The following is a 57671-nucleotide window of genomic DNA, read 5'->3' as shown; positions in this document are numbered from 1 at the left end:
CCCATACTACCAATTTTTCTGCAGTGTATGATGCAATGCGCAATACACCTTTTGAGCTTTGCACCAAAGCGCTTTCGGCATAATATTTATTGTAAACCTTCACCTGGTCTGTTGTGCCGGCAGATACGTAAAGCTCCACATTACCGCGGATTTCGATTTTGCTGATGTTGCTTACATCGGTTAAAACAGTAGCAACAGTTTGAGTATTTTTTGTAGATGCGAAAGTTGATGTTGATAAACCAGCTACTAAAACTAATGAAGCGGCGATGGTAAAGAATGTTGTTTTCATGATATTAATATTTTGATTGTCAAGTGATTGTGTTTTTATATTTTTAAATACACCAATAAGACGCCACCATTTTTAAAACGTTACAGCCATTTTGGGTGAATTAGATGTACACCCTGTTTTCATCGGCCAACGGGGTGAAAACATCGGTGAATGGCGGAAGATTTTTTTGGAGGGAGAGACGCAGCACTATAACTATAGATGTTTTATGAGGATACATCTACCTGAAAACAATAATTTCAGTTACAACTTAGAAGAACAGCGATGAATTTGATCCTTAACCCGTGAATTGTTTATTAAAGATCTGCTTAAAAAGTTACACCCAATTGCAGGCCGGTTGTTACAGAAGCCGGCAGGTTATTGCCAAACCTTACCGGCAAGGGTACCGAAACAAAAAAACCGGCATCTTTTCCCTTAACAATCATTTGGTTAAAAACAGGTGTAAACCCAAAACGGCCATTTGTTTCAAAAGCCATGCGACCGATAAAGGTAAAGCCATGTTTAAACCGAAACATGGCACCGGGATGAAATAAAACAGAATTTACCTTTGATATATTTTTTTCTGTGCGGATTGCCGGCGCAACCTCAAAGCTCACCCCAAAGTGGTCGCTTTTTAAAATATTAACTCCAAACGGAAAGCAAATGGTATAAACGTCAGAAAAATTGCTGGTGACACCATCTTTATTCCAGGTTGCAACGGGATTAAAAACACTAAAGTAACCTGTCACTTTAGGATAATTTGCCGATTGCTGTGCATGACTGATTTTAGCCGTCACCAATATGAATATTAAAAGGATTGTATACGGCTTGTAAAGCTTTATAAGTAAATGCATGCACAATATTATAAAAGCAGCACCGGCTAAAATTGTATAAATTTAACTATTGGTATCCTTTTTACTTTTCGGGTGATTTTTTATATCAAAAGGACTTCTCCCTCCTTGTACAGTGCATTTAATCAACCTTATATTTAATTAAAATGCATTCCTCCTACGCAACAAAAAACTCAGTTTTTAATGTAACAGATAAAAACATTTATATTTTTAAATACAATATAATAATTTAAAAAATCAATTATTTAACATATAATAAAAGATATCTAAGTTATTATTAAATATCTTTGCGCGATTATCAATAGATTATTGAATAATAAAACATATAACTAAACCATATCACTTAACAAACCTGCACAAACAATGAAAGCAATTAAAGCAATTATCCTGTTAACCCTAACATTTGGCGTAATAACCCTAAATTCATGTAAAAAAGATGATAAGGAAGCAACAGTATCAACCTCAATTTCAGCAAGTATTGACGGAACGGCCACAACATTTAACAACGCGGTTGGCCTTACAGGCACCGTTGGCGGCGTAAAATTCACAAGTGTAACAGGTACCGCGTCAAATAAGGCTGTTATCTCAATAACTTTAAATGGCACCATAACGGCTGGTAAAACATATTCTGCAGCAGCAGCCAATGCGAGCGACAAGCCACTGCTGTTATATGCACCTGATGACAACGATGACTATTTTAACGATGATAGTAATACTGCTAAACTGGTATCAGTTACAGTAACATCAATAAGCGCAACCAACATCCAGGGAACCTTTAAAGGCAACGTTACCAATACAATTTCTATAGGCAACGGAACCGGCAAAATTAAATCCATCACCAACGGAAAATTCAACGTTACAATAACCGGAAAATAGCTTCCTGTTTTAAATAGGATTTCCAATGAATAATAAAAGAGGGCGCTGTTTTAAAAACAACGCCCTCTTTTATTACATGGTATATTATGCCTGATTACCAGGGCATCTCTTTACCCAAATGGTAAAATTTACCGTTAGGGCCATCTTCGCCAATTAAAGCCATCTCTACGCTGGTTTTAGCACCATCCGGAATTTCCATTGGAGCATGTTCTGTACCTATTTCGGTTTTAACCCAACCCGGGTGTACTGAGTTTACTTTAATACCTGTACCCTGTAATTCCTGGGCCAAATGCACCGTAAAAACATTTAAAGCGGTTTTTGAGGCATTGTATGATAACCTCTTGGCTGCATCTATAGGACCATTAGGTATAGAATGTACAGTAAGCGACCCCAATATGCTTGATAGATTAACTATGCGGCCGGCATCGCTTTTCTTCAATAAAGGAAGCAAGGCATTGGTAAGGTAAACAACACTAAAAAAATTGGTTTCAAAAACATACTCAAATTCATCTGCAGTAGTTTCAACGTTTTTCTTTACAAATGCCGAATCATTTTTAGGCCCCACACCAGCGTTGTTTACCAGGATATCCAGCTTGCCAAATTTATTTTCAATATAGGCCGCAGCAGCTATCCTTTGTTCAGGGTTTGTAACATCCAGCTGAATGCCATAAGCCTCAATACCCTGGGCGGCTAACTCTGCTGCCGCAGCTTCGGCGGCACTTAACTGGCGTGCTGCTACTATTACAGCGATTCCATTTTCTCCTAATTGTTTTGCGGTTTCAAATCCTAAACCGCGGTTTGCGCCTGTTATTAAGGCTACTTTTTTTGTTGACATGATTTTTGTTAATGGTTGTTTGTTAATTTGTAATTATTCGTGATCTGTACTGGTTGAAACTTCGATCCATTGATCAATTTCTTTACCTGTTTTTTCTGCATTGTTTTTGTAAGTGCCAACAGCATCTTTACCAATTGGCAAGTGTAACGGAGGGTTTTCTGTGTGGGCAAGGTCAACAACAACTTTAGCCAGCTTTTTGGGATCGCCCGGCTGGTTGCCGTGTAATTGATCGACCATTGCCCTCATTGGGCCTACGGTTGTATCATAATCGGCAATGATATTTTTTGATGCGGTATATGATTCAGTGCTCAGGAAATCGGTGCTGAACAAACCGGGTTCAACAACGGTAACTTTTATGTTTAACGGAGCCAATTCAACAGCTAATCCTTTTGAAATTCCTTCAACTGCAAATTTGGTTGATCCATATAGCGCCCAGCCCGGTATTGCATCAAACCCAAACAATGATGATACATTAATGATATGCCCGGAGCGTTGTGCACGCAAATGAGGTAAAACCGCACGAATCACGTTTAATAAACCAAATACATTGGTTTCATATTGATTTTTCACTTCGGCGTCAGTAGCTTCTTCAATGGCGGTAACTATTCCAAAACCAGCATTGTTGATCAGCACATCAATTTTACCAAAATGATCGATGCTTTGCTTTACTGCAACTTTTACCTGTTCTTCGTTGGTTACATCCATAGTTACCACCAACAAATCGGGATTATTACCAAGGGCTGCCGCTAATTGATCGGCCTTACTGCGCACGGTTGCTACAACTTTATCGCCTGCAGCTAAGGCTGTTTTTGTGATCTATAAACCAAAACCTTTTGAGGCGCCGGTTACAAATAATACTTTTTGAGTTTTCATTTTGTTTATCAATTTATTTTTTTTAGACTTTTTGGTCTATTTTTAGTATTTAAAAAAACCTTTATCAGGTTCGGTATATTTAATCTTTATAGTTATTTTAATTGGTAGCTCTTCAAATCAGCCTTAAGCATCTTGATAATATCATGCATATATTTAGTGTTACCTGTAACACGAGACATCATCATGCCGCCTTCCAGCATAGTAAAAATCTTCATGGCCATTTCTGCCGGATTAATATCTGCAGAAAACTCTTTATTGGCTACCCCCTCATTAATGATGTCGCGAAAGCCTTGCTGCCCTTCTTCAATCATGACCTTTACTTTTTGTTTAATGGCAGGATTAGTATCATCCGCTTCCACACCAAAGTTGAGTATCGGACAGCCGCCGGCTATATACGAGTTGATGGGATCCTTATACACATCAATAAAAGCAAAAAGCTTCTTGATGGCTGTTTTCTCCTTGTTTATTACCGAGGCTATTTTATTACCTAGCTTATTCAGCAGGTAATCAACCATTACCGTTGCAATTTCCTCTTTGTTTTCAAAATGACCATACAGCCCGCCTTTTGCCATTTTGGTAGCGGCAAGTATATCATCAATTGTGGTGCCGGCTATCCCCTTCTCGTTAAAGAGCGGTGCGGCCTGCTCTATAATAAATTGCCTTGTTCTTTCTGCTTTGCCCATGTTGTTGATGATTGACAGAACAAAATTAGACCAAAAAGTCTAAAATGCAAATTATTTGTGAAGGTTTTATTTGTTGTGACATTAGGATGAAGAAACCCATTAAATCCCCGTTTTATCACCTGTATTTTCTTTTATCCATAAATCCTTTGTCCTTTATTCTCAAAAAACTATCTTGCTTGCTCAAACCAATCAAAACCTATGAAACGCAGAAATTTTGTGCAAAGCTCGGTACTTGCAGGTGCATCATTACTTACAACCGGTGTTTTAAAAGCGGCCACGCTTACAGGCAGTACTGATCCAGCCGGTTTAACCGCGGTAGCTACCGATAAACCATTCAATCTTAATTATGGCATTCATGATGGCATGTTTAAAAACCATGCAGGTGATGATTTTATTGAGCAGATAAAATTTGCATATGACAAAGGTTTCCGGTCAATAGAGGACAATGGAATGAGCGGCCGCCCCGAAGATCAACAGAAAAAAATAGGCGATACACTGGCCAAACTGGGTATGGGCATGGGGGTTTTTGTGCAACCGGGTTTGGGTAACGATAGTAATATGCTGGCATCGGGCAAAGCCGACCAAGTTGAAAAATTCTTAGCCTCCTGTAAACAGGCCGTTGAAATTGCTAAACGCATCAACAGCAAGCTGGTTACGGTAGTACCCGGCGATTTTGTGCGCAACCTGCCCATTGGCGTACAAACCGGCAACGTAATAGAAGCGATTAAAAAGGGCACAGCCATATTGGAGCCGCATGGTGTTATTATGGTATTGGAGCCGTTGAGTGATAATCCCGACCTTTTCCTGCGTACTCCTGATCAGGCTTATGCTATTTGTAAGGCTGTGGGCAGTCCGTCATGCAAAATCCTGTATGATATGTACCACGTGCAGCGCAACCAGGGCAATATTATCCCTACCCTTGATTTGGTTTATGACGAAATTGGTTACTACCAGATAGGCGATAACCCCGGCCGTAAAGAACCAGGCACCGGCGAAGTAAACTACAAAAACATATTTAAGCACATTTATAACAAAGGCTACCGTGGCGTTTTGGGCATGGAGCATGGCACAGCCGGGCAAGGTAAAGAAGGTGAGCTTGCTTTGATAAAAGCTTACAGGGAAGCGGATAGTTTTATGTAGAGAATCGCTCCTTTAACTCCCTCCCTATCCCCATAAAACTGCGGTGATTAAGCGGAAATTCTAATATAACGTGCGCCAGGCTAAGTATAAACAACCATTTAATACCTAAATTATAATTATAAAAATATAAGCCAACGGAGGCTATCCAGATAAGCCCAGCAATAACCGCTTTTGTTACCGAAATGCGGTGCCATTTAATCACTTTTGTTTTGGTAAACCAGTTAATATAATGATAGGTATAGGCAAAAGCAATAAGCCTGGTTAATACAATACTGGCCTGGTTTGTATAAATATTTATGGCCTGGTTACGCAGTGTTACAGTATTGAGGTGTGCAAAATGTTTATAATTGCTCATGGCCCATTGCGTTGGCGCCTGGTGCAAATTGGTAAACAACAGGCACAACAATACCGGGCAAACCAAAAATATAAATAATGCCAGGTAACCAGAAAAATGGCGGTTCTTTAATGCCCCCAATAATAAAAAAGCCCCGGTGAAGATATAAACATGAATAAGTGTAGGAATATATAGCCCAAAAATGGTTCGCAGTAAATTGTTGGTGAGCAAGAAGTACCCCAGTGCTACAAGTAAGGCAAAAGCAAACAGGCGTGTAAAAAAATTATTGGTTACCAGCATAATAAACGACAGACCAAAGGCATAGTAAACAAGATTGGCAAAAGGCAGTTTAAGCAAAACCGTGACTATAACTACACTTACTATCAACAGAAAATCATACTTTTTCAGCGTAAAAAATTGTCGCCCGTTTAGCCATGAAATTTCGGTAAGGTAATGCGCCGGGCCAAGTATAGCGTATGATAGCAGCACCAGTTCAAACGGAATAAACAAGGCAAGGCATGAGGCAACCAACATGGCAAGTATATTGTAATAATTGATGTGGTTAATATTGACACTCATTTCGCGTACTTATCCGGTTTTTTACCTGGGCAATTTAAACTAATCAGCCCGTTCAACAAAAAGTAAACTAAATACATAATTTTATAAATGAAATTTAAACTTACACTCCTATTCCTTTTCATATCCAGCCTTAGTTTTGCCCAGGACAGCCTTTTTGCCCGTAAGATAGTTGATACCCTTACATCTCCCTACTTTTGGGGGCGCGGTTATACACATGATGGCGTACACAAAGCCGCGGCTTTTATATCGGCACAATTTAACAGCTACGGTGTAAAACCTATGGATGGCAAAAGTTACCTGCAGGAATTTAGTTACCCGGTTAATATATTCCCCGGCAAAATGGAGGTTACTATAAATGGGATTAAGCTCATCCCCGGTAAAGAATTTATTGTAAGCCCGGAGAGTAAAGGCGTTACCGGCGCAGGCAAACTGGAGCAAACGGATAGCACACACTTTGTTGATCGCAAAAACAGAGTTATTGTTTCTGTAGAAGATAAACTTACCTGGTCTGTTGAAGGTAAAGCGCTTGATTTTACACTGATACAAGTTGATAAAAAGGCTTTGAAACAAATGCCAGCGTCCATTAAAGTTGCTATTGAAAACGAGGTTATCCCCAATTTTAAAAACGCTAACGTTTGTGGTTTAGTAAAGGGTACAGTAAAGCCCGATTCTATAATTATGATTACCGCGCATTATGACCATTTGGGAGGCATGGGCAGCGATACCTATTTCCCCGGCGCTAATGATAATGCCAGCGGACTTACCCAATTGCTAAGTCTGGCCAAATATTACGCGGCAAATCCGCAGCCATATACCATGGCGTTCATTGGTTTTTCTGGCGAGGAGGCTGGCTTACTCGGGTCCAAATACTTTACAGAAAACCCGCTTATGCCTTTAAAAAGCGTCCGCTTTCTCATCAACCTTGATCTTAATGGCACGGGCATAGATGGAATCACGGTAGTAAACGCAACCGTATATCCAAAGGAGTTTGCCGCCATACAGCAAATTAACAACGAGGGTCATTACTTTGTAAAGGTGATGCCCCGCGGAAAAGCCGCCAATAGCGACCATTATTTATTTACAGAAAAAGGTGTACCTGCTTTTTTCATATACACCTTGGGAGGTATAAAAGCTTACCACGATGTTTTTGATATCAGCGCCACCTTACCACTCAATAAGTATAAAGATCTGTTCAGGTTGATTGTAAAGTTCAACAGTTCGCTCATGCAAAACGTTAAGCCATAATCAGGATATGCTCAATCCAAACTTTTCACCATTTCCGGTTTTAACTACAGAACGTTTAATGCTTCGTCGGTTTATTAATGCTGATGCAGCCAGCCTTTTTAAATTGCGCGGTGATGCGGACGTGATGCAATATATCGGTCGCCCGTTGGCCAAAACGGTGGATGACGCTGTAGCATTGATAAATGTAATTGATGATTTGCTTGCAGGCAACAATGGCATTACCTGGTGCATATCGCTTAAAACCAATGCCGAATTTATTGGAAGTATAGGCTTTTGGCGGATAGAAAAGGAAAATCACCGGGCCGAGATTGGGTATCTCTTAAACCCGGTACACCAGGGTAAGGGTATTATGCAGGAGGCTATAGCTGCTGTTTTAAACTTTGGATTTGAAGTGATGCACCTGCACAGTATCCAGGCTAATGTTGATCCCCAAAATACAGCATCCCTTAAACTGCTCCAGCGCAATAATTTTGTACGTGAGGGTTATTTTAAGGAAGATCATTTAGTTAATGGAAGCTTTGCCGATACGGTTATTTATTCATTATTAACAAAAAAGTAAATGTGTTAACAAATTATTTATACGAAACATTTTGAATTAAAAAATTTTAATGCATGTTTACAACTCGAAACCAATTATATCTAAGCTGAAAACAATTCAGTATAAATGGAGTTAAACTAAAAAACAAAAAAGAAACTTATCATGGCAACAGAAAAAGGAAGCGGTATTACCGCGTATTCAGTAAAAACAAAAACTAAGAATGTACCGATGATTGATCCTGTGATTGATATTAAATCGGGAAGGTACATTGCTACCGGCAAAGATGCCGCAGGAAACAAAATGGCTGCTATTATGGGCAAAGCTACAGCCGAAGAGCATATCAGCAATGGTAATGCAAAAAAAGGCACTGGCTGGGCTTAATATTTTATTAACCTATAAAGCCCTGGCTTAATTTTGTTTAAGCCGGGGCTTTTGCGTTTTCAAAGTTTTACCACAAGCCCTTATCATCACTTTACCAAAAAGTTTTAGCTAATCGGTCGCAGGCAACCGCCTATCTGGTTAAGTAATTATACGTACGTTAAAATGGGTGAAAACACCTATTCCATCGCTTTAACATTTGCTTTAATTTTATAGCACCTAATAATTAAAGCAATTTGATATGGCTGTACGTATACTTTGTATTAAAACCGATGCAAAATTGCATCACAATCCGTATGTGGCTATCGATTCATTGGAGTGGGTGAACGAGCGCATAAACGTGAAGGGAATAACAGAGCGGACCAAACTGCATGACTGGATAAAGAATAAAGAAGGCGAAGCCTATATTTTAGATGATAGCGGAAACAAAACCTGCCTCATCCCAGCCCTCTGCCCCGAAGGAAATAAATACGTAAAAACGGTTAATGATGAATCCGAATCTGAAATATTGTTTGGCTTGCCGGAGTGCGCTTAAAATATAGCGCACATTTACCATTTACTGAACGGCTTTACAGCCAGGTTTGAGTTGTAATACCTATCGTCGCCGGTAACCTCTTTGGTAACCCATGGCGGGAGTATGAACTTTTCATCTTCGCTGTCAAGCTCAATTTCTGCGAGCAGCAAACCTTTATTTTCTCCTAAAAATTCGTCAACTTCCCAAACCTTACCCGCAACTTCAATACAGTAACGTCGTTTCCTTAATTCAGAAACTGCAAAATTATCCAGCAATTCTTCCCCTTCAACAGCAGGTATGGTGTACTCATACTCCAGGCGGCTAATACCTTTTGTACTACCCTTTATGGTAATAAAACCCTGGTCGGGCGTTACGCGGATGCGGATGGTTTTAGTATCATCACTTAAAATGTATCCTTGTCTAAAATACGTTCCTATTGGCTTAGGCAGTTGCTGCCATTGTTCCTGATCAACCAAAAACTTTCGCTCAATTTCAACTCCCATCGATTTGCTGTTTTTTAAATTTAACCTGCCTTTTGGCAAATGGTTTTAAACTCTGTTAGGTAATAGTACTCCTATTTTAAAATATTCACAAATATTAACTTTTTAAAAATCAATAGCCTATATTTAATGTATATTCCTTTAACCTAAATTAAATAGCCTTATGAAACCGATAATAAAACTTTCAGGGTTAATTTTGATGTTATCAATTAACTTTCTTAATCAAGGCTGCAAACAACCTGCCGTAGTTAAACATGATGGCGAAAAGGACCGGATATCGTTTAAACCAATATTCGGTAGCACTTATACAGAAATTTCACGGCGCACTGCAAATGGGCTTTCTTTTAATAATTACGGCTACCAACTGGAACCTCAATGGCAAATGAATTTTGTTTCAGACGATTCAGTAAGTATCTACAGCCCAACAAAAGGCCGGTTTATAAACTTTCCGCTTACCAGGGGATATGATTCTGTTTTTAACACAGCCAGAACATGGCTCAAGGTAAAAAAGATGAATAAAGACAGCCTCAGGCTCGAAGTACTTGAAGCCTACGGTGACTCGGTTGATACAAAAGGGGTCCGGGTTTTCATGACCTTTTATAACAATGATTACATAAAAAATACCCTTCATAGCGATACCGGGGTATTAAGAAGACCCAGCCGTAAAGATTCTTTATATGTCAGATCATTATCAGCTGTGGCAAATAAAGATTATAAAAAAGCCTTTTCTGCCAGGGAACCAGTTGTTTTCACAAGCAAAAGCCCCAGTGTAAAAGTTAAAAAATGGATTGCCGAGGGCGACATGTTAAATCATTTCAATACAAGTGATGATTATATGAATCCCACATATGATATTGCCATTAGCAAAGCTTACGCTAATTTTTATTATTCCTTCACCGTTTTTGTTACCTTAGATGGGCAGATGTATTACGGCAAGCCTTTAATTCCATTTTTCAATCAGTCATTTAAAGATAATTATCTCCGTCTTTCGCATTCGGTAATGGATAGCTATCTTAAATATTACCTGCAGGTAATTCCTGGTAAAACACTTGGAATGCCCCATGCAAGTGAGGTAAATGTACACGTAGAAGGAAAAACGGGAATTTAAGGTTTCTGTGATTTATTTCGTATTACAATAAAAAAAATGTGGTTGTAGCAGCAGCGAATCACTTGATTCGTAGCTGCTAATAATAAATTACTTACTGATTTACAGATATTTAAATAACGCTACAGCAACCTTAAATTGTTGTAGACATTAAAAAATTCAACCTTTATTTTAATTTATATTGTTAAAACGATCTTCATAGAAAATTCATACCTGTTACTAATGTTTGCAAAGTTGAATTGAATTGAGGACAATGTATAAAATAAAAACCCTGCTATTTTTATTAGTTGTATTTTTTTGCTGTAATACAAACCGGGCCACCGCCCAAACCGACACGGTTAAAATTAACTTTCAGGACGCCGAAAAACAGTTTTTGGAAAACAACCTGAGTCTATTAGCCCAAAAATATAATATTGAGGCGTCAAAAGCACTCATACAACAAGCCAAACTTTGGGATAACCCCGTACTTAGCACCGACCAGAACATATGGGATGGTGGCAGCCGCAAATTTTTTAACCACAACAATGGTGGCGGGCAAGTATTTGTGCAGCTTAGCCAGGTATTTGCTACTGCCGGCAAACGCGGCAAGCAGGTACAGGTGGCGCAAGATGATGCCAAAGTTCAGGAAGCTGCATTCGCCGACCTGATGCGTAACCTGCGATACAATTTGCAGTTAGATTTTAGCCAGCTGGCTACGCTTAACGCGCAGGAGAAGGTTTATCAAAATGAAATTAACTCGGCAAAAAACCTGGTAGGCGCTATCCAAAAATCATTTGATGCGGGTAATACCTCTATGAAGGACCTCATCAGGCTTAAAGCTTTGCTTTTTGGCTTGCAAAACGACATGGTGGAAAACAACCGCCAAATCAACAGCCTGCAAACCGAGCTGAAAACTTTATTACAAACCAAAGAAACAGCTTTTGTTTACCCACTGATAAATGATAAACCGGTAGAAACCGTAGTGCTTGATATACCAACACTAATAGAACAGGCCAAAACCAACAGGCCCGATTATTTATCTAACCAATATCAATTAAGCTCGGCAACCCATAACCTTGCTTATCAAAAAGCACTGGCTGTGCCCGATGTTACCATAGGCGCCGCGTATGATCAAAACAGCAGCTATGCCAGAAATTACTATGGTTTACAAATTGGCTTACCCCTGCCCTTCTTTAACCGCAACCAGGGTAATATCAAATCGGCTAAATACAATATCCAAAGCCAGGAAAGTACGGTAAAACAAAATGAGCTTCAGCTTAAAAATGATGTTGTTGCAGCTGTAAACCAGTATAAATTAAACCAACAGTTGTTTTCAACCCAGCAACTGGAGTTTAATGAGCAGTATGATAAACTGTTTAGCAGCATGCTTAAAAGTTTTCAGCAAAGGCAAATTAGCCTGGTGGAGTTTGTTGATTTTTTTGATACCTATAAGGATACCAAACTTAAAATACTTCAACAGCAATATAACTTGCAAAAGGCTATCGCCGATCTAAACTTCGCCACCGGCACCACTATAATAAAATCTTAAAACACTTTATACTATATATGATGAAAAGAGAAACGCTGATACCTGCTCTTTCGGCTTTACTGTTTTTGGCTGCCTGTAAAGGAAAAACTCAGCCCGTTGCAGAAAACAAACCAATATGTGTGAGCGATTCAATGGCCAAAATTATCACCATTGATACTGCCAAAACTACCGCTATAAAAAATGAGCTTACCCTTTCGGGCCAGGTATCAAATGATGAAAATACCGTTGTTAAAGTTTTTCCTTTTTCAAGCGGGCAAATATTGGATGTGAAGGTTTCCTTAGGTGATAAGGTAAGCAAAGGTCAAACACTGGCAATTATGCGCAGTGCCGATGTTGCAGGTAACTATACCGATCTTACGGCTACCAAATCCGACCTGGCGATATCAAAACGCCAGCTTGAACAGGCCGAATACCTATATAAAAACGGTATCTCAAGCGAGCGCGATTATACCGAAGCTAAAGAAAATTTCAATAAAGCCCAAGCCGCCAACAGGAAAATACAACAACAGATAGCTATCAATGGCGGTGGCAATACCAATGCCGGTGGCACCCTGGTAATAAAGGCGCCGGAAAGTGGCTATATCGTTGAAAAAAATGTAACTACAGGTAGCTTCATCCGCCAGGATAATAACGGAAGCCTATTCACCATATCAAATATGAAAGATGTATGGATTTGGGCCAACGTATTTGAATCAGACATCAGCAAAGTTAAAACCGGCTACACTGCCAAAGTAACCACAATAGCCTATCCGGGTAAGGTTTTCGACGGTAAAATTGATGCGGTAAGCTCGGTGCTTGATCCGGACAATAAGGTAATGAAAATAAAAGTGGTATTGCCCAATAAAGACATGCTTTTGAAGCCAGAAATGTTTACCAATGTGGTTATCACCAATAACGATGCGGCAACAGCGGTATCCATACCTGCAAAGGCGGTAATATTTGATAGCAGCAAAAATTTTGTAATTGTATATAACGACAAATGCAATTTAAAGGTGCGCGAAGTAAGCGTCATTAAAACAGTAGATAATGTAAGCTACATAGCATCAGGGTTAAACGCGGGTGATAAGGTGATTTCCAAAAATGGTTTGCTTTTATACGATGCTTTAGCAGGAGATTAATGTAGGTAGTATCAAGTAGTCAGTATCAAGTATCAAGACCGGAGAATATCGGGCAGCTTAGATACCTGATAATACAAACCTAACAACTTGATATTAAACCCATCTCCCAAAGAAAAAAGTCTTGCTACTTGATACTAATTACTTGATACTATTACAATGAATAAATTCATTAAAAATATAATCTACTTTTCGCTAAGGCACCGCTATTTTGTGTTTTTTATGACACTGGTACTGGTTGTGCTTGGTATATGGAGTTACATGAATACGCCCATCGAGACGTTTCCCGATGTAACCAACACGCAGATCATCATTATTGCCCAGTGGCCTGGCCGCAGCGCCGAAGAGGTGGAGAAAATGATCACCATCCCGATGGAGACCGTTTTAAACTCGGTACAAAAAAAAGCTAACCTGCGTACAACCTCAGCTTTCGGCTTATCATACGTGCGCATTATTTTTGATGATGATGTGGATGATGCTTTTGCAAGGCAGCAGGTGTTGAGTCGTTTGGGTAACGCCGATTTACCCGATGGCGTTAAGCCCGAGGTTGAGCCCCCCTATGGCCCAACAGGTGAAATTTACCGTTACACACTTAAAAGCCATACCAAATCAATCCATGAGCTTACTGCTATTCAGGATTGGGTGTTGGACAGGCAATTCAAATCCGTTCCTGGTGTTGCCGATGTTAACAGTTTTGGTGGCGAAGAAAAAACTTACGAGGTTAGTGTTAACCCTTCTCTTTTGCAAAAATACGGGCTAACATCGCTGGATGTTTACACCGCCATTAACCGCAGCAACATCAACGTAGGTGGTGATGTGATTGAAAAAAATGACCAGGCCTATGTAGTACGTGGCATCGGGGTTATCAACAATATTGAAGAGATCCAGAACATCATCATTAAAAACGTAAACAACGTACCTATCCTGGCCAAGGATATTGCCGATATTAAAGAAGCTGGTTTGCCGCGTTTAGGGCAGGTAAGCCGTGATAAGCAGAAAGATGTGCTGGAAGGTATCATCGTGATGCGTAAAGGCGAAAACCCTGCCGAAGTTTTAGATCGGATACGTGATAAGGTAAAAGATCTGAACGAGAATATTTTACCAAAGGATGTAAAGATTGATACCTTTTATGATCGTACCAACCTGATGGATTTTTGTACCGAAACGGTGATCCATAACCTTTGCGAAGGTATTATCCTGGTAACCGTTATCGTGTTCCTGTTCATGGCCGACTGGCGTACTACCTTAACGGTAGCCATCATTATCCCGTTGTCGTTACTTTTTGCCTTCGTATGTATGCGAATAAAAGGAATGAGCGCCAACCTGTTATCAATGGGGGCGGTCGATTTTGGTATTATTATAGATGGTGCTGTTGTAATGGTCGAGGGCATTTTTGTGGCGCTTGATCATAAGGCCAAAGAAGTGGGCATGCAAAAATTTAATGGGCTCGCAAAACTCGGCCTCTTTAAAAATGTAGGCGCCGAAATGGGCAAGGCTATCTTCTTTTCAAAGCTTATCATCATCACCTGCCTCATCCCTATCTTCGCATTCCAGAAAGTTGAAGGTAAAATGTTTAGTCCGCTGGCTTATACCTTAGGCTTTGCACTCCTTGGAGCGCTAATATTTACCCTTACATTGGTACCTGCATTATCAAGTATCCTGTTGCAAAAAAATGTGCGGGAAAAACATAACCCGGTTGTTATCTTTTTTGAGAACGGCATCCGCAGGATGTTCAATTTCACATATAAAAATCAAAAGCTTAGTCTTATAGTAGCGGTAGCCTTTATGGCCATCACTTTCTTCTCGGCCAGGTTTTTAGGTTCGGAGTTTTTACCTGACCTTAACGAAGGCGCCCTATGGGTTGAGGCCGAACTACCGATGAGCGTTTCACTGTCTGAAGCGGAAAGCATCAACCAAAAAATGATGCAAATACTGCATAAGTTTCCCGAGGTAAAACAAACACTGGCACAGGTTGGCCGTACCAATGATGGTACCGACCCTAAGGGCTTCTTTGATGTACAGATCCAGGTGGATTTAAGGAACAAAAAAGAATGGCCCAGCGGCTTAACCGAAGACCAGCTGATTGACCAGATGGATAAGCAGCTGAGCAAAATCCCCGGTACCGTATTCAATTACTCTCAACCCATCCGTGATAACGTAGAGGAAGCCGTAGCGGGTGTTAATGCGGCATTAGCTGTAAAAATATTTGGACCCGATTTTCAAACGCTTGATCATAAAGCAGATAGTGTATTAAAAATCCTGAAAACTGTTCAGGGAGTCGAAGATCTTGGAGTACTGCGCAATTTAGGTCAGCCGGAGTTCAGGATTGAGCTTGATCAGCGTAAAATGGCGCTGTACGGCGTTTCAACAGCCGATGCCAACTCTGTAATTGAAATGGCTATAGGTGGTAAAGCCGCAACTGAATTATATGAAGGCGAACGCCGGTTTGATATCAGGATAAGATACCAGCAGCAATACCGCGATACAGAAGATAAGATAGAAAACCTGATGGTGCCTACCTTAAACGGATCAAAAATTGCGATAAAGGAAATTGCCACTATTAAAACCATCACCGGCCCTGCCTTTATTTACAGGGATAATAATACCAGGTACATTGCCGTAAAATTCTCTGTTCGTGGCCGCGACCTGGGGAGTACTATCAGGGAAGCTCAGGATAAAATTCACTCAAAAGTTACCTTTGGGCATGGATACACCGATGTTTGGGCTGGCGAGTTTGAAAACCAGATCCGCGCATCAAATACATTGGCGCACGTAGTGCCTATATGTTTGCTGGTTATATTCCTTATTTTGTTTATCACGTTTGGTAACGCTAAAGATGCCACACTGGTTATCATGAACGTACCGTTCGCGTTAATAGGTGGTATACTTGCATTGCACATAACCGGTACCAATTTCAGCATCTCGGCAGGTATTGGTTTTATAGCCTTGTTTGGGGTATGTATTCAAAATGGGGTAATCCTGGTATCCGTTTTCAAAAAGAACCTGGAAGAACACATCCCGCTTGATAAAGCCATATTAGATGGGGTAATAAGCAGGGTAAGGCCGGTAGTAATGACTGCGCTGATGGCAGCTATAGGTTTGATGCCTGCAGCGGTATCAACGGGTATTGGGTCTGAAACGCAGAAACCATTAGCTATTGTGGTTATCGGTGGTTTGGTTACTTCAACCATATTAACCTTACTTATATTACCTATTATTTATGCCATAGTTCACCGTTTGATCCATCGAAGGGAAAACCGAAAACTATTGAAAAAAATGGGCGTTGTAAGAAATGCCTAACTCCATACAAAACGCCCGGGCAAACACCCGGGCGTTTTTTTATTAGGAGCTTTAGGTCTTGCAGGGAATTAGATGAATCTATATTTTAGAGGCTTATTACAACACACCCATTCCTTATATGAAAGTATTTTGTTCGCTCCTGGTTATCCTGCTATCCGCAACGTCCTGCAAAACCTATTACATGACCCCTGCCAGTTTAACAACCCAGCTCGAAAATATTAAACCGGAAAAAATAACCGATGCCTACGATTTCAGGCTCGGTCTTACAGGGGTATTATTGAAAAACGGAAAAAACTTTTACAATGGAATTGATAGCATCCAGGTAACCGATAAGGACGGAAAACAATTTAAAATACCGGTTACGCTTCATACAAGCCTTCGGTTGACGGATAATACAGGTCAGAGCGTTACCGTGTTTTTTGACTCAATGTTTAAGAAAGACAGCTTGATCTTTGCAAGTAAATCTCATTTTTTTAATTTGCCCGTTAAACGCAATATCAATAGTATTAAAAAAATCGAAACTCAAATAAATTAAATTTTTTCCCCTTAAAAGATTCCATCCTCATCTGCATATCTACCTCATTGCTGTATAAATTTATGGTAGCAGTATATTGTAATATTTAAGTTTTATTTTGCGTGATATAATAAAACAGTATTTACCCATATGTCAGCCATCAGATCTGTACTTTGTAATGCTTTTGCACTTACTTTATTATTAACCATAACGCTAACTGCATCAGCACAAAAAAGAAAAGATAAAGACTTTGCCCAACTGGTTGACCCCTTTATTGGCACCGGCGGGCATGGGCATACTTACCCCGGTGCTGTGCTGCCTTTCGGGATGATGCAGCTTAGCCCCGATACCCGGCTGGATGGCTGGGACGGCTGCTCGGGTTACCATTATACAGATACGGTGGTTTACGGCTTTTCGCATACGCACTTAAGCGGTACGGGCATTCCTGATTATTGCGATGTATTATTTATGCCTACTACCGGCGACCCGCAGTTTAAAAATACCGAATATCGTTCTGTATTTAAAAAGAAGAACGAGTCAGCATCCCCAGGCTACTATAAAACCCTGCTGGATAAATACAACATCGGCGTTGAACTTACCGCGACCACACGTGTAGGTGTACACCGCTACAATTACCCCAACGCCGAAAAAGCCAATATCATCATAGATCTTCAACACCGCGATGAAGTGCTTGATTCATGGATAGAGGTGATCAATAACCATGAGATTCGCGGTTACCGCAAATCAAAATCGTGGGCTAATGACCAGCAGGTATACTTTTATGCCAAATTTTCTAAACCGTTTAAAACATACGGCATTGCCGTTAATGATAAATTGCAAGAGGGAAAAAACAAAGTGGAAGGCAAAAACATCAAAATGTATTTACAGTTTGATGACCCCGGTGAAGTAATTTCTAAAGTAGGGATCTCGGCTGTAGATGCAGATGGGGCCTTAAAAAATTTAGATACCGAGGTACCTGATTTCGACTTTAAAAAGATCCAAAAGACAGCCAGAGCAGCCTGGAATACCGAATTGAATAAAATTCAGGTAGAAGGCGGCGGACTATCATCTTCGCAACAAGCTGAACTTAATGATCAGCCAGGTGTCACCAATCCGTCCAGCCCAATGCCCAAAGGTAAAAAAGCACGCCCGGTTGATGAGGTTAAAACTAAACAAACCATTTTTTATACCGCTTTATATCACTGTATGCTGGCGCCCAGCATTTATAATGATGTAGATGGTAAATACAGGGGCTTAGAACAAAAGGTGCATACCGCGCAGGGATTTAATTACTACACCGTATTTTCTTTATGGGATACCTACCGGGCAGAAAACCCACTGCTTAACCTCATTGACAGAAAACGCACGCTCGACTTTGTTAAATCATTTTTGGCGATGTATGACCAGGGCGGGCTGCTGCCGATATGGCCATTGGCCAGTACCGAAACATATTGTATGATCGGTAATCATTCCATCCCGGTTATAGTAGATGCATACGCGAAGGGGATTCGTGATTTTGATGCGGAGAAAGCCTTTACAGCTATGAAAGCCGCGGTAAACCGCAATCAATTTGGGTTGGATATCTATCGTAAAAATGGCGCAGTACTTTCTGATCAGGAAGAGGCATCTGTATCTAAAACACTAGAGTATGCTTATGACGATTGGTGTATTGCCCAAATGGCTAAAATGCTCAACAAACCAGAGGATTATACAGCATACATAAAACGTGCGCAATACTGGAAAAACGTTTATAACAACCAGAATGGTTTTATGCAGGCCCGCAGCAATGGCGGCTGGTTAACCCCTTTTGACCCTGCCGAGATCAACAACAATTACACCGAAGGCAATTCCTGGCAGTACTCTTTTTTTGTTCCGCAGGATGTGGAGAGCCTGATGGCAGCAATGGGTGGCAAAGAAGCTTTTGAAGCAAAATTGGACGAATTGTTTACCACCGAATCAAAACTAAAAGGCAGTGATATACCCGATGTAAGCGGATTGATAGGCCAATATGCACATGGTAATGAACCGAGCCATCACATGGCCTATTTGTATAATTTTACAGATTCGCCGGATAAAACCCAGTTTTATATTGACCGCATCTTGCGCGAAGAATACAGCAACAAACCCGATGGATTGGCCGGTAATGAAGATTGCGGACAAATGTCAGCCTGGTATGTAATGAGTTCACTGGGCATCTATAATATTGCACCGGGGCAACAGCAATTCCAGGTAGGTGTGCCGCAGTTTGATAAGGCTGTTATTAATCTGGAGAACGGAAAACAGTTCAGCATCATTAACTCCGGCGCAAGCATAGGCAAAGGAAACATCTATCTGCAGGGGATGAGCCTTGCAAAAAAGGCATATAATAAACTATACTTAAACTTTGCTGATATTGCCAATGGTGGCGAATTTGAGGTATTTGCAGGCAAACTGGCCAATAAGATGTTCATACATGACATTGAAAAACCAACATCAAAAATCACCGATAGCCTCATCGTGACTACTCCTTACATCATAGCTCCATCCAAATCATTCAAAACGCCCATCAGCATCCAAATAAAAAGCGCCGGGCCCGGTGCTAAAATTTATTACACCGTGGATGGATTAACGCCAACAGCAAATTCATTGCTTTATACCCAGCCTATTATAATTTCGGCCAATACAACAGTTAAGGCAATAGCCATCAGCAATGGCAACAGCAGTTTTGTTGACGAGGCTACCTTTATAAAACTAAAAAACTAAGAAGGGGACATTAAAATCCGGAAGTTATTAAACCGCTAAACGGTACATTTTGCTGATGGAAACCAAGGTGGAATAAATTAGCTCACAAGCTAAACATTTGATAATAAATATGGTTAGCTTTAATAATTAGTTATCACTTAAATTAACCTTCACCTCATGAACGATTTCTCATCAAAAGATGACGGCAAATTAGCGGGCATCATTAGTTATTTTACAATTGTAGGATGGCTTATAGCATATTTTGCGCTTTATCAAAACAATAAAACCGCGCTTGCAAGTTACCAGATCAGGCAAACCCTGCTTTTCCACCTGGTTTCAATGATTGTTTCTTATGCTGCCGGTGCCCTTTTATTTTCTCCGGGTGCATCTTTCAGTTTAACAATACTTTGGCTGGTAAGAGTAGCCCTTTTTATAATTTGGGTAATTGGGCTTATTGGGGCCATCGGAGGTCAAAGAAAACCAATGCCGCTAATTGGTGAACCAGCCCAATCTGTTTTTTCGGGTATATAATGGAGATAAAGGCCTTACATAGTTTTTTAACCTATCTAAGGCCTTTATTACTCTTTTAACAACAACTTTTTTGATTCATCCAGTTTTTTCTTTTCCTCTTTATCCAATACCGGATAATTTAATTTCAAACCCTTTAAAGTGTCCAGAATAATGGATGAAATAGCTATCCTGGTAAACCATTTTTTATCAGCAGGGACTACGTACCAAGGGCAATCTTTGGTAGCTGTTTCCTGGATAGCTGTTTCATAAGCTTCCATATAATCGCCCCACCTTCCCCGTTCCTCAATATCTGCCGCCGCAAACTTCCAATTCTTTTTCGGATCATCTATCCGTTCTAAAAACCGCTCCTTTTGCTCATGTTTAGAAACATGGAGAAAAAACTTAATGATCACAGTTCCATTATTAACTAAATGGTTTTCAAATGAGCGGATGCTTTCATAGCGCTTAGCCCAAAACTTTGGATGAATATCTTTAACTTCCTTTATTCCAGGTAAATGTTCATTTAGCAAAAGTTCTGGGTGTACTTTGGTTACCAACACATTTTCGTAATGCGATCTGTTATGGATCCCTATGCGGCCCCGCTCTGGCAATGCACGGTAGTGTCGCCATAAAAAATCATGTTCATAATCTTCGGTACTGGGCTGCTTAAAGCTAAAAACCTGGCAGGCCTGGGGATTTAGTCCCGATAATGTATGTGCTATGGCACTGTCCTTTCCGGCCGCGTCCATAGCCTGGAAAATGATGAGCAGCGCATATTTATTAGCAGCATAAAGCTCTGTTTGCACGTCAAATGTTTCTGCTATCAGGTTCTTCAAAATAGCTTTTGCATTCTCTTTTTCAAAACCATCTGAGTAACCAGGATCAAAATCTTTAAGTGAAAAACTCTTGCCATGGTGGACCTTAAACTTGTCGACTATATTACTCATGATAAAAAATTTGCTTTACGCTTTGTTAACGTAAAATTTAGGTGTTAAAATTGCGTTGATTATAATGCTGTTTATTTTAGCCGATACCTGCATTTTATTCAATACTAAATATTATTTACCAAAAATGGGGTAACAATTAATTTACGATGAATAATGCTTTTACGCCCTTATCAGGTAAAAAGGCGAATAATGATTATATTATTAATTTTTAAGGAACAGCATATATTAATATTTGTTTGGGAGCTATGATTTAGCCCTATAATTTTACATCTTTACCCAATGTTCAGACGAATAAGAAACCGATTTCTGAGGTTCATAGCCATATTTATATACTTCATTATTATCTTCTTTTGCTCTATCGAGCTCAACTTCCTATGGCTGTCAGGATACTCTCCTGATATGCAGGATATTAAAAACCCTGTAATGTCGGTAGGCTCTGAGGTTTACACAGCAGATGGTAAATTAATAGGGCAATATTACAAGGAGAACCGCTCTCCTGTTGATTTAAAACACATCTCCCCCAACCTGGTAAACGCCCTTATATCTACAGAAGATGTAAGGTTTTACAGTCACCACGGGGTTGATTTTTATTCGTTTTTTACCAGTCTGCTATCCACCGCCAAGGGCGACCGCCGCGGGGCAAGTACCATTACGCAGCAATTGGCAAAAAACCTCTTCGAAACCCGCAAACGTAAATCGCAGGGCTTTATTAAACGCGTGCCGTTTATACGCACTATTGTATATAAATGTAAAGAATGGCTTACCGCTTTTAAAATAGAGCACGTTTATACCAAACAGCAAATTCTTACCTTATATCTCAATACTGTTCCCTTCGGTAATAACTCTTACGGCATTAAAACTGCTTCGCTAAAATACTTCAACAAACAGCCCGACCAGGTTACGCCCGCCGAAGCCGCTTTATTAATTGGAATGCTGAAAGCGACATCAAATTACAACCCTATCCGCAACCCAGAACGTGCCACTGAGCGCCGTAATACGGTGTTAGGGCAAATGGAAAAATATGGCTACATCACGAAAGAGCAATATACCACCAGCACAGCATCACCCATTAAGCTTGATTTGAGCTATGTGGAGCAGGACTCTCATGGTGACTCTTACATACGCCGCGCGGTTGAAAAATGGCTTGACAAATGGTGTAAAGAAAATGGCTATGATCTTTACGAGGATGGCTTAAAAATCTACACTACTATTGATTCCCACCTGCAGCAATATGCCGAAGAAGCTGTTGCCGAAAAGATGAAGATGCTGCAAAAACGGTTCAATAACCTTTGGGGCAATAAAAACCCATGGCGTGATTCTAAAGGTGTCGAGATCAAGGATTTTATTTTGAAAAACGAACAAAGGCTTCCTATTTATAACCTGCTGCATAAAAAGTATGCCGGCGATACCGTAAAGATTAACGATTATTTTAAAACCAAAAAGAGGATGACCGTTTTTACATGGAACGGCGAGCAGGACACTACATTTTCAACTATCGACTCTATTAAATACTACGCCAAAATATTAAATACCGGCATGATGACCCTGGAGCCATCAACAGGTAAAATAAAGGTATGGATTGGCGGTATAGATCATCGCTTTTTTAATTACGACCATGTAAACCAGTCGCGCAGGCAGGCGGGCTCAACGTTTAAACCATTTGCCTATTTAACCGCTTTGGATAACGGCTTTACGCCATGCGATAAATTTACCGACCAACCGGTAACCATCAAATACAAGGATAATGGAAAAGATGAAGTTTGGCAGCCAAACAATGCCGATTTCCATTTCTCGTACCAGGAAATGTCATTACGCTGGGCCATGGGCAAATCCGTAAACTCCATTACCGCACAGCTTACAGAAAGAGTTGGCTGGGATAAAATTGTGCAGTACGCCCATAAATGCGGTATCGAAAGCCCGTTAAAATCGGTTCCATCGGTATCATTGGGTTCAAATGATGTTTCGGTTTATGAAATGGTACGGGCTTATAGCACCTTCCTGAACAAGGGCCAAAAGATTGATCCTTTACTGGTTACCAAAATCACAGATCAGGATGGTAATGTACTGGATGAATTTGAATTAAAAACAGAAAAAGTATTGAGCGAAGAAACTGCATGGCTGATGCTTTACATGTTTCGCGGTGGTATGGAAGAACCGGGTGGTACCTCACAGGCTTTGTGGGAATACCCCGGACTATGGAAAAAAGACAACCAGATTGGCGGCAAAACCGGCACCTCATCTGATTATGTTGACGGATGGTATATGGGTATCACCAAAGACCTGGTTACAGGTGTTTGGGTTGGCGCCGATGACCGAAGTGTACACTTTACTACATCAGAAACTGGTGAAGGTTCACATACTGCACTCCCTATTTTTGGACGCTTTATGGAAAAAGTTTATGCCGATCCTAAATCAGGCTATACTTACGGCCCTTTCCCAAAACCATGGAGCAAGATCACCAAGAGTTACCAATGCCCATCACCGCATATTGTTGCCGATACTACAGAAACAGATAGCACAAGCAACCCTATTGATACCACTAACGTTATACCTGCACCGGCTACTACTACGCCAGAAAACCCTGAAAACCCTCCGGCTAATCAAAAATAGTGGAGCTATGGGCAATACGGTGTATGTATAAGTTTTTAAATATTGATTGGCAGGCTCCTGTAGCCTGCCAATTATTCGTTAAATTGGCCATCATCTATTTAGTTTAAATTATGAATAAAAACTACTCATTTTTAAATACAGCTAAAAAGTTCCTCTTCATATTTATTTGCCTCTTTAGTTTGTTGCTGATCAGCAACAGCGCAAAAGCACAATATTTTGGTCAAAATAAAGTACGTTACAAAAACCTCAAATTCAAGGTATATAAAACCCCGCATTTCGAAATCTACTATTACATCAAAAATGATAGCATGATCAAACGCTTTGCCCAGGAAAGCGAATTATGGTACACCCTGCATCAGCAAGTTTTTAAGGATACATTTAAAACTGCCAACCCTATAATTTTATATGCCAATCACCCGGATTTTCAGCAAACTACGGCTATCGACGGCGAGATTGGCGTGGGTACAGGCGGTATTACCGAAGGGTTAAAAAACCGGGTTGTAATGCCGGTAATGGAAACCAACCAAATGACCCGCCATGTTATCGGGCACGAATTGGTGCACGCTTTTCAATACCATGCCTTGTTAGGAAAAGAAAACGAAACTTTTGAAAATATTAACAATATCCCCCTATGGATGATTGAGGGTATGGCGGAGTACCTTTCATTAGGTAAAAAAGATTCATACACGGCCATGTGGATGCGTGATGCTTACCTCAACCATGATATCCCCACTGTTAAAGACCTCACCGAGAGTAACAAATATTTCCCATATCGTTACGGAGAAGCATTTTGGTCGTTTTTAGGATCAACTTATGGTGATACCGTAATTGTACCTTTCTTTAAAAACACAGCGCGTTACGGTTTGGCCTACGGCATAAGGCGCACTTTTGGGTATGATGATAAAACACTATCCCGTCTTTGGAAAAACTCTATTGAAACAACCTATAAGCCATTTTTAAAAGATACAACGCAAAAACCAGTAGGCATTAAATTGGTTGACAAAGAAAACGGCGGCGACCTGGTAGTTGCTCCCGCAGTAAGTCCCGATGGTAAGTATGTGGCGTTTTTATCGGCCAAAAGCCTTTTCAGCATTGATCTTTACCTGGCAGATGCCAAAACGGGTAAGATTTTACGAAAACTCACCAGCAAGGTATCTAATACACATATAGATGAGTTTAACTTTATCGAATCGGCGGGCGCATGGTCGCCGGATGGTAAGCGGTTTGCTTTTAGCGTATTTAGTAAAGGCCGAAACCGGATGGAAATAGTTGATGTAAATAGCGGAAGCATGCTTGATGATGTATCAATGGAAAAGGCGGAGCAATTTAGTAACCTTTCATGGTCGCCTAACGGCAAGGATATCGTTTTTACAGGGCTTTCTGAAGGACAGAGCGACTTATACTCCTACAACTTCGATACAAAAAAAATCACCCAGCTCACCAATGATAAATACACCGATTACCAGCCCGCTTATTCAAGGGATGGCAAAAAGATCATTTTCTCAAGCGATAGATCAACATACGACCAATCGTTAGAGCAAGCTATCACATTTAACCTTGCTGAACTTGACCTTGCCAGCGGAAAAGTAACTGACATCAAAATATTTAATGGAGCCAATAATTTAAATCCGCAGTATTCCGCAGATGGCACCCAAATCTACTTCCTTTCAAACAGGGATGGTTTCCGCAATATGTATCGCTATACCATGAGTACCGGCCAGCTGGAACAGATGACAGATTTGTTTACCGGAATTTGTGGTATTACTGAATTTTCACCAGCATTAAGCATATCTGCAAATGATGATGTGGTTTACTCCTATTATCGTGCTCAAAAATATGCCCTGTATAATGCCAAAGCATCAGCATTTAAACCGGTTACTTTACAAGCACAGGCAGTTGATTTTAGCGCAGCCATGCTGCCTCCTTCACGCGCTGTAGGGGTTGATCTGATCAATTCAAACCTGAACAACTTCCTGGCATACAAAAAAATCCCTACCGATTCTGTAAAAGAAATTGCATATCATCCCAAATTCAAGCTCGACTACCTCGCAGGAAGTGGCGTTGGGGTTGGTGTAAGTAGTTTTTACGGCACCAGTCTTTCCAGCGGCATCCAGGGGGTATTCAGCGATATATTGGGTCGTAACCAAATTTTTGCGGCCGCATCAGTAAACGGTCAGATCTATGATTCAGGCGCGGCTATAACTTATGTAAATCAAACCGGCCGATGGAACCTTGGTACAGGTATTTCACATATCCCCTACCTGTTTGGCTTGCAAACCCAAACTTTTCCTAAGCAAAATGTAGGTGGTAAAAATGTTACCGTATTATCACAAAATACCGATATCATCCGCAACTTTGAGGATGCTGCCAGGGTTTTCACCTCCTATCCTATCAACAAAACAACCCGCTTTGAAGTAAGTGGAGGCGCATCATACAACTCCTACCGTGTTGACCGCTACAGTACCGTGTACAAATTAGATACGGTAATTAATGCTGATAAAAGCCAAACTATTAACACAACCCCTATAGGCAGCGGGAAAAATAAAATACCAAATGGCGAAGAAAGCGCGCTGCTCAATTATAATTTAAAATCATACTCGCTTTTGCAATTATCCACCGCTTTGGTAGGTGATAATTCCTTTTTTGGGGTTACAGCGCCATTAAATGGTTTCAGGTATAGGTTAGAGGCAGGGTATAACTTCGGCACTTACCACTTTTTCTCACCAACTATCGATCTCAGGAAATATGTACGTGTTGAGCCGGTAACTTTTGCAGCCCGTTTCTTTGGTTACGGTCGCTTTGGCGATTCTAACGGGATCTATCCATTATTCATAGGATATCCATTTTATATCAGGGGATACGAAGGGCAAACCTTTTACAATAACAACAAAAAGTCGTCAAATGGCTTTAATATTGATCAGCTGTCGGGAAGCAGAATGGCTATATTTAACTTCGAGACACGATTGCCATTTACCGGACCAGAGAAGCTGGCCCAGATCAAATCAAAATTCCTGTTTACAGATCTGAACTTATTTTTTGATGCCGGTTTAGCCTGGAACGCGGGAGATCATATCTATTTCCAGAAAAATCCGCCGGTTTTGGGCCAGACACCCTCAATTGATGCCAATGGAAACCCACAACTTGATAGTAAAGGCAACCCCGTTTTAAGCAACACCTATGGTCGTGTACCGGCCTTAAGTGCTGGTATATCCTTACGGATAAACGTTTTTGGAGCGTTTGTGTTAGAGCCGTACCTGGCTATTCCATTTAACCGTACTGACGTTAGCAAGCCCGTATTTGGCTTAGGTTTTACACCTGGATGGTAAACACATTTGAAATTAATATATTTGCGCGGCCTAAGGCCGCTTTTTTTTTATTAAAATTAAATTAATAAAAACACTTGAGTATTTGATTGTTATACTTTATAGACATCCGTTTTTATGAAAAAATTATTATTGCTTGTTATCACCTCTCTATATTGTTCAGTGTTGTTTGCGCAGGGTCCGTTAGTTTCCGTAAATCCAAAAGCCATAGGGCCGCTTAGAGTAATGGCCGGCGATGGCATGTTACCCGCCAATGATATCATCAAAAATATTGCCTTATCAAAAGAGCTATCTACATTTTATAATTTTATAAATAAAACCAACCTGGCTGCAACTTTTCAAAGCAGGGGCCCTATTACCATGTTTGTGCCCGCCAATGATGCGTTTTTAAATTTACCTGATGGCAAACTCGATTCCCTGATGAAACCCTCGTACGTTTGGGAACTTACCCGCCTCATTAGCTATCATTCTATTCCCGGCCGGTTCAAAGCCAAAGACATTGAAAAGGAGATCAACAAAAACAAGGGAACAGCTACATTCACCACCCTTACCGGTAACAAACTAACAGCAAAAATTGATGCCAACCGTAATATTGTTTTAATTGATGAGAATGGTGGCGAAAGCATTATTAGTCGTTTTGATATTGAACAAAACAACGGCATGCTGCATGTGGTAAACAAGGTATTACAGCCCAAGGTAAAAACCATATAATTGTACCAATGGATGACAATCCACCTGAAATATAATTTCGTATTTTAAGTATAATAGATTGTAAGGATCGGTTAAGTTTTGCGACTAACCCAGGTACGATCGAAATTAAAAAAAACTTAAAATGAACAAGGTAATGAGAAAATCGATTTTTGCTATAGCTATACTAAGCATTATAACAGCTTTTGGCTGCCAAAACAGTAATGGGCAGGCTAAACGTAAACTAAGCAAACCCGCGGCGGAGTGGAAAAAAACACTCACACCAAACCAATATTATATTATGGTTGAAAGTGGCACCGAGCCACCTTATAAAAACGATTACTGGAACAACCATGAAAAGGGTGTTTATGTAAGCGCGGCCACAGGCGAAGTATTATTTAGCTCTGAGGATAAATTTGATAGCGGTACAGGCTGGCCAAGCTTTGTAAAAGCGGTTGACCCTAAAAAAGTTGCCGTTGTTACCGATAACAGCTACGGCATGAGCCGGGATGAGGTTATCGAAAAAAGCACTGGCTTACACCTTGGTCATGTATTTGACGACGGCCCTGCAGACCGCGGCGGCAAAAGATTTTGCATGAACTCAGGCGCTTTAAAATTTATTAAAAAGTAATAGTCCTCCTGTTAGCATTTACAGATGGGCGTAATTGTGGCCTTACACGAATACCGCTCTCAAACTTTAAACCAATGGTCAGATCTACCCAGTCGGGGTTAACAGGTCTGATCATTTTTTCTTTCTGAGGCCTTGTAAAAGTGCTCACCACTTTAAAGCGTTCCATTGCCTGCTCTTCGGTATTTATTTCTTCAAAATAAACTAAACGATTGAGCTGCTGTGCGCTGTCAAAAAACAAAGTTGGCATGTCGCTGTAAAACTGCAATGTTTTTACCAGGTCTGAGCATAAACCTACATGAAGATTTTTCCTGTTTCTGTCGGTGATGATATATACAAAACGTTTCATTTTTTGATAAAAAATTTGGTGAACGAATAAATATTACTAACTTTATGAGCATAAAATTACTAATAAATTTAGCAAATGCAAATTTTATGTCAATAATTTCACAAAATATTAAATTCCTTCGCAAAAAGAAGGGAATTACCCAACAGCAATTCGCTGATGAAGTAGGTATAAAACGCTCATTAGTAGGTGCTTATGAAGAGGAACGAGCCGAGCCCAAATATGAACTACTAAAAACATTAGCAATATACTTTGACATTAGCATTGATGATTTTATTAACGAAACCATCAACGAAAAATGGGCGCCCAAGCCAAAAGGGAATCCGGCTAACCTGCGCATACTCAGTATCTCTGTTGATAAAGAGGATAACGAAAATATTGAAATGGTGCCGCTTAAAGCCAGCGCCGGATATTTAAATGGCTACGCCGATCCGGAGTATGTTTCCAAATTGCCTAAGTTTTATTTACCTATGTTTAAACAGGGTACTTACCGGGCCTTTGAAATAAAAGGAGATTCGATGCTGCCTATCCTATCCGGCGACATCATTATAGCTGAGTACCTGGAGAACTGGGCAGACGTTAAACCCGGCGAAACCTATATAGTGATATCAAAAAATGATGGGGTGGTATATAAACGCATTGGCAACAAATTTAAAGACAATAAAAAGTTAAAGCTGATATCTGATAACCCTGTTTACGAACCTTACGAAATTAACGGCGAAGACGTGCTGGAGATATGGAAAGGAAAAGGCTATATATCCACCCATTTACCACAGCCAACGCCCGAGCCTACCATGGAAAGCCTTACTAATATGATGGCCCAGATGCAGCGTTCGATATCAAACTTACAGCAAAGCAACAATTAAGTTACATCGGCTTTCTTAAACCATTACGGCATATCTTTATCATAGATTAAAACGTAAATTAAATTTAAAAGAGCTATGAAAAAATTTCTGTTGATGTGCTGTTTCCTGATGGGGATTGCAGCAGTAAGCCATGCACAAGGTGGTGGTATGAGAAAAAGCCCCGAAGAAAGGGCTAAGGATCTGCAAACACAATTAAAGCTAACTGACGATCAAACTACCAAAGTAACGGCTGTTTATAAAGAGCAGGCAACTAAAATGGATAGTGTAAGAACTGCCGCCAATGGCGACAGGGATGCCATGAGAAGCGCCATGATGCCAATGAGAAAAGCTACAAACGATAAAATTAAAGCCATTTTAACACCTGAACAGGCTACTGCTTTTGATAAAATTCAAAAAGACATGATGGACAGGATGAGACAGGGCGGCGGCGGCGGAAGCAGCGGCTCTCAAAATTAATGTGATAAATGAAGCGGCGATAAGCCGCTTTTTTTATTTTTGCATAAAGCGTTTAAAAGTTAAAAGCCCAATGCAAAGCTTAAAGCTAATTAAACGCCGATACTAATTATTGTTTAATATCCATTGAGATTAGCAAACGATTACCTTAAAAGCAAACTTGATGAACGAAAATCATCAGGCATATACAGAACTTTAAAGCCCGAGAACAGCCTGGTTGATTTTTGCTCTAATGATTACTTAGGCTTCGCCCGCTCGGTATTTTTAAAAGAACGCATTGAAGCCGAAATTAAAAGCCACCCGCTAAGTTTAAACGGCTCCACGGGCTCCAGGTTACTCTCCGGAAATCTTCAATACGCAGAGGAGCTTGAATATCAAATAGCAGCATTTCATGGTTTTGAGGCAGGCCTGCTTTTCAATTCCGGCTATGATGCCAACCTTGGTTTATTATCATCTTTAGCCCAACGCGGTGACACCATTATACTCGACGAACTGATACATGCCTCTGCCATTGACGGAGCGCGCTTAAGTTACGCTACCCGATATAGTTTCAAACATAATGATGCCGAGAGCCTGGAGGCCAAATTAAAGCTATCTAAAGGCAACTGCTATGTGGTTGTAGAAAGCATATACTCCATGAATGGTGACTCATCGCCATTGAATGAAATTTTAAACATTACCGAAAAATACGGCGCCCATTTAATTGTTGATGAAGCCCATGCCGTTGGATTATATAAAAAGGGACTGGTAAATGAACAGGGACTGCAAAACAGGGTATTTGCCTCGGTAGTCACTTTTGGTAAGGCCCTGGGTTGCCACGGCGCAATTGTATTAAGTAATAACTTACTCAGGGATTACCTCATTAATTTCGCCCGTCCGTTTATTTATAGCACCGCCCCCTCCTTCCATCATTTAGCGTCGATAAAAATAGCCTATGAGCTATTGAATACTGCCGAAGAAGAGATCTCCGGTCTAAAAGAAAACATCCACCTATTTAAAAAACAGGTTGACCAATCAGAGGATACTCCCATGCTTTTAAGCGATAGCGCAATTCAATGTATTATTTTAAAAAGTAACGACAAGGCCCGTGAAATAGCAAACACCTTGCAATCAGCCGGTTTGGATGTGAGACCCATATTGAGCCCCACAGTAGCAGCCGGGGCTGAACGAATAAGAATATGCCTGCATAGCTTTAATACCCTAAATGAGGTAAATTTGCTTACCGACACTATAAACAACTTTATTAATGCACGTTAAACAGCCCATATTTATTACCGGTATTGGTACCGGGGTAGGCAAAACCATTGTATCAGCTATTATAACCGAGAAACTAAAGGCAGATTATTGGAAACCCATTCAATCAGGCGATCTGGATGACAGCGACACCCTGAAAGTTCAAAGCCTTGTATCTAACCAAATTACAAAATTCCATCCCGAAGCTTACCGTTTAACGCAGCCTTTCTCGCCCCATAAATCGGCAGCAATTGATAAAGTAACTATCAATAGTCAAAACTTTACGCTACCCCAAACTGATAACCAATTAGTTATAGAAGGTGCCGGAGGATTAATGGTACCTCTTAATGATAATTTTTTAATCATCGACCTCATCAAACAGCTAAATGCCAAAGTGATACTGGTATCACAAAATTACCTGGGCAGCATTAACCATACCCTATTATCATTACATGCCCTTAAAACATATAACATCCCTGTAATGGGTATAATATTTAACGGCGTAGAGGACATTTATTCAAAAAGCTATATACTTAACTACTCCGGTATTACCGAGCTTGGGCAGATACCAATGTATGATACCCCCAACAAAAAATCAATCATTGAAGCTGCCGCATTTATTAATTTGTAAAGGATAATCCGTACTTGGCGAAGCAAATAATTTAACTCAATTTAGCATCACATAACCTGGTAAACGATGAAAAATATTACTGTTATCGGCTCGGGAACTATGGGCAACGGCATTGCTCATACTTTTGCTCAGCATGGCTTTGAAGTATCATTGGTTGATATTAACACCTCAGCATTAGATAAGGCTGTACAAACCATTGCCAATAATCTTGATCGCCAGTTAAAAAAGGGGAGCATTAGTGAGCAGGATAAAGCAGATACGTTAGGCAGGATAAAAACCTATACCGATATTAAAGAAGGTGCAGCCAATGCAGATCTGGTGATTGAGGCAGCCACCGAAAACCGCGAGATAAAACTTCAACTATTTAAACAGCTTAGTGATATTTGTGGTGACGAAGTGATCTTAGCTTCCAATACATCATCCATATCTATTACAGAAATTGCCGCCGTAACCAAAAATCCGGGTCAGGTAATAGGTATGCACTTTATGAACCCTGTACCTGTAATGAAACTGGTAGAAGTAATAAAGGGGTACGCTACAACCGATGCAGTTACACAAACCATTATGCAATTGGCCAAAACGCTGGATAAAGATCCGGTTGAGGTAAATGATTATCCGGGTTTTGTGGCTAACCGGATATTAATGCCCATGATCAACGAAGCCATTTATACCCTTTACGAAGGTGTAGCCGGTGTAGAAGAAATTGATACCGTGATGAAATTAGGCATGGCCCACCCAATGGGTCCCCTTCAACTGGCCGATTTTATTGGGCTTGATGTTTGCCTGGCCATATTAAAGGTTTTGCACGATGGTTTCGGCAATCAAAAATATGCACCCTGCCCTCTACTGGTTAACATGGTTACCGCCGGCCACCGTGGCGTAAAAACAGGAAGCGGCTTTTATAAATATACCGCCGGCAGCAAAACCCTTGTAGTTGCAGACAAATTCAGTTAGCAGTGGGCAGTAATATGCAGTGGGCAGTTTGCAGTTAGCAGTAGGCAACCGTGCTAACTGAAACCTGCTAACTGAAAACTGTTAAACTGCCCCCTGCAAACTGAAAACTTACATTCGTTCCGGCACATCAATACCAAGCAAACCCATTGCTTTGCTGATCACCTTTGCTGATGACGCGGATAGCTGCAGGCGGAATTGTTTTAATACCTCATCCTCTGCCTGCAATATTGATTTTTCGTGATAGAACTTGTTATAGCTTTTGGCCAGTTCATAAACGTAGTTGGCAATTATTGCCGGGCTATATCCATTGGCTGCCTCCCTGATTACTGTCGGGAATTGGGTAAGCAAAACGATCACATCCCGTTCTACCCCGGCCAGTTCTGTTATTTCAATATTTTTATTTGGCTGATATGCTGCCCTGCTCAGTACCGATTTGATCCGGGCATGGGTATATTGAATAAATGGGCCCGTATGTCCCTGAAAATCTACCGATTCATTAGGATCAAACAGCAACCTCTTTTTAGGATCAACTTTAAGTAAGAAATATTTAAGCGCTCCCATACCAATGGTATTGTATAAAGCAAGCTTGTCCTCTTCAGAAAACGCATCTACCTTACCCATGGCCTCAGTTTGCATTTTTGCAGTAGTTTCCATTTCGTCCATCAGGTCATCGGCATCAACTACCGTTCCCTCACGGGATTTCATTTTCCCCGATGGCAAATCAACCATCCCGTATGATAAATGGAACAAGCCATTGGCACCTGCTTTACCCAGTTTATGAAGTATCAGGAATAGTACTTTAAAGTGATAATCCTGTTCGTTACCCACCACATAAATAGACCTATCCATGTGGAAATCATTATACTTTAACTGGGCGGTACCCAAATCCTGGGTAATGTAAACCGATGTACCGTCTGATCGTAACACCAGTTTTTCATCCAATCCGTCGGCAGTAAGATCAATCCATACAGAACCATCCGGCTTTTTAAAGAAAACACTTTTTTGCAGGCCTTCCTCAATAATATCCTTACCTAATAAATAGGTATTTGATTCATAGTAGTATTTATCAAAATCAACACCTAACTGCTTGTAGGTTTCCGCAAAGCCAGCATAAACCCAGCTGTTCATGGTTTTCCATAAATCGAGAACTTCCGCATCGCCTGCTTCCCATTTTTGGAGCATTTGCTGAGTCTCAACCATTAATGAGGTAACGTTTTTGGCAATCTCCTTTATCTTGTCTTCTTCAACACTAATTTTATCTGTTAATTCGCCAATAAGTTTGGTTTCAGTATCGGGCGTAGCATATTTTTTTGCTTTGAGCTTATCAATGCTTATCAGCAGGGCGTGTATTTTTTCCTTTTGATTATCATTAAATAGAGACAAATCATTTTTTTCGTAAACGCGTTCAAGAATGGGAGTCAATTGCTTTTTTAACTCCTTATCAAACAACACATAATATTTACCCACCAAATGATCGCCTTTTAAGCCAGATGATGCAGGTGTTTCGCCATTGCCAAACATTTGCCAGGCCAGCATAGATTTACAGATATGAATACCACGATCATTCACCAGGTTAACCTTAACAACATCATACCCGGCAGCAGCCAGAATCTGCGCTACCGAAAACCCTAAAAGGTTGTTGCGGATATGGCCCAGGTGCAGTGGCTTGTTGGTATTTGGCGATGAATATTCCACCATTACCTTTTGTCCGTTTGGTTTTGCTACCGCGAAATCATCCGGAAGTATCTCATTATATAATTGACCAATCCAATATTCGTCGCTTAACGAAATATTTAAAAACCCTTTAACTATATTAAACGCAGCTACTTCTTTCAATTCAGCCTTTAGATACTCGCCTATTTCGGTACCGGTTTGTTCAAGTCCTTTACGGGAGAATTTAGTAAACGGAAAAGTAACTATTGTAATTTGTCCCTCAAATTCTTTACGGGTTTCCTGTAAGCCTATTGCCGCCGGTGCTACATCTGTTTGGTACAGGTGCTTAATTGCTTTAACGGCCGCATCAATAATAAAATCCATGCGGCAAAATTAATTAAATTGAGGATACTGGCTGTAATAAATTTAAGTGGAGAAAAAAGACTTTATAAAGCAGCAAGCTTTTTCTTTTTCCATTTAACAAATGCGGATAAATCTTTAAGCTCTAAAAGGCCTTGCGCCTCAAGATCACCGTGAGGCAATTCCTTAATTTCGATGTAATCAATATCCATTGCGAATACTTTTTCGCCCAACGCTGTATCCAAAACTTTGTAAACTGCAGCTTTTAACCATTTACTATTTTTCACCAATTCATAATTAGGTAAGCATATTCTAAAGCCTAAGGACTTTGGTTTGTTTTTATTATCCAACGGTAAAAACCACATTTCAAAAGGTTTAAGTTCTACGTCTTCAAAAACAGTAGCATTGCCCAAACCTCGCGCTGGCATAAACGCGATGAATGACCACCCCTTTAGATCGGGCGCGGCTTCAATTAGCTCCTCTACTTTGTCGAAATAATCAACGTCACCTTCAGCGGTTATAACAAACTCCTGGCTTTCACCATGTAATCCGCCAAGATCAAAATATAGCTTGTCGCAGAACAGATGCAATTGCTCCAATATACTGTCAAGCAATTCTTCCTTGTCATTTTCATTAAGATTGGGATTGTTTATTTGAGTTAATTTATCCTGGTGCTGTTTAAACCAGTTCCAAAATTGTGAGGTTGTTTGCGACATGGTATAGTTTATACCCAAACATAAGAATATTTTAAATCGCCCTATCTCAAATTTACGCGGCCACCACATTTTCTTATTTAATTTCTGATAGATTTGTGTTTGATATACTTGTTTATGGCACTTAAAAATTCTGATTTTAAAATAGATGTAACATCCGAAATTGGCACCCTGCGTACGCTGCTCATCCATAGCCCCGATAGTGGCCTGGGCAAAGTTGTACCATCAAAAGCACAGGACTGGTTGTTTGAAGATATTGTGCACCTGGATACCATGCGCCGCAACGAGTACGATTACTATGTAAAATTGTTACTCTATTTTTTAGATCCGGATAAGATAAAAGGCAAACTCCGCCAGGTTGAAAACGATTACGACCGCCTGTTTTTTAAGCCTGATAACGAAAACTTCCATGCATCAAGCAACGTTATTGAGATACAAACCCTATTGGCCGATATTTTAGAACAGGCCGATATTCGCAAAAAGCTGGTGGCATCTGTTTGTGCTATTGAAAGCTGCAATTACCGCCTGCAACAACAACTTATAGATACCGACCCTGTTGAACTGGCTAAAATATTCATATCAGGATCATTAAGTAACGAGGAAATGATCTTCGCCCCTATTCCAAATCTTATTTTTTCGAGGGATTTAGGGATAGCGGTTAACAATTTTATGCTGCTCAATAAGCCGGCAAAAAAAGCCCGTTTCCGCGAAACCTTGCTCATGAGGTATATATTTTTCAATCACCCATTGTTTGCTGATTATCAGAACAACATTTTAGAAATTCCCGAAACAGCCCAGCATTTTTTACGCCCCGGCGAGGATAACCAGGGAAAAACCACTTTAGAGGGCGGTGATGTGATGATGGTTAGTCCGCAACATTTGTTAATAGGTTGTAGCGAGCGTACTTCCATTACCGGCGCCAACGAAGCCATTAAGTTGCTGTTTGAAAATGATGTGGTAAAAAAGGTAACCATTGTAAAAATTCCGCATAAGCGCGATTATATGCACATTGATACGGTATTTACCCAGGTTAAGCGTAATACGTGGGTATTGCTGCGCTCGCTGGCTGTTGCCGAAGCGCCGTTGGAAGAACAGGAGCCGATGTCATGGTTTACCGATAAAAAATCAAAGGACCGTACCGAGATAGTTCAGTTCAGAAAAAACAAAAAAACAAAAATATTTAACTGCCTGGAAGATCTTTTGACTGATATTAGTCAAAGAGATTTGGAAAGTACCACAGAAACTCAATTCATTTATTCGGGCAATAACACTTTCCCATTTGATGCACGCGAACAGTGGACAGATTCATGTAACCTTTTAGCATTAAAAGAGGGTGTGGTTTTAGGCTATGACCGTAACGATAAAACTGTTGAAGCCTTTAAACAAAAAGGCTTTGAGGTGATAAAAGTGAATGAGCTGCTGCAAAAATTTGAAACCGGCGAACTTGATCCGCAAACTTTAAGTGATACCTTAATTTTAATGCCTTCGGCAGAACTTTCACGGGCACGTGGTGGTTTCCATTGTATGAGCATGCCGCTTTTAAGGGATAAGGTAGTCTGAACCGGAATTAAACGAATTTATGAATGACCAGAATTTTAACTGCATTTGAATTGGAGAAATTTCTTAATCCACTCCATTCCTGTTCAGAAAAAAACTATAACCAATGACTAATCAACAATCAACCAGCAACATATTAATGATAAGGCCGGTAAACTTCGGCTTTAATGAGGAAACTGCCGAAAGCAACGCTTTTCAAAAACGCAATCCAGATCAGCAGGCTGTGCAGGATAAGGCACTGGCAGAATTTGATCACTTTGTAAAAACGCTTCAGCATAATGGTGTAAATGTTACTGTGGAGAACGATACACCACAGCCTTATACGCCCGATTCTATCTTCCCAAACAACTGGGTGTCATTTCATAATGATGGCAGCGTTTTTCTGTATCCTATGCAGGCAGAAAACCGCAGATTGGAACGCCGGGAAGATATCATAACCGACCTGGAAGATAAATTTAAAGTTGCCCATGTAATTGACCTGAGTCGCTTTGAGGCTGATCATAAGTTTTTGGAAGGTACCGGGAGCATGGTATTGGATAGGGAAAACAAAATTGCATATGCATGCCTTTCGCCCCGTACAGATAAAGAGGTTTTGGATTTATTTTGCGAACAGACCGGTTATCAGTCTATCAGTTTTGAAGCAGCCGATCAACATGGCCAGGCTATCTACCACACCAATGTTTTAATGTGCATAGGCAGCAAATTCGCGGTGATATGTGCCGATAGCATTCCAAATCCACATGAACACATTGTGGTTTTAGAATCACTTAAATTAACAAAAAAAGAAGTTGTCACCATCAGCTTTGAGCAAATGAACCGGTTTGCAGGCAATATGCTGGAGGTAAAGAATGATAAAGGCGAAACGCTTATTGTGATGTCGAAAAATGCTTTTGAAGCATTAGATGAAGAACAAAGAGCAACACTGGCAAAATATGGCAAATTGGTTTATGCCGATATCAACACCATTGAAACTAATGGCGGTGGCAGTGCAAGGTGCATGATGGCGGAGGTACATTTACCCTTTATTTCGTAGTTAATGGTTTCTATATTATAGCTAATTTTCGCTTTGCATCCTCAAGGTTCAGGTTCTGTGAACCATCAACTGTGAACCATTAGCTATAAGCAAAAACAAATTACATTCAGACTATAAATTTTATCCCAACAAATAGCTGTTTATTCCGTTTAAAAATCACATTTTTGCCCCAAATTTTTAAAGGATGCAGAGTTACCAGGAATTTCTTGATTTAAGTGTGGGTTTTCCGCAGGATGGTTTTGAGATCATCGACGATGAACTATACTTTCAGGACCTTAATTTAATGGAGATGATTGAAACGTATGGTACTCCCCTACGCTTCACCTATCTGCCTATGATATCTAAAAAGATACAGCAGGCAAAGCTGCTATTCCAGCAGGCTATTATTAAAAACAATTATCGCGGCAGTTATAAATATTGCTATTGCACCAAAAGCTCGCACTTTAAACATATTGTTGAAGAGGCGCTTAAAAACGAGATTCACCTGGAAACATCATCAGCTTTTGATATGCCGATGATTGATGCCCTTGAAAAAAAGGGATCTGTAAACAAGGATGTAACGGTAATATGCAATGGTTTTAAAACCTTCCAGTACAAAACATATATTATTGATATGTTACATGATGGTTTTAAAAACATCATCCCGGTATTGGATAATAAGGAAGAATTTAACCTATACGATGATGAGATTGAGATGGATACCCCTTGTAACCTGGGTATCCGTATAGCGGCTGAGGAGCAGCCCGACTCTCAATTCTACACCTCGCGTTTAGGTGTGCGGATGGAAGATATCATCGATTTTTATCATAATAAAATAGAGGATAATCCCAACTTCCAGGTAAAACTGTTGCACTTCTTCATCAACTCGGGTATCTCGGATACGCCATACTACTGGAACGAGCTGGAGAAATATGTAACCCTTTACTGCAAATTCAAAAAAATAAATCCACACCTGGATACGCTTGATATTGGCGGAGGTATGCCATTTAAAGATTCACTGGTTTTCGATTTTGATTATGAATACATGATCAACGAAATTGTGAGCCGGATTAAAGAGATCTGCGCCGAGCATGATACCATGGAACCGGATATCATTACCGAATTTGGAAAATATACCGTTGCCGAAGCATCTGGAATTTTATACAAAGTATTAGGCCGTAAACAACAAAACGACCGTGAAAGGTGGTTGATGCTTGATGGATCATTCATCACCAACCTGCCGGATGTTTGGGCGTTAAATCAAAAATACATCCTGTTACCGATTAACAACTGGGACAGTGAGTACGAGCGTGTGAACCTTGGCGGTATTACCTGCGACGGCCAGGATTACTACAACCAGGAAGCGCACATGAACAGTGTGTTTATGCCTAAAACCCGTAAGGTGCAGTATTTAGGCTTTTTTAACACAGGTGCCTATCAGGAAGTATTAAGCGGCTACGGTGGTATACACCATTGCCTGCTGCCATCACCTAAGCACGTGATAATTCGCCGCAACCGCGATGAAACATTCAACTTTGAAGTTTTTGGCGAAGAGCAGAATAGTAAACAAGTACTGAAGATACTGGGTTATACCACTTAATCAATTAGCAGTTTTTAGTTAGCGGTTCGCAGCAAAAATATTATAGCGATGGGTTTATACTCATCGCTTTTTTTGTTACCTTTTTGTCTGAACCGGGATTAAACAGATTAATCAGATTACAGGATTTTTGATTGTCGTTTTCATCTCATCAAAAAGCCAATGTGCAGATGATGCCTTGCCTTGTTTTTTTTCTGAACCGGAATTTTTCGAAAAAAGAACCCTGTCGCATTTACTTTAACCCCCGCTGCCTGTTGCGGTTTTTATTTTATGACAATTGGTAATTTATTGATTGTTAGATAGATGTTTTTTTTGCTGTTTCACCTGTTGCGAACGCAACAGTTTCGGATCACATTAAAATACAATTTAAGTTTGATAAAATTCTTTTCATTCTTTAATTCCAAAAATCCCGGCTCAAACAAAGCCATCTGCACATTTAAAATCTGAAATCTGCACATTTATCATCTGCACATCTGTAATCTGCACATTTGCACATCTAATCTCACTTCCCCGATGCCACTCCCCAATAGCAACTGTTACGGATCTTTTTCAGCAATTCAGGGGTGATGTTTGATACAGCATGTTCCAGCTTGTTTTGGTTATTGATGAGGTACATGGTGCCTTCGGCATTGTTATACACGTATGAAAGCAGCATTTTATCCTCCCCATCTTCTATTCTCTTTAAATCAACCCGGATGGCATCGGTGCTCTTGCTGGTATCGGGCTTTAAAGCAGGATCAGAAGCCTTTACCCAGTTAACCGTGTAATTTATATCTTGCGGCGATAAACTGTATGTGTTTTCTTTAAAGCTTTTACTTTCCTGTATTACCTGCAACAAACATTTTACACAGGGCTCGGCAACGGTAGCGTTACCATAGTTCTTTTGCGGGTTATTAAACACACTATCTTTTTTGCCCGCCACCTGCACCGTTGTTTTTGAAATATCTTTTGAAACAGGACCAGGCTTGGCCTTAGGCTGATCACAGGCTATTAAAATTACACCCGTCATCCATATAAAAAAACAGGTTTTGAAATTATTCCGACTCATATTTAATTTCACAATAGTAGATTAATTAAATACATCTTTTTGACCCTTTTGTGTTAAATAATTATAAATACAGCTGTGGTAATTTGCTCAAAAGCCTGCCTGTTTAAATTTAAACATGGTTTTATTGCAATTTGTGGACAGTTTAGGGCGCGTATTCTTTAAAAAATCCTTAAAATTGTCTGATTTAATTTTCCCCTGCCATAAATAAGGCCGGCAGGCTATTGTTAGCATAACAATTTGGCAAAAATCAGATTATAACTGGTGTAATTTAATTTCAAAATACCTGTTACAGGGTATCATAATAAGATGACTAATAGCGATAAAGTTTCGGGCACAACGGTTGATGTAGTATTAATAGGCGCAGGTATCATGAGCGCTACACTGGGTATGATGCTGAAGGAGCTACAACCAGATTTGACCATCGAAATTTTTGAACGCCTGGATGTCATCGCTGCAGAAAGTTCGGCCCCGATGAATAATGCCGGCACCGGGCACTCGGCCTTTTGCGAGCTGAACTATACCCCAGAGCTTCCTGATGGTACAGTTGAAATTAAAAAAGCTATCAAAATTGCTGAGCAATTTGAGATAACCAAAGAATTCTGGACTTATCTTATCGATCAAAAATACATCGCGTCGCCTCAAAGCTTTATCCGCAAGGTGCCTCACATGAGCTTTGTTTGGGGTGCCGATAATGTAAACTATCTTAAAAAACGCCAGCAAGCCCTTATCAAACATCACTTTTTTAAAGGGATGGAATACTCTGAGGATAAAACCCAGATAAAAAAATGGATTCCCCTGGTGATGGATGGCCGTGATGAGCAGGAAGAGGTGTCTGCTACTTTTATGGATATTGGTACAGATGTAAACTTTGGTAGCTTAACAGGTAGCTTAATAAACAACCTTAAACAAAAACCCGGGGTTAACCTGCATCTTAATCATGATGTAAGTAATCTTAAACGCAATAAAGATGGTAGCTGGCTGGTTACCGTAAAAGATAAAACAGGCGGCGAAAAAAGAAAGTTAAACGCCAAATTTGTATTTGTTGGTGCTGGTGGCGGCGCTTTGCCTCTGCTGCAAAAATCAGGCATCCAAGAGAGTAAAGGTTTTGGCGGTTTCCCGGTAAGCGGGCAATGGCTGGTGTGTAGTAACCCGGATGTTATTAAGCGCCACGAGGCCAAAGTATACGGTAAAGCATCGGTAGGTTCGCCGCCAATGTCGGTACCTCACCTGGATACGCGTATGATTGATGGCAAACGCGAATTACTTTTTGGTCCGTATGCAGGTTTCTCCACACGTTTCTTAAAAAAGGGTTCATTGCTTGACCTCTTTTGCACTATTAAACCAAACAACATACTACCCCTGCTTGCCGTAGGGCGCGATAATTGGCCTTTAACCAAATACCTCATCAGCCAGGTATTACAATCGCCTGCAGACAGGCTTAAAGCCCTGCAGGAGTACCTGCCAACGGCTAAAGCCGAAGACTGGACGTTGGATATTGCCGGTCAGCGCGTACAGGTGATCAAGAAAGATGCTAAACATACTGGTGTGCTGGAGTTTGGTACCGAAGTGGTAACATCCGCAGATGGCAGTATTTCAGCATTATTAGGAGCTTCTCCGGGCGCTTCAACATCGGTACCAATTATGGTTCACCTCATTGAACGTTGCTTTAAAATCCATATCAAAACACCCCAATGGCAGGAAAAGCTAAAGCTAATGATTCCATCGTATGGGCAATCGCTGGCTAAGGACGAAGCTTTGAGTGTAGCTACGCGCGAGCGCACAAGCAAAGCGTTGGGCTTGGATTAGTTAGCAGGTGTGATAGAGCTGTTATCGTTTACCATGGTAAAGCTTACTGGTATCATGTACACTACATCTGTTTTGATTCCATATTTATAACCGGGCAACCAATTAGGTGATTTCTTTAAAGCTTTTAGTGCTTCCAGGTCCAGACTCGGATAAAGAGTTCGAGCAACTTTAATGTCCGACAATGTGCCATCTTTCCGAATAACGAACCGAAGTATTACCCTTCCCTGAACCCCATTTTCTCTGGCATCAGCTGGATAGCTAAGCGTTTTACCAAGGTAAGCGCCGAATTTTTCCACGCCGCCAGGAAACTCTGGCAAACTTGCAATTTGTGTAAAGTGGTATACCTGTCCCGTTGAGCTAACACTGCTACCTTTCTTTAAACTCCCCATACTATAAGTGCAGGTATAATTAATGGTGTCATTAAGCCGGCCTCGCCATTCACCATCTTCAACACCTGTTTTCACAATACCTTCTGCGAATGGAATATTGGATCCGTGGTATTCTGCCCACTTTCCGTTTCCTTCATCTGTCATTATTTTCCCTAATGAATCAAGGCATTGTTTTAAGATTATCGGCGGCATTGCATCTGCCCCTATCACACCTTTGTCGACTACCGTCTTGACTGTATTTAACCTACCGTTCGGGAAATATTCCATTACATCGCCTGTTAGCGCACCTTTATTATAATTACAAATTTTCTTTTTGTGTCCGTTCTCAAAATACGCCACGCATGTACCGTCCAGCTGCGTATCCCAGGTGGGTGATAATGATTCCCCGGAGAACTTAAGTTTTCCATTAAGATAGTAATCGTTCACCCGATAAAGTCCATTGCCACTTACGGGTGACATTAATACCCGAACGAAAGTAGCCTCTTCCTTGTTCAGAGCCGGCTCACCTTCCCCGGTATTAAATACGTTATAACCTTCAAAAGAGTCTTTCATATATAACAACACGGTATCTTTTTGGGCAAACACCCTACCGATACCAATAGAAAACATCATTATTAATCCAAGTAAAATTTTCTTCATAGTCAAATAAAAAGGGCGCTGATATTAAATACCGGCGCCCTAAATATAAAAATATTGATGAGATAATTACTGGAATGATACCGCCGGCATATTGCTGTTCACCGCGGTTTCTTTAACCTTAAAATCGGCGGGGTGGCCCAGCACAACTGTTTTTATAACAAACGGGATCTTCACCCCTCCGTTTATGCCTTCATAATTACTCCATTCGATGATGGAATTTACCGGACCATCCACTACCTGTTTCACTTTCAACCCGTTTTTTTGATCATAAAAATTCCTGATCACAGCACCATCAGCAATGTTTACATCAATTTCATAAGCCATCTCATTATTTACAACCTTAAGGGTTGAATCAAGCACCATGGTATTTCCATACTTTTCGTAGTCCAGTTCGGGGAATGGTCTGCTTTTTTCTTTCACCAGTTTTTTTGCCACGTCATCTAACGGAACATCATGGTTTACCTGCTGTACACTTATATTATTATCATTTACCAAAATATGGCTAAGTACCAGGTTACTGTATGATGGTACCGTAATTTGCTGAAAAAACATCCCTGGTGTACGATACCTGGTCACCATTTGCACTTCAGAACCCTGCACACTTGCCGTTGATGAAATTTGCAGGTCCTTTATATTTTTCAGTTTATCAACACCACCAATGGCCTCCAGGTAGTTTTTAATAACGCTCGCGGTAGTTACCCCTTTTGGTACAGGCAAACCACTAAAGGAATTATTCTCCGTATTTACATCCGGCAGCCTATGATCAGGATCGATGGTTGCCACAGTTATTTTCGAGGTTGACTTATAAGGGAATGTCCATACGCTGCCACGTTGCCAAATTTCGGCAGGGAGTTTTACTATAGCTGTTTTGCCGTTTTCTTCTTTTATGCTGATAGTAACGGGCAAAGCCATTTCTTCCAAATTCTCAATGGTAATAAACGCCCCTTTGGTGGCGTCGCCATTAGGATAGTTAATAGCGGTAATACCCTGATCAAGCTTCCAGGTGGTAAAAAACCACTCATTCCAAAACCAGCTCAGGTCTTCGCCAGCAGCATTATCCATAGTATGGAAAAAATCCCAGGGCGTTGGATGTTTAAAGGCCCAGCGTTTAATATAAGTCCGAAAAGCATAATCAAAGCGCTGCTCGCCCAGGATCTGCTCCCGTAAAATCGTCAAACCCAAAGCTGGTTTTTCATAGGCGGCTACGCCCAAAAAGTTTTCCTGTAATACATCAGGAATAGTCATAATCGGTTCCGCATCGGCACTAAACAAACCCGACGCTGCCTTTTGCTGATCGGTAACCTGGTAATATTCGCCTTTATTAAACGTGCGGGTATCCACATCATTTAAAAACGTGTTAAAACCTTCGTCCATCCAGGCATATTTACGCTCGTTGGAGCCTACAATCATCGGGAACCAGTTGTGCCCAAACTCATGATTGGTAACCTCCCATAAGCTGCCGGCTTTATTTTCAGATCCGCAGAAAACAATACCGGGATATTCCATCCCCCCCACTGTACCGGCAACATTGGTTGCCACAGGGTAGGTATATTCAAACCATTGGTTTGAATATAGTTCAATAGCCGCTTTTACGTACTCTGTCGACCGGCTCCAGGCTTCATTACCTTTTGCCTCAACCGGGTACACAGATTGCGCCAGGGCTTTTTTGCCGCTGGGCAGGTTAATGCGCGCGGCATCCCATATAAATGCTTTTGAAGCTGCCCAGGCTATATCACGGGCATTTTTGCAGGCAAAGTGCCATGTTAGCGTTGGCTTTTTAGGATAGTCGTTATTATGCAAAATATCAGCCTCATCCCTTATCATTACCGTTTTATCGCTATTGCGGGCAGCGGCAAGCCGGGTAACCGTTAACGGCGAATAGACCTCCGCAGGATTAAGCAACTCGCCAGATCCGGTTATTACTAAACTTGCGGGCGCGGTAATGGTATAATCAAAATTGCCATACTCCAGGTAAAACTCACCTGCACCAAGATATGGTAAGGTGTTCCATCCGGCTACATCATCATAAACCTCCATTCGTGGGTACCATTGCGCCATTTCATAAATCCACCCGTTTTTGGTTTGCAGGCGGCCCATACGGTCGGTACCGTATTTGGGAATCTCAAAACCATATTCAATTTTTAGCTGCAGCTTGCCGCCCGCCGCTTTTAATGAATCTTTGAGCTTTATCTGCAGGCGTGTATCAGTTACTAAGTAATCAGCCTTTATGGTTTTGCCATTTTTGATAATATAGATGGCTTTTATTTCATCGCCCTTGGTGTAGGTTTTGTTAGCGAAACGGCCACCGCTCACATTACTGGTAGCCTCGGCCCTTGAATCTTCGCGATAAATATTTTGATCGTCCTGCAGCCATAAAAATGTTAGCGCATCGGGACTGTTATTGGTATAACTGATAACAACGGTGCCATCAATCCGTTGCTTTGCAGTATCTAATGTAACATTCAATTTATAATCGGCCCGGTTTTGCCAGTACTTTGCGCCGGGCGCCCCTCCCGCGTTCCTGAATTCGTTGCCTTTTTCGGGATAAAATAAAGGATTAAACACTTTATGCTGATCGTACTTTGCACTCTGCTGATCGCCATTTTGCGCATAGCTTAAGGCCGAATAAGTACACAAAAGCACAAAGAGAATTGCTTTATTCAATTTCATAAGGGTTTTATTTATAGTGATGGGCAAGTTATACAAATATTTTCAAGTGCTTTTAACGTAATTGAGACTTTACATAGTATAGTTAGGATGTTAAAGAACGTTAAATACCAACAGTATCATCTACCTGAAAAATCATTATACAAACCATTACCTATTTTTTATATTTTTGCGGATGATTGCGGGCAAACATTATTTTAGCCCAACGTCGCATCCCGAATAAATGGATATATCAGTAGTAGTACCGCTTTATGACGAAATTGAATCATTGCCCGAGCTTACCTCTTGGATAAGCCGCGTAATGGACGACAACCGTTTTACTTATGAGATCATATTGATTGATGACGGCAGTAAGGATGGTTCCTGGGAAATGATCAGGAAATTAAGGCTAAACAACCCTTTTATAAAAGGGATAAAATTCAGGCGTAATTATGGCAAGTCTGCCGCTTTAAATATGGGCTTCGCAGCTACCCGTGGGGATGTTGTGATCACCATGGATGCCGACCTGCAGGACAGCCCGGATGAGATCCCGGAGCTATATCGCCGTATTGTTGAAGAAAAATACGATCTGATATCGGGCTGGAAAGCTAAACGTTACGACCCGCTCAGCAAAACTATCCCAACAAAATTATTTAACGCCGCCACCAGGAAAATGAGCGGCATAGATAATTTGCATGATTTTAACTGTGGTTTAAAAGCTTATCGCAGCACCGTTGTTAAAAATATAGAAGTTTATGGCGAAATGCACCGCTATATACCTGTATTGGCCAAATGGGCTGGTTTCACCAAAATTGGAGAGCAGGTTGTTGAGCACCGGGCACGTAAATACGGCAAGACAAAATTTGGCATGAGCCGATTTGTTAACGGCTTTCTTGATCTGCTATCTATATTTTTTGTAGGTAAGTTTGGCAAACGCCCCATGCACTTTTTTGGCACCCTGGGAACATTGAGTTTTTTTACCGGGTTGGTAATAGCTATCTGGATGATCGCTGATAAACTTTACCTAATCGCGCACAACGAAAAATACAGAGATGTGACCTCGAGCCCCATGTTCTACATAGCGCTTGTTGCCATAATTTTAGGCTCTCAACTATTTTTAACCGGCTTTGTTGCCGAACTGGTTTCCCGTAATTCAAGTGAACGTAATCATTACCAGGTAGAGGAGACGATTTGATGTACAAATTTCGCATGTGCAGATATGCAAATGCGAATTGTTTAATGTGAGGGTGAAAAATTGTATAATGATTAACCTTATGAGCACATCAAAAAATCAAACAAAATTTAAGATCAAAAAAATCATAAAATCCGCAGCTTCAACGGCACATTTGAAATCTGCGCATTTGCACATCTAACAGTATGTTTTTTTCCATCATCATTCCACTATATAACCGCCCGCAGGAGATCAAAGAACTGCTGGATACCCTTGTACTGCAAACGTACCGGGACTTTGAGGTTTTGGTGATAGAGGATGGTTCTGTTAACGATGCAGAGGCTATTGTAAACAGTTTTATCGATAAGCTTGATGTTAGGTACTTTAAAAAAGCCAACGAAGGTCAGGGATTTACCCGCAACTTTGGTTTTGAAAGGGCCAAAGGCGAGTACTTTATCATATTCGATTCGGATTGCCTGATCCCCGCTAATTACCTGGAGATAGTGAACAGCTCTTTAGCCACAAACTACCTGGATGCTTACGGCGGACCAGATGGCGCACACGCTTCATTTACACCAACACAAAAAGCCATAAGCTACTCCATGACCTCCCCTTTTACTACCGGCGGCATACGTGGTAATAAAAAAGGAATTGGGCAGTTTCACCCGCGCAGCTTTAATATGGGCGTATCAAGACAGGTATGGGAAAAGGCAGGCGGGTTTATCATAACACGCCTTGGCGAGGATATTGAGTATAGCATCCGCATTCATTCTATGGGTTTCAAGATCGGGCTGATACCTGATGCTATTGTTTTTCATAAAAGGAGAACTAATTTTATCCAGTTTTTTAAGCAACTACATTTTTTTGGCCGGGCGCGGATCAACATTTATAAATTTTTCCCACGGGAATTAAAGGCCGTTCATTTCTTCCCGGCAGCCTTTACACTTTTCATTCTTTTCACCCTCATTTTCAACCTGCTTGGCTGGCAAATAGCCCGATTAGGGAACTTTATACTGGCTATTATCATTTTGTTAATATTTTTTCACGCTTGGTGGAAAAACAGATCGGCAAAAATCGCATTTTTGAGCATTATAGCTGCCTTCACTCAACTTACGGCCTACGGAATAGGATTTATGCAGGATTTTTGGAAGCGGGTAATTTTTAACAGATCATAACCACCTATGTACCACTCATTTTCTGTTGCAGAAACCATTAAAACTGCATGGAATATTTTAAAGAAAAATTTCGTTCCACTTATAGTGTACTCGGTTCTATCGTTGTTCATTAATGAGGTGGTTGATTTTTTCAAAACCTTTTTTCTGATAGGTGATTATGTAACCAAATTCATTTTCATATTTATACAGTTGGTTATACAATGTTACATTGGTTTAAGCTTTTATAAACTCATATTAACTCTTATGGATAGGCAGTACTATGAGTTTGAGCTTAAAGACATATTGCCTTCATTTAAAATGACCTTCAATTTTGTAATAATAGGATTGATTACCGGTGTGTTTATCCTCATATTATCATTGATATATTTTTTTGCAGATAGGGTTTTAGGCATTTCAAGCATCATTGAAGTAGTGGAATTATTGCTTATTCTTTATATCAGCTTGCGCAGCATTTTTTGCATTTGTTTTATTGTTGATGATGACTCGGCCCCAATAGAATCATTAAAACAAAGCTTCGAAATCACTAAGGATAACTTCTTTAAAACGCTTGGCATTTTTGCCATTATAATTTCTATTCTGGTGGTAACCTTAATACCACTTGTAGCTGTAATAAGTTTGCTTGGTCTTGATGAGGGCAAACAGGGCTTTATATTTCGCCTGGCTTCTTATTGCTGGGTGCTTTTAACTTTTCCTTTTATACAGGTAATAATTATGGTAACCTACCGTAAATTAGTTTACAGCCACAAGGATGTTGATGATGATATTGCCGAAACCAATTAAACAATGGGTTTAAAATCTGTATTGAGCAAAGCGTTTGCTGCACTGGTAAACAAGGAACTTAACCACTTGCGCAAAAATGCGCCCGCCCTGCAACAAAAAACATTCAGCGAACTCATTTACCAGGCAAAGGATACCACATTTGGTAAAGCGCACAATTTTGCGCAGATCAACAATTACGAAGACTTTAAGAAAAATGTACCCATTCATGACTATGAGGATCTGCGCCCTTATATTGATAGGGTTGTAAAAGGAGAAGAAAACGTGCTATGGCCGGGCAAGCCTGCTTATCTGGCCAAAACATCGGGCACTACGTCTGGTGTTAAGTACATCCCAATATCCAAAGAGAGCATGCCACAGCATATCAAAGCTGCCCGTAATGCCCTGCTCAGTTACATCCATGAAACCGGCAATGCCGATTTTGTAGATGGCAAAATGATATTTTTACAAGGCAGCCCGGTATTAGCCGAAAAGAATGGCGTTTCTACCGGCAGGCTCTCGGGCATTGTGGCGCACCACGTGCCGGCTTACCTGCAAAAAAACCGCCTGCCCAGTTATGATACCAATTGTATCGAAGACTGGGAGCAAAAGGTGGATGCCATTGTTGAGGAAACCTATAACCGGGATATGCGCCTTATCAGCGGCATACCACCCTGGTGCCAGATGTATTTCGATAGGCTCTCGGCAAAAGCAGGAGGCAAAAAGGTGAAAGACATTTTTCCAAACTTTAAGTTATACGTGCATGGCGGTGTAAACTATGAGCCCTACCGCGCCCGGATGGAAGAGAGTATTGGTTTTAAAATAGATTCTATCGAAACGTATCCAGCATCTGAAGGTTTTATCGCTTTCCAGGATTCGCAGAAAGAAACCGGGCTGTTGCTGTTGGTTAACTCAGGCATATTCTATGAGTTTATTCCATCCGAAGAATATTTTAACGAGTACCCTACCCGAATTAACATTAAGGATGTGGAGCTGGAAAAAAACTATGCCCTCATCATGAATACCAGCGCCGGTTTGTGGGGATATAGTTTGGGCGATACTATTAAATTTATTTCCAAAAACCCTTATAAGATCATCGTAACGGGCCGTATTAAACATTATATCTCGGCCTTTGGCGAACATGTAATTGGCGAAGAAGTAGAACACGCGTTGATGACTGTTGCTAACGAAGAGGCGGTTGATGTAATTGAGTTCACCGTAGCGCCGCAGGTTAATCCACCAGCCGGTCAGTTGCCCTATCATGAATGGTTTGTGGAGTTTGGCACGCCACCTGCCAACCTTCATGCATTTGCCATAAAAGTTGATAAAGCACTGCAAAAGAAAAATATTTACTATTTTGACCTGATTGAAGGTAACATTTTGCAACCTTTGATCATCCAAGCCCTGCAAAAAGACGCATTCATCAATTACATGAGATCGGAAGGTAAGCTGGGCGGACAAAACAAAGTACCCAGGCTATCAAACGATAGAAAAATAGCTGACGGTTTAAATGAGTATATTAGCAAATAAGAAAACACGTTATTGCGAGTGGTAAAATTTTGCAAAAACCTGGAAAGGAAATAACATTTTAAAAAAGGGCTGTCATGCTGAGCCTGTCGAAGCATGTGGGCAAAGGCCTCTGCGCGCGACCCTTCGACAGGCTCAGGGTGACAGGCCAATTTAGAGTGTACTTACGTTAACAAACACGTCATGGCGAGATATGAAGCACTGGCGATTTTAGAAATATTTAAAAGTTACATTGAGTAATCAACACAAAAACATCGCCATACTTGGCTCAACAGGCAGTATAGGTACACAAACCCTCCAGGTTATAAAGGGTAACGGCAATTTGTTCAGGGCTTTTTTACTTACTGCACATTCCAATGCCGATTTACTTATTAGCCAGGCCATTGAATTTGAGCCGGAGTATGTTATCATATGCGATCAAAGTAAATACCTGCAGGTAAAGGAAGCATTGGCTCACCTGCCGGTAAACGTACTTGCCGGGCATCAGGCAATTATAGATACGGTTACCCATCCTGATATTGCCGTGGTGCTTACCGCTATGGTTGGCTTTGCCGGACTGGAACCTACCATTGCTGCTATTAAAGCAGGCAAGGATATTGCCCTGGCCAATAAAGAAACCCTGGTTGTAGCCGGCGAAATTGTAACCGCACTCGCCAAACAATACGGTGTAAAAATCCTTCCTGTTGATTCAGAACATTCGGCTATATTTCAATGCCTTGCAGGCGAAAGCGCTAACCCTATCGAAAAGTTGATCATCACTGCTTCCGGGGGACCATTCCGCGGTCGGGGACTTGATTTTTTGGCCAATGTAAGCCGCGAGGATGCGCTTAAACACCCTAACTGGGTAATGGGTGCCAAAATTACTATTGATTCGGCTTCGCTGATGAATAAGGGCCTGGAAGTGATAGAAGCCAAATGGCTTTTTGATATAGAAGCCGACCAGATTGAGGTAATAGTTCATCCGCAGTCAATCATCCACTCGATGGTGCAATTTAAAGATGGATCTATTAAAGCACAAATGGGTTTGCCCGATATGAAGCTGCCCATTCAGTACGCGCTTACCTACCCTTCCCGCGTGCAAAATGATTTTAAACGTTTTAGTTTTACTGATTATCCAAATCTCACTTTTGAAAAACCAGACCTGGATACTTTCCGTAATCTTAATTTAGCATATCTGGCCTTAAAACAAGGGGGTAACATGCCTTGTATTATTAATGCGGCCAATGAAATAGCTGTGGCTGGTTTCCTAAACAACAGTATAGGATTTTTGGCCATGAGCAACCTTATTGAGGAATGCATGCAACATATAACTTATATAGCACAGCCAACCTTAACTGACTATTTGAATACTGACAAAGAAACACGCATCTTTGCGCAAAATTTTATACAAAAATTGCCGTTAAAGGCAATACACTACTAATAGATAAATATAAATAATGAGTATAGTGATCATGGTGGGCCAGCTTGTACTGGGCCTTTCAATTTTAATAATCCTGCATGAGCTGGGGCACTTTTTAGCGGCACGCGCCTTCGGGATTAAAGTAGAGAAATTTTACCTGTTTTTTGACGCATGGAACATAAGCCTGTTTAAATTTACATATAAAGGTGTTGAGTACGGTATTGGCTGGCTGCCTTTGGGTGGTTATGTAAAAATTGCCGGTATGATAGATGAATCCATGGATACCGATCAGTTGGCCGGTCCGCCGCAGCCCTGGGAGTTTCGCTCAAAACCAGCCTGGCAGCGTTTAATAGTAATGCTTGGCGGTGTTACCGTAAACGTTATACTGGGTATCCTGATATTCTGGATCCTGACCATGCGTTTCGGCGAAAGCTATATACCAAACTCAAGTGCTAAATACGGTATTGTACCCGGCGTAGTTGGTAAAAAAATTGGGTTAATGGCCGGCGATAAGATCACTGCTGTTAACGGCAAAGCTGTTGAGCGTTTTGATGACCTTACCAGCCCTAAGGTATTACTTGAAAATACGGTTTTTACAGTTCAGCGCGGTGTCGAAACGTTAAGTGTAACGGTACCACACACTATATTAAATGACCTGAGCGATAACGGTATTGAAGAATTTATAAGCCGTGTGCCAAGGATGAAATTTGTGGTTGATTCTTTATCTCCAAATGGAGCAGCACGAAAATCAGGATTGCTCAAAGGGGATAGTATTGTTGCCATTAACAATGTACCTATAGCTTTTTATGATCAGGTAAAACCCGAACTTCAAAAAAACAAAGGAAAGCTGGTTGATTTGACCATAAAACGCAATAGCAACCCTATGGTGATAAAAGCCCAGTTAGGCAGTGATGGCACATTGGGTTTCTATCCATCTAAAAACGACCTTCCCGAGATAAGAACCATTAAATATGGTTTCTTTGCATCCTTACCAATAGGTGCGTCAAGAGCCATAAGCACCTTTACCGATAACGCCAAAGGTTTAGGTAAAATATTTAAGGGCGATGTAAAGTTTAACAAAGCAGTAAGCGGTCCGGTTGCAATTGCCAACCTGTTTGGCAGCACGATAGACTGGGTTCACTTCTGGAGCCTGGTAGGCTTTTTATCAATGGTATTGGCCCTGATGAACTTGTTGCCTATCCCGGCGCTTGATGGCGGGCATGCTGTATTCCTTATCATCGAGATGATTAAGGGTAAGCCGCTAAGCGATAAGTTCCTGGAGCGCGCCCAGATTGTTGGGTTTGTAATACTGGTTACTTTAATGGTATTTGTTTTTGGTAATGATATTGTAAAGCAAGTAATGAAGAAGTAAGTACTTCTTTCTGCATATAGAAACAGCCCGGGGATTTACCTCCGGGCTGTTTTTGTTACCGATAGTTTGTACTAAATCAGGCGTTCAAATACCACTGCGAATGGCATGCCAGCGCCCCCCCTCCCTGCCATTGCGCGCATTTGCAGCCGCACCCCTCCCGTTGGGAGGGAATAAAAAAACCGTTAACAAATATTCCTTATCCCCACAGTTTGTGYCCCCACAAACTGCTGCTACCAAATTAATCGTGCAGGCTGTTTGTGAGGACACAAACAGCGGGAAAAGSAATTAAATCAGGCGTTCAAATACAGCTGTAGATRGCATGYCRGCGAAACCYCYCCMTGCCATTGCGCGCATTGCAGCYGCMCCCCTSCCGTTGGGAGGGAATAAAAAAAGCCGTTAACAAAAAGGCCCAATCTTATCAGAAAGGGCCTGTAATATTATAAGGTTAATTTGCTTTAAACAGCTGGATCAATTGGTGTTGAATCATCATAACCGGCTACATCAAATGGTGAACGCTCTTTTTTAAATATGGCTGCACCTATAAGCGCTATAACAGCTCCTATAATCGCCGAAATGAAAACAGCGCCTACAGCGCCGAACACCGCGAAATATTTACGAGTAATGTTCATGGCCGAATCTATCTGTTCCTGCGACATGTTTTTTGCTTCCAGTTGAGCCTGTGTAGAGGAGATCATTTTTTCAACCATTTCCGGGCTCAATATGGCATAATACACATAGGTAAATATTGCAGTTAATACGCCGGTAAAAACGGAATATAAAAAACCCGATAAAAAGCCTTCTCCAAAGGTTAAATAACCATCCAGTTTGTCCCGGTACTCCTTTTGTGTTAAAAATAGAAAAGCTATAAAAGGCAGAAAATTAAGGTATTTAACAGATGAATTAGGATCTACATTAAGAAACTGGAATGCATAAGTTATGATTATTGACGTAACCAGGCTGATTAATGCCCACTTGATTGCGGGTTGTGATGGACTTGCTTTTTTTGCTGTCATGATTTTAGGTTGTTTATTGAACTAAATTAACTAATATTTCATAAATCAGCTATATCACCAGATGTTTATTTATGTAAGCCTGTGAACAATACACACTTAAGCCATCTTTATAAAAAAAACAGGCCTTTTCTTTTCAGAAAAGGCCTGTAAGATCGAGCTATAAAAGCTTATGTTATACCGATGAACCATCAACCAGCGGACTTTGCGCCTGTCCCTCGTTCTTATAAAAAGCGGCGAAGATGATTGATAACACAAATAAAAATATGATGCTAACAGCAAACGTCTGAATTTGCTGACCAACGGTGATGTTTCTTTCACCTTCAAATGCCTTACGCATCTCGGCTATTTTTAAATCTGCTTCTTTTGCATTTTGCGGGCTGCTTTCCTTTAATTTATTAAGTGCATTAAGCATTGCCGTTTCTGTTTTATGAACCATATTGGGCTCAATAACTTTTGCAAACAACTGGTCTTTTACGATATACACCATGAGGTACGATGCAAAAAACATAATAAAGATACCTGTAGTAGCTTGCCTTAAATTCCAAAAACCACCAACGCGCTTCTTAAGATAATTACAAAATAAAATTGATATCCCAATGGGCAGTACGTATGAAAACAATACCGAACCAATGGTTATGGAAACAGCCGATTTTGCAATCAAAATCATAAAATAAAAATAAAGGATGCTTGTTACAGATAATATGCCACCTAATAGCAAACCATTAATAAGCCCTTGTTTTTTTATCTTTCTACCAATCTCTTCATTCATGTTACGTTAATTAATGGGTGTAAAGCTTATTGAAAATTAACCAATATCTCTAACACAGCCATATCAAAATCCTTTTCCAAAGCGTTTTCGGCTATGATAGCTTTTGCTTCAGGTGATGGATCAACGTTCTGGAAAAAGCACATCATCGGATAAAACAGTTCTGCAAGTTCAGAATCTTCGGGTAAGCTGTTTGCTACATTAGCAATTTCTTCAACCGGGCTTTCCATCAGGATCTGGTTAGAGATAACAGGCTCGTAAATGCGGTATTCATCCTGAAACTCGTCTTCATCAACCAACAAAAACTCTTTAAGGTAATCTTCCAACTCTGGCTCAATATCTTCGTCTTCGCACTCATTCAGATACAATAACAGGTTCAACAGTTCGGTACCGCGATCAAGCGTTTGCTCTTCAATATCTTCCCACTCTGGGGTATCCAGGTAATCTTCTTCCAGTTTCTTTACATCAGCACTAAAGAAGTTGATCATCAATAAATCAAAAAACACTTCTCTAAGTACCTCAACCTGGGGGTTATTATCAAATACCGCATCCAAAGCATCTACTTTGGTTAAAAAATCTTCGTCTGATGAGAAAACATCACCAAAATCACCGGTTAGTCCTACAGCATCAAAGCTATTATATTTAGAAAAAGCCTCTAAGGCTGCCTGGAAGGCTGTTTCTATTTTTGGATCAATCATTTTTTTCTATTTAAGTAATTGTTGATTATTATAAGTTAACAGCACTTTCCCCTTTAAGTTCTGCCCCATAAAGGGAGAGTTTTTTGATTTTGAAAGGTTGCTTTTGCTATTATATTCCCATGTAGCATCTACATCGAAAAGCACGATGTTAGCTTTTTCTCCTTCAGCGATAACGGCTACCTCTACTCCCAAAATTTCCCGGGGATTGATGGATAGCTTCTCCACCAATAGCTCAACCGGTAATCCCGATTGCAGGGCCAGCGCTAACGTTGTCTGGAAGCCGGTAATACCATATTCGGCCACCTCGAACTCCACATCTTTAAACTCAATTTCGTGCGGGGTGTGCTGCGATACAATGGCATCAATTGTGCCATCCTTTAAGCCTTTTATAAGCGCCTTGACGTCATCTTTGGTGCGCAGCGGGGGCTTAACCTTATATTGACTATCGAAACCCAGCAGGGCCTCGTCAGTAAGTACCAGGTGGTGGGCGGCAACATCGCAGGTAACTTCCAGCCCTTTACGTTTAGCCTCCCGGATAAGCTCGACAGAGCGAACGGTGGATATAGTGCTGAAATGTATTTTAGATACGGTGTATTCGGCCAGGTAAAGATCCCGGGCTATCATCAGTTCTTCGGCCAGCGAAGGAATGCCTTTCATACCCAGCAACGTGCTGATCTCGCCCTCATTCACCTTCGCTTTTCCCGCAATAGCGGTATCTTCCGGGTACGAGAAAACCAAAGCGTCAAACCCCTGGGCATACAACAGGGCACGTTCCATAAGGCCGGCATCCTGTACAGGGCGGTTACCATCAGTAAATGCTTTGGCGCCGCTTAAATACATATCATACATTTCGGCAAGGTCTTTACCCTCACGCTTGTGCGATATGGTACCCAAAGGATACACATCTACCAGGTTACCCTTTGCGCGGTTAAGCAGGTATTCAATTTCGGCTTTGGAGTGTACGGGAGGTACTGTATTCGGCATCATTGCCACACCAGTAAAGCCACCGGCTGCGGCAGCCTGGGTACCTGTACGCATATCCTCCTTAGTTTCCAGCCCTAATTCGCCAATATTGCAATTAAGGTCAAAAAAACCGGGCGATACATATTTACCTTCGGCCTCAACCAGTTCGGCATCGGCTTCAATATCGTCGCCAATACGGGTAATAACGCCGTTTTCAATTAAAATATCGGCAACTTGTTGATGAAAGGGTGATCCGGGATCAAGGATAGTGGCAGATTTGATAAGCAAATTCATTAGCACTGCTTTAAGGGATTTTTGTTGATTAAACC

The 57671-nt window shown here is 40.8% G+C and carries 51 protein-coding genes (2 of these 51 only partly in view); 32 read left to right on the top strand and 19 right to left on the bottom strand.

Annotated features, from left to right (window positions below; all coding sequences use genetic code 11):
* Nucleotides 1–289, bottom strand: the 5' end (the start) of a protein-coding gene (locus AC1DYB_RS12595) for a GIN domain-containing protein (RefSeq protein WP_295719715.1). 317 nt of this gene lie to the left of the window's left edge; 289 of the gene's 606 nt are visible here — the first part of the coding sequence; the start codon lies at nt 287–289; its stop codon lies off the left edge, out of view.
* 305 nt (nt 290–594) lie between these two features.
* Nucleotides 595–1119 carry a hypothetical protein gene (locus AC1DYB_RS12590; RefSeq protein ID WP_477435328.1) on the bottom strand — a complete coding sequence of 175 codons (525 nt, stop codon included), beginning with the start codon at nt 1117–1119 and terminating at the stop codon, nt 595–597.
* Nucleotides 1120–1479: 360 nt separating this feature from the next.
* Here AC1DYB_RS12590 and AC1DYB_RS12585 point away from each other — a divergent pair, with 360 nt between their 5' ends.
* Nucleotides 1480–1992, top strand: coding sequence for a hypothetical protein (locus AC1DYB_RS12585; RefSeq protein ID WP_477435326.1), 513 nt, complete (start codon nt 1480–1482; stop codon nt 1990–1992).
* Nucleotides 1993–2086: 94 nt separating this feature from the next.
* On the opposite strand, the gene AC1DYB_RS12580 is transcribed toward AC1DYB_RS12585, so the two are convergent.
* The 3 genes from AC1DYB_RS12580 to AC1DYB_RS12570 form a co-directional block, all read right to left on the bottom strand.
* Nucleotides 2087–2827 carry an SDR family oxidoreductase gene (locus AC1DYB_RS12580; protein ID WP_477435324.1) on the bottom strand — a complete coding sequence of 247 codons (741 nt, stop codon included), beginning with the start codon at nt 2825–2827 and terminating at the stop codon, nt 2087–2089.
* A 33-nt stretch (nt 2828–2860) separates the two neighbouring features.
* Nucleotides 2861–3643 carry an SDR family NAD(P)-dependent oxidoreductase gene (locus tag AC1DYB_RS12575; RefSeq protein WP_477435353.1) on the bottom strand — a complete coding sequence of 261 codons (783 nt, stop codon included), beginning with the start codon at nt 3641–3643 and terminating at the stop codon, nt 2861–2863.
* Between the two features lie 149 nt (nt 3644–3792).
* The gene (locus AC1DYB_RS12570; protein ID WP_477435322.1) at nt 3793–4383 is read right to left on the bottom strand and encodes a TetR/AcrR family transcriptional regulator; all 591 of its coding nucleotides are present in this window, start codon (nt 4381–4383) and stop codon (nt 3793–3795) included.
* A gap of 198 nt (nt 4384–4581) precedes the next feature.
* Here AC1DYB_RS12570 and AC1DYB_RS12565 point away from each other — a divergent pair, with 198 nt between their 5' ends.
* Nucleotides 4582–5523 (top strand): hydroxypyruvate isomerase family protein, encoded by a 942-nt coding sequence (locus tag AC1DYB_RS12565; protein WP_477435320.1) that lies wholly within the window; start codon nt 4582–4584, stop codon nt 5521–5523.
* Here AC1DYB_RS12565 and AC1DYB_RS12560 read toward each other — a convergent pair.
* Nucleotides 5516–6436 carry a hypothetical protein gene (locus AC1DYB_RS12560; protein WP_477435318.1) on the bottom strand — a complete coding sequence of 307 codons (921 nt, stop codon included), beginning with the start codon at nt 6434–6436 and terminating at the stop codon, nt 5516–5518. The genes AC1DYB_RS12565 and AC1DYB_RS12560 overlap by 8 nt on opposite strands.
* 87 nt (nt 6437–6523) lie before the next feature.
* On the opposite strand from AC1DYB_RS12560, the gene AC1DYB_RS12555 reads away from it, so the two are divergent.
* The 4 genes from AC1DYB_RS12555 to AC1DYB_RS12540 all read left to right on the top strand — a co-directional run bounded on the left by AC1DYB_RS12555 (nt 6524) and on the right by AC1DYB_RS12540 (nt 9132).
* On the top strand, nt 6524–7681 hold the full coding sequence (locus AC1DYB_RS12555) for a M28 family metallopeptidase (RefSeq protein ID WP_477435316.1): 1158 nt from the start codon (nt 6524–6526) through the stop codon (nt 7679–7681).
* A 7-nt stretch (nt 7682–7688) separates the two neighbouring features.
* Entirely contained in the window at nt 7689–8240 is a 552-nt protein-coding gene (locus tag AC1DYB_RS12550) for a GNAT family N-acetyltransferase (protein WP_477435314.1), read from the top strand.
* 141 nt (nt 8241–8381) lie between these two features.
* Nucleotides 8382–8600, top strand: coding sequence for a hypothetical protein (locus AC1DYB_RS12545; protein ID WP_295719736.1), 219 nt, complete (start codon nt 8382–8384; stop codon nt 8598–8600).
* 238 nt (nt 8601–8838) lie between these two features.
* The gene (locus tag AC1DYB_RS12540) at nt 8839–9132 is read left to right on the top strand and encodes a hypothetical protein (protein WP_295719738.1); all 294 of its coding nucleotides are present in this window, start codon (nt 8839–8841) and stop codon (nt 9130–9132) included.
* Nucleotides 9133–9146: 14 nt separating this feature from the next.
* Here the strand turns inward: AC1DYB_RS12540 and AC1DYB_RS12535 are convergent, their stop codons facing one another.
* Nucleotides 9147–9614 (bottom strand): CYTH domain-containing protein, encoded by a 468-nt coding sequence (locus AC1DYB_RS12535; RefSeq protein ID WP_477435312.1) that lies wholly within the window; start codon nt 9612–9614, stop codon nt 9147–9149.
* 160 nt (nt 9615–9774) lie between these two features.
* On the opposite strand from AC1DYB_RS12535, the gene AC1DYB_RS12530 reads away from it, so the two are divergent.
* The 7 genes from AC1DYB_RS12530 to AC1DYB_RS12500 all read left to right on the top strand — a co-directional run bounded on the left by AC1DYB_RS12530 (nt 9775) and on the right by AC1DYB_RS12500 (nt 20425).
* Nucleotides 9775–10719, top strand: a complete 945-nt coding sequence (locus AC1DYB_RS12530) for a hypothetical protein (protein WP_477435310.1) — start codon at nt 9775–9777, stop codon at nt 10717–10719.
* Nucleotides 10720–10969: 250 nt separating this feature from the next.
* Nucleotides 10970–12244, top strand: coding sequence for a TolC family protein (locus AC1DYB_RS12525; RefSeq protein WP_477435308.1), 1275 nt, complete (start codon nt 10970–10972; stop codon nt 12242–12244).
* 17 nt (nt 12245–12261) lie between these two features.
* Complete coding sequence (locus tag AC1DYB_RS12520; protein WP_477435306.1) at nt 12262–13362, top strand: efflux RND transporter periplasmic adaptor subunit; 1101 nt, start codon at nt 12262–12264, stop codon at nt 13360–13362.
* Between the two features lie 156 nt (nt 13363–13518).
* Nucleotides 13519–16659, top strand: coding sequence for an efflux RND transporter permease subunit (locus tag AC1DYB_RS12515; RefSeq protein ID WP_477393975.1), 3141 nt, complete (start codon nt 13519–13521; stop codon nt 16657–16659).
* A 118-nt stretch (nt 16660–16777) separates the two neighbouring features.
* A complete protein-coding gene (locus AC1DYB_RS12510; RefSeq protein WP_477435304.1) occupies nt 16778–17194 on the top strand; it encodes a hypothetical protein in 417 nt (138 codons plus the stop codon).
* A 129-nt stretch (nt 17195–17323) separates the two neighbouring features.
* Nucleotides 17324–19915, top strand: coding sequence for a GH92 family glycosyl hydrolase (locus AC1DYB_RS12505; protein WP_477435302.1), 2592 nt, complete (start codon nt 17324–17326; stop codon nt 19913–19915).
* A gap of 156 nt (nt 19916–20071) precedes the next feature.
* Complete coding sequence (locus tag AC1DYB_RS12500; RefSeq protein WP_477435300.1) at nt 20072–20425, top strand: hypothetical protein; 354 nt, start codon at nt 20072–20074, stop codon at nt 20423–20425.
* A gap of 47 nt (nt 20426–20472) precedes the next feature.
* Here AC1DYB_RS12500 and AC1DYB_RS12495 read toward each other — a convergent pair whose 3' ends face one another.
* Entirely contained in the window at nt 20473–21351 is an 879-nt protein-coding gene (locus AC1DYB_RS12495) for a polyphosphate kinase 2 family protein (RefSeq protein WP_477435298.1), read from the bottom strand.
* Between the two features lie 279 nt (nt 21352–21630).
* Here AC1DYB_RS12495 and AC1DYB_RS12490 point away from each other — a divergent pair, with 279 nt between their 5' ends.
* The 4 genes from AC1DYB_RS12490 (at nt 21631) to msrB (ending at nt 28602) form a co-directional block, all read left to right on the top strand.
* Entirely contained in the window at nt 21631–23961 is a 2331-nt protein-coding gene (locus AC1DYB_RS12490; protein WP_477435296.1) for a penicillin-binding protein 1A, read from the top strand.
* Between the two features lie 110 nt (nt 23962–24071).
* Nucleotides 24072–27287, top strand: a complete 3216-nt coding sequence (locus AC1DYB_RS12485; RefSeq protein ID WP_477435294.1) for a TolB family protein — start codon at nt 24072–24074, stop codon at nt 27285–27287.
* A gap of 114 nt (nt 27288–27401) precedes the next feature.
* On the top strand, nt 27402–27995 hold the full coding sequence (locus AC1DYB_RS12480) for a fasciclin domain-containing protein (RefSeq protein ID WP_477435292.1): 594 nt from the start codon (nt 27402–27404) through the stop codon (nt 27993–27995).
* Nucleotides 27996–28128: 133 nt separating this feature from the next.
* Nucleotides 28129–28602: a peptide-methionine (R)-S-oxide reductase MsrB gene (gene msrB / locus AC1DYB_RS12475; RefSeq protein ID WP_477393991.1), complete on the top strand. Its 474-nt coding sequence runs from the start codon at nt 28129–28131 to the stop codon at nt 28600–28602.
* Here msrB and AC1DYB_RS12470 read toward each other — a convergent pair.
* Nucleotides 28592–28948: a GIY-YIG nuclease family protein gene (locus AC1DYB_RS12470; protein WP_295719766.1), complete on the bottom strand. Its 357-nt coding sequence runs from the start codon at nt 28946–28948 to the stop codon at nt 28592–28594. The genes msrB and AC1DYB_RS12470 overlap by 11 nt on opposite strands.
* Nucleotides 28949–29034: 86 nt before the next feature.
* On the opposite strand from AC1DYB_RS12470, the gene AC1DYB_RS12465 reads away from it, so the two are divergent.
* From AC1DYB_RS12465 to AC1DYB_RS12445, 5 genes are all read left to right on the top strand, one after another.
* Nucleotides 29035–29811 carry an XRE family transcriptional regulator gene (locus AC1DYB_RS12465; protein ID WP_295719768.1) on the top strand — a complete coding sequence of 259 codons (777 nt, stop codon included), beginning with the start codon at nt 29035–29037 and terminating at the stop codon, nt 29809–29811.
* Between the two features lie 75 nt (nt 29812–29886).
* Entirely contained in the window at nt 29887–30267 is a 381-nt protein-coding gene (locus AC1DYB_RS12460) for a hypothetical protein (protein WP_295719770.1), read from the top strand.
* Between the two features lie 123 nt (nt 30268–30390).
* Nucleotides 30391–31521: an aminotransferase class I/II-fold pyridoxal phosphate-dependent enzyme gene (locus tag AC1DYB_RS12455; protein ID WP_477435290.1), complete on the top strand. Its 1131-nt coding sequence runs from the start codon at nt 30391–30393 to the stop codon at nt 31519–31521.
* Nucleotides 31511–32128, top strand: a complete 618-nt coding sequence (bioD, locus tag AC1DYB_RS12450) for a dethiobiotin synthase (RefSeq protein WP_477435288.1) — start codon at nt 31511–31513, stop codon at nt 32126–32128. The genes AC1DYB_RS12455 and bioD overlap by 11 nt, the downstream gene beginning before the upstream one ends.
* Nucleotides 32129–32194: 66 nt before the next feature.
* Nucleotides 32195–33082: a 3-hydroxyacyl-CoA dehydrogenase family protein gene (locus AC1DYB_RS12445; protein ID WP_477435286.1), complete on the top strand. Its 888-nt coding sequence runs from the start codon at nt 32195–32197 to the stop codon at nt 33080–33082.
* A 108-nt stretch (nt 33083–33190) separates the two neighbouring features.
* Here the strand turns inward: AC1DYB_RS12445 and argS are convergent, their stop codons facing one another.
* Together argS and AC1DYB_RS12435 are read right to left on the bottom strand one after the other, a co-directional pair.
* Complete coding sequence (gene argS / locus AC1DYB_RS12440; RefSeq protein WP_477435284.1) at nt 33191–35119, bottom strand: arginine--tRNA ligase; 1929 nt, start codon at nt 35117–35119, stop codon at nt 33191–33193.
* A gap of 62 nt (nt 35120–35181) precedes the next feature.
* Nucleotides 35182–35811, bottom strand: coding sequence for a hypothetical protein (locus tag AC1DYB_RS12435; protein ID WP_477435282.1), 630 nt, complete (start codon nt 35809–35811; stop codon nt 35182–35184).
* Nucleotides 35812–35925: 114 nt separating this feature from the next.
* Here AC1DYB_RS12435 and AC1DYB_RS12430 point away from each other — a divergent pair, with 114 nt between their 5' ends.
* The 3 genes from AC1DYB_RS12430 (at nt 35926) to AC1DYB_RS12420 (ending at nt 39977) form a co-directional block, all read left to right on the top strand.
* A complete protein-coding gene (locus AC1DYB_RS12430) occupies nt 35926–37368 on the top strand; it encodes an arginine deiminase family protein (RefSeq protein ID WP_477435280.1) in 1443 nt (480 codons plus the stop codon).
* A gap of 103 nt (nt 37369–37471) precedes the next feature.
* Nucleotides 37472–38398: a citrulline utilization hydrolase CtlX gene (ctlX, locus tag AC1DYB_RS12425; RefSeq protein ID WP_477435278.1), complete on the top strand. Its 927-nt coding sequence runs from the start codon at nt 37472–37474 to the stop codon at nt 38396–38398.
* 184 nt (nt 38399–38582) lie between these two features.
* Nucleotides 38583–39977 (top strand): arginine decarboxylase, encoded by a 1395-nt coding sequence (locus tag AC1DYB_RS12420; protein ID WP_295719791.1) that lies wholly within the window; start codon nt 38583–38585, stop codon nt 39975–39977.
* Nucleotides 39978–40476: 499 nt separating this feature from the next.
* Here AC1DYB_RS12420 and AC1DYB_RS12415 read toward each other — a convergent pair whose 3' ends face one another.
* Complete coding sequence (locus AC1DYB_RS12415) at nt 40477–41022, bottom strand: hypothetical protein (RefSeq protein WP_477435276.1); 546 nt, start codon at nt 41020–41022, stop codon at nt 40477–40479.
* Nucleotides 41023–41328: 306 nt separating this feature from the next.
* On the opposite strand from AC1DYB_RS12415, the gene AC1DYB_RS12410 reads away from it, so the two are divergent.
* Entirely contained in the window at nt 41329–42828 is a 1500-nt protein-coding gene (locus AC1DYB_RS12410) for a malate:quinone oxidoreductase (RefSeq protein WP_477435274.1), read from the top strand.
* On the opposite strand, the gene AC1DYB_RS12405 is transcribed toward AC1DYB_RS12410, so the two are convergent.
* The gene (locus tag AC1DYB_RS12405) at nt 42825–43856 is read right to left on the bottom strand and encodes a TonB family protein (RefSeq protein ID WP_477435272.1); all 1032 of its coding nucleotides are present in this window, start codon (nt 43854–43856) and stop codon (nt 42825–42827) included. The genes AC1DYB_RS12410 and AC1DYB_RS12405 overlap by 4 nt on opposite strands.
* A gap of 66 nt (nt 43857–43922) precedes the next feature.
* Nucleotides 43923–46526, bottom strand: a complete 2604-nt coding sequence (locus tag AC1DYB_RS12400) for a M1 family metallopeptidase (protein WP_477435270.1) — start codon at nt 46524–46526, stop codon at nt 43923–43925.
* A gap of 220 nt (nt 46527–46746) precedes the next feature.
* On the opposite strand from AC1DYB_RS12400, the gene AC1DYB_RS12395 reads away from it, so the two are divergent.
* From AC1DYB_RS12395 to rseP, 6 genes are all read left to right on the top strand, one after another.
* On the top strand, nt 46747–47697 hold the full coding sequence (locus AC1DYB_RS12395; protein WP_477435268.1) for a glycosyltransferase family 2 protein: 951 nt from the start codon (nt 46747–46749) through the stop codon (nt 47695–47697).
* Nucleotides 47698–47879: 182 nt separating this feature from the next.
* Nucleotides 47880–48848: a glycosyltransferase family 2 protein gene (locus AC1DYB_RS12390; protein ID WP_477435266.1), complete on the top strand. Its 969-nt coding sequence runs from the start codon at nt 47880–47882 to the stop codon at nt 48846–48848.
* 6 nt (nt 48849–48854) lie between these two features.
* Nucleotides 48855–49628 (top strand): glycerophosphoryl diester phosphodiesterase membrane domain-containing protein, encoded by a 774-nt coding sequence (locus AC1DYB_RS12385; protein WP_477435264.1) that lies wholly within the window; start codon nt 48855–48857, stop codon nt 49626–49628.
* 3 nt (nt 49629–49631) lie between these two features.
* Nucleotides 49632–51134 carry a GH3 auxin-responsive promoter family protein gene (locus tag AC1DYB_RS12380; RefSeq protein ID WP_477435262.1) on the top strand — a complete coding sequence of 501 codons (1503 nt, stop codon included), beginning with the start codon at nt 49632–49634 and terminating at the stop codon, nt 51132–51134.
* 229 nt (nt 51135–51363) lie between these two features.
* Nucleotides 51364–52551, top strand: coding sequence for a 1-deoxy-D-xylulose-5-phosphate reductoisomerase (locus AC1DYB_RS12375; protein ID WP_477435260.1), 1188 nt, complete (start codon nt 51364–51366; stop codon nt 52549–52551).
* Between the two features lie 16 nt (nt 52552–52567).
* Nucleotides 52568–53902 carry an RIP metalloprotease RseP gene (gene rseP, locus AC1DYB_RS12370; protein ID WP_477435258.1) on the top strand — a complete coding sequence of 445 codons (1335 nt, stop codon included), beginning with the start codon at nt 52568–52570 and terminating at the stop codon, nt 53900–53902.
* 455 nt (nt 53903–54357) lie between these two features.
* Here the strand turns inward: rseP and AC1DYB_RS12365 are convergent, their stop codons facing one another.
* From AC1DYB_RS12365 to AC1DYB_RS12345, 5 genes are all read right to left on the bottom strand, one after another.
* Nucleotides 54358–54915 (bottom strand): DUF4199 domain-containing protein, encoded by a 558-nt coding sequence (locus AC1DYB_RS12365; protein ID WP_295718014.1) that lies wholly within the window; start codon nt 54913–54915, stop codon nt 54358–54360.
* Nucleotides 54916–55087: 172 nt separating this feature from the next.
* On the bottom strand, nt 55088–55684 hold the full coding sequence (locus AC1DYB_RS12360) for a DUF4199 domain-containing protein (protein WP_477435256.1): 597 nt from the start codon (nt 55682–55684) through the stop codon (nt 55088–55090).
* A 26-nt stretch (nt 55685–55710) separates the two neighbouring features.
* Complete coding sequence (locus AC1DYB_RS12355) at nt 55711–56379, bottom strand: hypothetical protein (RefSeq protein ID WP_295718016.1); 669 nt, start codon at nt 56377–56379, stop codon at nt 55711–55713.
* A 6-nt stretch (nt 56380–56385) separates the two neighbouring features.
* Nucleotides 56386–57636 carry a dihydroorotase gene (locus AC1DYB_RS12350; protein ID WP_295718018.1) on the bottom strand — a complete coding sequence of 417 codons (1251 nt, stop codon included), beginning with the start codon at nt 57634–57636 and terminating at the stop codon, nt 56386–56388.
* Between the two features lie 28 nt (nt 57637–57664).
* Nucleotides 57665–57671, bottom strand: partial view of a BatA domain-containing protein gene (locus AC1DYB_RS12345; protein WP_477435254.1) — the final stretch only. Its footprint extends 2042 nt past the window's final position; 7 of the gene's 2049 nt are visible here — the last part of the coding sequence; its start codon lies off the right edge, out of view; the stop codon is at nt 57665–57667.

It is taken from the genome of Mucilaginibacter sp. P2_A4 (assembly GCF_056405015.1).
Note: the sequence above shows the minus strand (reverse complement) of the source record. Positions and strands in the feature narration are given on the sequence as shown.

Excerpts from the sequence above, each read along its gene's own strand:
- rseP (WP_477435258.1), top strand. The coding sequence starts at position 52,568 with ATGAGTATAGTGATCATGGTGGGCCAGCTTGTACTGGGCCTTTCAATT.
- AC1DYB_RS12545 (WP_295719736.1), top strand. The coding sequence starts at position 8,382 with ATGGCAACAGAAAAAGGAAGCGGTATTACCGCGTATTCAGTAAAAACA.
- AC1DYB_RS12465 (WP_295719768.1), top strand. The coding sequence starts at position 29,035 with ATGTCAATAATTTCACAAAATATTAAATTCCTTCGCAAAAAGAAGGGA.
- AC1DYB_RS12495 (WP_477435298.1), bottom strand. The coding sequence starts at position 21,351 with ATGAGTAATATAGTCGACAAGTTTAAGGTCCACCATGGCAAGAGTTTT.
- AC1DYB_RS12350 (WP_295718018.1), bottom strand. The coding sequence starts at position 57,636 with ATGAATTTGCTTATCAAATCTGCCACTATCCTTGATCCCGGATCACCC.
- AC1DYB_RS12470 (WP_295719766.1), bottom strand. The coding sequence starts at position 28,948 with ATGAAACGTTTTGTATATATCATCACCGACAGAAACAGGAAAAATCTT.
- AC1DYB_RS12490 (WP_477435296.1), top strand. The coding sequence starts at position 21,631 with ATGTTCAGACGAATAAGAAACCGATTTCTGAGGTTCATAGCCATATTT.
- ctlX (WP_477435278.1), top strand. The coding sequence starts at position 37,472 with ATGACTAATCAACAATCAACCAGCAACATATTAATGATAAGGCCGGTA.
- AC1DYB_RS12485 (WP_477435294.1), top strand. The coding sequence starts at position 24,072 with ATGAATAAAAACTACTCATTTTTAAATACAGCTAAAAAGTTCCTCTTC.
- AC1DYB_RS12570 (WP_477435322.1), bottom strand. The coding sequence starts at position 4,383 with ATGGGCAAAGCAGAAAGAACAAGGCAATTTATTATAGAGCAGGCCGCA.
- AC1DYB_RS12360 (WP_477435256.1), bottom strand. The coding sequence starts at position 55,684 with ATGAATGAAGAGATTGGTAGAAAGATAAAAAAACAAGGGCTTATTAAT.
- AC1DYB_RS12520 (WP_477435306.1), top strand. The coding sequence starts at position 12,262 with ATGATGAAAAGAGAAACGCTGATACCTGCTCTTTCGGCTTTACTGTTT.
- AC1DYB_RS12405 (WP_477435272.1), bottom strand. The coding sequence starts at position 43,856 with ATGAAGAAAATTTTACTTGGATTAATAATGATGTTTTCTATTGGTATC.
- AC1DYB_RS12480 (WP_477435292.1), top strand. The coding sequence starts at position 27,402 with ATGAAAAAATTATTATTGCTTGTTATCACCTCTCTATATTGTTCAGTG.
- AC1DYB_RS12410 (WP_477435274.1), top strand. The coding sequence starts at position 41,329 with ATGACTAATAGCGATAAAGTTTCGGGCACAACGGTTGATGTAGTATTA.
- AC1DYB_RS12420 (WP_295719791.1), top strand. The coding sequence starts at position 38,583 with ATGCAGAGTTACCAGGAATTTCTTGATTTAAGTGTGGGTTTTCCGCAG.
- AC1DYB_RS12525 (WP_477435308.1), top strand. The coding sequence starts at position 10,970 with ATGTATAAAATAAAAACCCTGCTATTTTTATTAGTTGTATTTTTTTGC.
- AC1DYB_RS12510 (WP_477435304.1), top strand. The coding sequence starts at position 16,778 with ATGAAAGTATTTTGTTCGCTCCTGGTTATCCTGCTATCCGCAACGTCC.
- AC1DYB_RS12500 (WP_477435300.1), top strand. The coding sequence starts at position 20,072 with ATGAACGATTTCTCATCAAAAGATGACGGCAAATTAGCGGGCATCATT.
- AC1DYB_RS12555 (WP_477435316.1), top strand. The coding sequence starts at position 6,524 with ATGAAATTTAAACTTACACTCCTATTCCTTTTCATATCCAGCCTTAGT.
- AC1DYB_RS12535 (WP_477435312.1), bottom strand. The coding sequence starts at position 9,614 with ATGGGAGTTGAAATTGAGCGAAAGTTTTTGGTTGATCAGGAACAATGG.
- AC1DYB_RS12550 (WP_477435314.1), top strand. The coding sequence starts at position 7,689 with ATGCTCAATCCAAACTTTTCACCATTTCCGGTTTTAACTACAGAACGT.
- AC1DYB_RS12445 (WP_477435286.1), top strand. The coding sequence starts at position 32,195 with ATGAAAAATATTACTGTTATCGGCTCGGGAACTATGGGCAACGGCATT.
- AC1DYB_RS12430 (WP_477435280.1), top strand. The coding sequence starts at position 35,926 with ATGGCACTTAAAAATTCTGATTTTAAAATAGATGTAACATCCGAAATT.
- AC1DYB_RS12435 (WP_477435282.1), bottom strand. The coding sequence starts at position 35,811 with ATGTCGCAAACAACCTCACAATTTTGGAACTGGTTTAAACAGCACCAG.
- AC1DYB_RS12530 (WP_477435310.1), top strand. The coding sequence starts at position 9,775 with ATGAAACCGATAATAAAACTTTCAGGGTTAATTTTGATGTTATCAATT.
- AC1DYB_RS12515 (WP_477393975.1), top strand. The coding sequence starts at position 13,519 with ATGAATAAATTCATTAAAAATATAATCTACTTTTCGCTAAGGCACCGC.
- AC1DYB_RS12365 (WP_295718014.1), bottom strand. The coding sequence starts at position 54,915 with ATGACAGCAAAAAAAGCAAGTCCATCACAACCCGCAATCAAGTGGGCA.
- AC1DYB_RS12560 (WP_477435318.1), bottom strand. The coding sequence starts at position 6,436 with ATGAGTGTCAATATTAACCACATCAATTATTACAATATACTTGCCATG.
- AC1DYB_RS12380 (WP_477435262.1), top strand. The coding sequence starts at position 49,632 with ATGGGTTTAAAATCTGTATTGAGCAAAGCGTTTGCTGCACTGGTAAAC.
- AC1DYB_RS12400 (WP_477435270.1), bottom strand. The coding sequence starts at position 46,526 with ATGAAATTGAATAAAGCAATTCTCTTTGTGCTTTTGTGTACTTATTCG.
- AC1DYB_RS12505 (WP_477435302.1), top strand. The coding sequence starts at position 17,324 with ATGTCAGCCATCAGATCTGTACTTTGTAATGCTTTTGCACTTACTTTA.
- argS (WP_477435284.1), bottom strand. The coding sequence starts at position 35,119 with ATGGATTTTATTATTGATGCGGCCGTTAAAGCAATTAAGCACCTGTAC.
- AC1DYB_RS12395 (WP_477435268.1), top strand. The coding sequence starts at position 46,747 with ATGGATATATCAGTAGTAGTACCGCTTTATGACGAAATTGAATCATTG.
- AC1DYB_RS12590 (WP_477435328.1), bottom strand. The coding sequence starts at position 1,119 with ATGCATTTACTTATAAAGCTTTACAAGCCGTATACAATCCTTTTAATA.
- AC1DYB_RS12460 (WP_295719770.1), top strand. The coding sequence starts at position 29,887 with ATGAAAAAATTTCTGTTGATGTGCTGTTTCCTGATGGGGATTGCAGCA.
- AC1DYB_RS12540 (WP_295719738.1), top strand. The coding sequence starts at position 8,839 with ATGGCTGTACGTATACTTTGTATTAAAACCGATGCAAAATTGCATCAC.
- bioD (WP_477435288.1), top strand. The coding sequence starts at position 31,511 with ATGCACGTTAAACAGCCCATATTTATTACCGGTATTGGTACCGGGGTA.
- AC1DYB_RS12580 (WP_477435324.1), bottom strand. The coding sequence starts at position 2,827 with ATGTCAACAAAAAAAGTAGCCTTAATAACAGGCGCAAACCGCGGTTTA.
- AC1DYB_RS12415 (WP_477435276.1), bottom strand. The coding sequence starts at position 41,022 with ATGAGTCGGAATAATTTCAAAACCTGTTTTTTTATATGGATGACGGGT.
- AC1DYB_RS12585 (WP_477435326.1), top strand. The coding sequence starts at position 1,480 with ATGAAAGCAATTAAAGCAATTATCCTGTTAACCCTAACATTTGGCGTA.
- AC1DYB_RS12565 (WP_477435320.1), top strand. The coding sequence starts at position 4,582 with ATGAAACGCAGAAATTTTGTGCAAAGCTCGGTACTTGCAGGTGCATCA.
- msrB (WP_477393991.1), top strand. The coding sequence starts at position 28,129 with ATGAGAAAATCGATTTTTGCTATAGCTATACTAAGCATTATAACAGCT.
- AC1DYB_RS12385 (WP_477435264.1), top strand. The coding sequence starts at position 48,855 with ATGTACCACTCATTTTCTGTTGCAGAAACCATTAAAACTGCATGGAAT.
- AC1DYB_RS12390 (WP_477435266.1), top strand. The coding sequence starts at position 47,880 with ATGTTTTTTTCCATCATCATTCCACTATATAACCGCCCGCAGGAGATC.
- AC1DYB_RS12355 (WP_295718016.1), bottom strand. The coding sequence starts at position 56,379 with ATGATTGATCCAAAAATAGAAACAGCCTTCCAGGCAGCCTTAGAGGCT.